This window comes from Alteromonas sp. MMG017, assembly GCF_018100795.1.
In the GTDB taxonomy this organism is placed as follows: Bacteria; Pseudomonadota; Gammaproteobacteria; order Enterobacterales; family Alteromonadaceae; genus Alteromonas.
Map to the genome: position 1 here is coordinate 1 of NZ_JAGJDY010000009.1, position 57,671 is coordinate 57,671.

The 57,671-nt window shown below is 42.3% G+C and carries 47 protein-coding genes and 2 pseudogenes (1 of these 49 running past the window's edge); 31 read left to right on the forward strand and 18 right to left on the reverse strand.

What is annotated here, in order from left to right; genetic code table 11:
* The first annotated feature begins 13 nt into the window (after nt 1–13).
* The 3 genes from J8L84_RS14325 (at nt 14) to J8L84_RS14335 (ending at nt 1,420) form a co-directional block, all read left to right on the forward strand.
* A complete protein-coding gene (locus tag J8L84_RS14325) occupies nt 14–337 on the forward strand; it encodes a phosphotyrosine protein phosphatase (RefSeq protein WP_211071281.1) in 324 nt (107 codons plus the stop codon).
* 130 nt (nt 338–467) lie between these two features.
* Entirely contained in the window at nt 468–923 is a 456-nt protein-coding gene (locus J8L84_RS14330; protein ID WP_211071282.1) for a hypothetical protein, read from the forward strand.
* Nucleotides 924–1,033: 110 nt separating this feature from the next.
* Nucleotides 1,034–1,420 carry a hypothetical protein gene (locus J8L84_RS14335; RefSeq protein ID WP_006791725.1) on the forward strand — a complete coding sequence of 129 codons (387 nt, stop codon included), beginning with the start codon at nt 1,034–1,036 and terminating at the stop codon, nt 1,418–1,420.
* Between the two features lie 711 nt (nt 1,421–2,131).
* Here the strand turns inward: J8L84_RS14335 and J8L84_RS14340 are convergent.
* Both J8L84_RS14340 and J8L84_RS14345 read right to left on the reverse strand, forming a co-directional pair.
* Nucleotides 2,132–3,169: an aldehyde reductase gene (locus tag J8L84_RS14340; protein WP_211071283.1), complete on the reverse strand. Its 1,038-nt coding sequence runs from the start codon at nt 3,167–3,169 to the stop codon at nt 2,132–2,134.
* Nucleotides 3,170–3,204: 35 nt separating this feature from the next.
* Entirely contained in the window at nt 3,205–3,495 is a 291-nt protein-coding gene (locus J8L84_RS14345; protein ID WP_211071284.1) for a metalloregulator ArsR/SmtB family transcription factor, read from the reverse strand.
* Nucleotides 3,496–3,748: 253 nt separating this feature from the next.
* Here J8L84_RS14345 and J8L84_RS14350 point away from each other — a divergent pair, with 253 nt between their 5' ends.
* From J8L84_RS14350 to J8L84_RS14415, 14 genes and pseudogenes are all read left to right on the forward strand, one after another.
* Nucleotides 3,749–3,958 carry a hypothetical protein gene (locus J8L84_RS14350; RefSeq protein WP_211071285.1) on the forward strand — a complete coding sequence of 70 codons (210 nt, stop codon included), beginning with the start codon at nt 3,749–3,751 and terminating at the stop codon, nt 3,956–3,958.
* A 770-nt stretch (nt 3,959–4,728) separates the two neighbouring features.
* A complete protein-coding gene (locus J8L84_RS14355; RefSeq protein ID WP_211071286.1) occupies nt 4,729–5,274 on the forward strand; it encodes a hypothetical protein in 546 nt (181 codons plus the stop codon).
* 108 nt (nt 5,275–5,382) lie between these two features.
* Entirely contained in the window at nt 5,383–5,613 is a 231-nt protein-coding gene (locus tag J8L84_RS14360) for a hypothetical protein (protein WP_211071287.1), read from the forward strand.
* A gap of 180 nt (nt 5,614–5,793) precedes the next feature.
* Nucleotides 5,794–5,979: a hypothetical protein gene (locus J8L84_RS14365; protein ID WP_211071288.1), complete on the forward strand. Its 186-nt coding sequence runs from the start codon at nt 5,794–5,796 to the stop codon at nt 5,977–5,979.
* A gap of 271 nt (nt 5,980–6,250) precedes the next feature.
* Nucleotides 6,251–6,754 carry a zf-TFIIB domain-containing protein gene (locus J8L84_RS14370; RefSeq protein WP_211071289.1) on the forward strand — a complete coding sequence of 168 codons (504 nt, stop codon included), beginning with the start codon at nt 6,251–6,253 and terminating at the stop codon, nt 6,752–6,754.
* A gap of 130 nt (nt 6,755–6,884) precedes the next feature.
* Nucleotides 6,885–7,619, forward strand: coding sequence for a hypothetical protein (locus J8L84_RS14375; RefSeq protein WP_211071290.1), 735 nt, complete (start codon nt 6,885–6,887; stop codon nt 7,617–7,619).
* A gap of 465 nt (nt 7,620–8,084) precedes the next feature.
* On the forward strand, nt 8,085–8,387 hold the full coding sequence (locus J8L84_RS14380; RefSeq protein ID WP_211071291.1) for a hypothetical protein: 303 nt from the start codon (nt 8,085–8,087) through the stop codon (nt 8,385–8,387).
* Between the two features lie 63 nt (nt 8,388–8,450).
* A pseudogene (locus J8L84_RS14385) lies at nt 8,451–9,140 on the forward strand (VIT family protein).
* Between the two features lie 327 nt (nt 9,141–9,467).
* Entirely contained in the window at nt 9,468–9,746 is a 279-nt protein-coding gene (locus J8L84_RS14390; RefSeq protein WP_211071292.1) for a hypothetical protein, read from the forward strand.
* A gap of 34 nt (nt 9,747–9,780) precedes the next feature.
* Nucleotides 9,781–10,221 (forward strand): hypothetical protein, encoded by a 441-nt coding sequence (locus tag J8L84_RS14395; RefSeq protein ID WP_317355268.1) that lies wholly within the window; start codon nt 9,781–9,783, stop codon nt 10,219–10,221.
* A 56-nt stretch (nt 10,222–10,277) separates the two neighbouring features.
* Nucleotides 10,278–10,517 carry a hypothetical protein gene (locus J8L84_RS14400; RefSeq protein WP_211071294.1) on the forward strand — a complete coding sequence of 80 codons (240 nt, stop codon included), beginning with the start codon at nt 10,278–10,280 and terminating at the stop codon, nt 10,515–10,517.
* A 50-nt stretch (nt 10,518–10,567) separates the two neighbouring features.
* Nucleotides 10,568–10,945: pseudogene (locus J8L84_RS14405) on the forward strand (SDR family oxidoreductase); the annotation flags it as partial.
* A gap of 183 nt (nt 10,946–11,128) precedes the next feature.
* Nucleotides 11,129–11,407 carry a hypothetical protein gene (locus J8L84_RS14410; protein ID WP_211071295.1) on the forward strand — a complete coding sequence of 93 codons (279 nt, stop codon included), beginning with the start codon at nt 11,129–11,131 and terminating at the stop codon, nt 11,405–11,407.
* 549 nt (nt 11,408–11,956) lie between these two features.
* Nucleotides 11,957–12,421: a hypothetical protein gene (locus J8L84_RS14415; RefSeq protein WP_211071296.1), complete on the forward strand. Its 465-nt coding sequence runs from the start codon at nt 11,957–11,959 to the stop codon at nt 12,419–12,421.
* Nucleotides 12,422–12,489: 68 nt separating this feature from the next.
* Here the strand turns inward: J8L84_RS14415 and J8L84_RS14420 are convergent, their stop codons facing one another.
* On the reverse strand, nt 12,490–12,819 hold the full coding sequence (locus J8L84_RS14420) for a hypothetical protein (RefSeq protein WP_211071297.1): 330 nt from the start codon (nt 12,817–12,819) through the stop codon (nt 12,490–12,492).
* Between the two features lie 290 nt (nt 12,820–13,109).
* Here J8L84_RS14420 and J8L84_RS14425 point away from each other — a divergent pair, with 290 nt between their 5' ends.
* Genes J8L84_RS14425 through J8L84_RS14435 form a run of 3 tightly spaced genes read left to right on the forward strand, consistent with a single transcriptional unit; the run spans nt 13,110 to nt 16,988 of the window.
* The gene (locus J8L84_RS14425; protein WP_211071298.1) at nt 13,110–13,919 is read left to right on the forward strand and encodes an SAM-dependent methyltransferase; all 810 of its coding nucleotides are present in this window, start codon (nt 13,110–13,112) and stop codon (nt 13,917–13,919) included.
* Between the two features lie 40 nt (nt 13,920–13,959).
* Nucleotides 13,960–14,169 carry a hypothetical protein gene (locus J8L84_RS14430; RefSeq protein WP_211071299.1) on the forward strand — a complete coding sequence of 70 codons (210 nt, stop codon included), beginning with the start codon at nt 13,960–13,962 and terminating at the stop codon, nt 14,167–14,169.
* Between the two features lie 29 nt (nt 14,170–14,198).
* Nucleotides 14,199–16,988, forward strand: a complete 2,790-nt coding sequence (locus J8L84_RS14435) for a response regulator (protein WP_211071300.1) — start codon at nt 14,199–14,201, stop codon at nt 16,986–16,988.
* A 283-nt stretch (nt 16,989–17,271) separates the two neighbouring features.
* Here the strand turns inward: J8L84_RS14435 and J8L84_RS14440 are convergent, their stop codons facing one another.
* Nucleotides 17,272–19,659, reverse strand: a complete 2,388-nt coding sequence (locus tag J8L84_RS14440) for a zinc-dependent metalloprotease (protein ID WP_247670809.1) — start codon at nt 19,657–19,659, stop codon at nt 17,272–17,274.
* A 422-nt stretch (nt 19,660–20,081) separates the two neighbouring features.
* On the opposite strand from J8L84_RS14440, the gene J8L84_RS14445 reads away from it, so the two are divergent.
* The 3 genes from J8L84_RS14445 (at nt 20,082) to J8L84_RS14455 (ending at nt 23,439) form a co-directional block, all read left to right on the forward strand.
* Complete coding sequence (locus J8L84_RS14445; protein ID WP_211071442.1) at nt 20,082–21,287, forward strand: aminotransferase class I/II-fold pyridoxal phosphate-dependent enzyme; 1,206 nt, start codon at nt 20,082–20,084, stop codon at nt 21,285–21,287.
* Nucleotides 21,288–21,529: 242 nt separating this feature from the next.
* Nucleotides 21,530–22,705, forward strand: coding sequence for a saccharopine dehydrogenase NADP-binding domain-containing protein (locus J8L84_RS14450; RefSeq protein ID WP_211071302.1), 1,176 nt, complete (start codon nt 21,530–21,532; stop codon nt 22,703–22,705).
* A 470-nt stretch (nt 22,706–23,175) separates the two neighbouring features.
* Nucleotides 23,176–23,439, forward strand: coding sequence for a Rho termination factor N-terminal domain-containing protein (locus J8L84_RS14455; protein WP_211071303.1), 264 nt, complete (start codon nt 23,176–23,178; stop codon nt 23,437–23,439).
* 183 nt (nt 23,440–23,622) lie between these two features.
* On the opposite strand, the gene J8L84_RS14460 is transcribed toward J8L84_RS14455, so the two are convergent.
* Nucleotides 23,623–24,807 (reverse strand): histidinol-phosphate transaminase, encoded by a 1,185-nt coding sequence (locus tag J8L84_RS14460; protein ID WP_211071304.1) that lies wholly within the window; start codon nt 24,805–24,807, stop codon nt 23,623–23,625.
* 606 nt (nt 24,808–25,413) lie between these two features.
* Nucleotides 25,414–29,811: a hypothetical protein gene (locus J8L84_RS14465; RefSeq protein WP_211071305.1), complete on the reverse strand. Its 4,398-nt coding sequence runs from the start codon at nt 29,809–29,811 to the stop codon at nt 25,414–25,416.
* 194 nt (nt 29,812–30,005) lie between these two features.
* Here J8L84_RS14465 and J8L84_RS14470 point away from each other — a divergent pair, with 194 nt between their 5' ends.
* Entirely contained in the window at nt 30,006–30,422 is a 417-nt protein-coding gene (locus J8L84_RS14470) for a hypothetical protein (RefSeq protein ID WP_211071306.1), read from the forward strand.
* A gap of 126 nt (nt 30,423–30,548) precedes the next feature.
* Here the strand turns inward: J8L84_RS14470 and recD are convergent, their stop codons facing one another.
* Genes recD through recC form a run of 3 tightly spaced genes read right to left on the reverse strand, consistent with a single transcriptional unit; the run spans nt 30,549 to nt 40,290 of the window.
* On the reverse strand, nt 30,549–32,609 hold the full coding sequence (gene recD / locus J8L84_RS14475; RefSeq protein ID WP_211071307.1) for an exodeoxyribonuclease V subunit alpha: 2,061 nt from the start codon (nt 32,607–32,609) through the stop codon (nt 30,549–30,551).
* Nucleotides 32,606–36,739, reverse strand: coding sequence for an exodeoxyribonuclease V subunit beta (gene recB / locus J8L84_RS14480; RefSeq protein ID WP_211071308.1), 4,134 nt, complete (start codon nt 36,737–36,739; stop codon nt 32,606–32,608). The genes recD and recB overlap by 4 nt, the downstream gene beginning before the upstream one ends.
* Nucleotides 36,736–40,290 (reverse strand): exodeoxyribonuclease V subunit gamma, encoded by a 3,555-nt coding sequence (gene recC / locus J8L84_RS14485; RefSeq protein WP_211071309.1) that lies wholly within the window; start codon nt 40,288–40,290, stop codon nt 36,736–36,738. The genes recB and recC overlap by 4 nt, the downstream gene beginning before the upstream one ends.
* A gap of 572 nt (nt 40,291–40,862) precedes the next feature.
* Here recC and J8L84_RS14490 point away from each other — a divergent pair.
* The gene (locus J8L84_RS14490; RefSeq protein WP_211071310.1) at nt 40,863–41,516 is read left to right on the forward strand and encodes a dUTP diphosphatase; all 654 of its coding nucleotides are present in this window, start codon (nt 40,863–40,865) and stop codon (nt 41,514–41,516) included.
* 106 nt (nt 41,517–41,622) lie between these two features.
* Here the strand turns inward: J8L84_RS14490 and J8L84_RS14495 are convergent, their stop codons facing one another.
* The 3 genes from J8L84_RS14495 to J8L84_RS14505 all read right to left on the reverse strand — a co-directional run bounded on the left by J8L84_RS14495 (nt 41,623) and on the right by J8L84_RS14505 (nt 49,234).
* On the reverse strand, nt 41,623–43,302 hold the full coding sequence (locus J8L84_RS14495; protein WP_211071311.1) for an AMP-binding protein: 1,680 nt from the start codon (nt 43,300–43,302) through the stop codon (nt 41,623–41,625).
* A gap of 267 nt (nt 43,303–43,569) precedes the next feature.
* Nucleotides 43,570–47,751 carry an EAL domain-containing protein gene (locus J8L84_RS14500; RefSeq protein WP_211071312.1) on the reverse strand — a complete coding sequence of 1,394 codons (4,182 nt, stop codon included), beginning with the start codon at nt 47,749–47,751 and terminating at the stop codon, nt 43,570–43,572.
* Nucleotides 47,752–47,863: 112 nt separating this feature from the next.
* Nucleotides 47,864–49,234: a ribonuclease J gene (locus tag J8L84_RS14505; protein ID WP_211071313.1), complete on the reverse strand. Its 1,371-nt coding sequence runs from the start codon at nt 49,232–49,234 to the stop codon at nt 47,864–47,866.
* Nucleotides 49,235–49,337: 103 nt separating this feature from the next.
* On the opposite strand from J8L84_RS14505, the gene J8L84_RS14510 reads away from it, so the two are divergent.
* Nucleotides 49,338–49,991 (forward strand): DUF480 domain-containing protein, encoded by a 654-nt coding sequence (locus J8L84_RS14510; RefSeq protein WP_211071314.1) that lies wholly within the window; start codon nt 49,338–49,340, stop codon nt 49,989–49,991.
* Here the strand turns inward: J8L84_RS14510 and J8L84_RS14515 are convergent.
* From J8L84_RS14515 to J8L84_RS14530, 4 genes are all read right to left on the reverse strand, one after another.
* The gene (locus J8L84_RS14515) at nt 49,988–50,218 is read right to left on the reverse strand and encodes a DUF2789 domain-containing protein (protein ID WP_211071315.1); all 231 of its coding nucleotides are present in this window, start codon (nt 50,216–50,218) and stop codon (nt 49,988–49,990) included. The genes J8L84_RS14510 and J8L84_RS14515 overlap by 4 nt on opposite strands.
* 65 nt (nt 50,219–50,283) lie before the next feature.
* The gene (locus J8L84_RS14520; protein WP_057791259.1) at nt 50,284–50,634 is read right to left on the reverse strand and encodes a DUF2750 domain-containing protein; all 351 of its coding nucleotides are present in this window, start codon (nt 50,632–50,634) and stop codon (nt 50,284–50,286) included.
* Between the two features lie 16 nt (nt 50,635–50,650).
* Nucleotides 50,651–51,487, reverse strand: a complete 837-nt coding sequence (locus J8L84_RS14525) for a LysR family transcriptional regulator (protein ID WP_211071316.1) — start codon at nt 51,485–51,487, stop codon at nt 50,651–50,653.
* A gap of 128 nt (nt 51,488–51,615) precedes the next feature.
* Nucleotides 51,616–51,783: a hypothetical protein gene (locus J8L84_RS14530; protein ID WP_172602882.1), complete on the reverse strand. Its 168-nt coding sequence runs from the start codon at nt 51,781–51,783 to the stop codon at nt 51,616–51,618.
* Between the two features lie 388 nt (nt 51,784–52,171).
* On the opposite strand from J8L84_RS14530, the gene J8L84_RS14535 reads away from it, so the two are divergent.
* Together J8L84_RS14535 and J8L84_RS14540 are read left to right on the forward strand one after the other, a co-directional pair.
* Nucleotides 52,172–52,531 carry a DUF413 domain-containing protein gene (locus J8L84_RS14535; RefSeq protein WP_057791253.1) on the forward strand — a complete coding sequence of 120 codons (360 nt, stop codon included), beginning with the start codon at nt 52,172–52,174 and terminating at the stop codon, nt 52,529–52,531.
* A 269-nt stretch (nt 52,532–52,800) separates the two neighbouring features.
* Nucleotides 52,801–53,544: a PRC-barrel domain-containing protein gene (locus J8L84_RS14540; protein WP_211071317.1), complete on the forward strand. Its 744-nt coding sequence runs from the start codon at nt 52,801–52,803 to the stop codon at nt 53,542–53,544.
* 70 nt (nt 53,545–53,614) lie between these two features.
* Here the strand turns inward: J8L84_RS14540 and J8L84_RS14545 are convergent, their stop codons facing one another.
* A complete protein-coding gene (locus J8L84_RS14545; protein WP_172602883.1) occupies nt 53,615–53,950 on the reverse strand; it encodes a metalloregulator ArsR/SmtB family transcription factor in 336 nt (111 codons plus the stop codon).
* 188 nt (nt 53,951–54,138) lie between these two features.
* Here J8L84_RS14545 and J8L84_RS14550 point away from each other — a divergent pair, with 188 nt between their 5' ends.
* Nucleotides 54,139–54,489 carry a rhodanese-like domain-containing protein gene (locus J8L84_RS14550; RefSeq protein ID WP_211071318.1) on the forward strand — a complete coding sequence of 117 codons (351 nt, stop codon included), beginning with the start codon at nt 54,139–54,141 and terminating at the stop codon, nt 54,487–54,489.
* A gap of 72 nt (nt 54,490–54,561) precedes the next feature.
* Nucleotides 54,562–55,497, forward strand: a complete 936-nt coding sequence (locus J8L84_RS14555; RefSeq protein ID WP_211071319.1) for a LysR family transcriptional regulator — start codon at nt 54,562–54,564, stop codon at nt 55,495–55,497.
* A 149-nt stretch (nt 55,498–55,646) separates the two neighbouring features.
* On the opposite strand, the gene J8L84_RS14560 is transcribed toward J8L84_RS14555, so the two are convergent.
* Complete coding sequence (locus J8L84_RS14560; protein ID WP_211071320.1) at nt 55,647–56,252, reverse strand: exopolysaccharide biosynthesis protein; 606 nt, start codon at nt 56,250–56,252, stop codon at nt 55,647–55,649.
* Nucleotides 56,253–56,830: 578 nt separating this feature from the next.
* Between J8L84_RS14560 and J8L84_RS14565 the strand changes: the two genes are divergently transcribed.
* Nucleotides 56,831–57,671 carry the 5' portion of a sigma-54 dependent transcriptional regulator gene (locus J8L84_RS14565; RefSeq protein ID WP_126873401.1) on the forward strand. Its footprint extends 491 nt past the window's final position, so 841 of the gene's 1,332 nt are visible here — the first part of the coding sequence; the start codon lies at nt 56,831–56,833; its stop codon lies beyond the right edge, outside the window.

Genomic DNA, 57,671 nt, shown 5'->3' on the forward strand with positions numbered 1-57,671 from the left:
TACTTAAGGAACTATGAACCTATTATTTGTTTGTTCAGAAAATCGTTTACGTAGCCCAACGGGTGAAGAAGTCTTTTCTGAATATGAAGGAATCAACGCAATCGGGTGCGGCACAAATGCAGATGCCGAAACACCGCTTTCTGGGGATCTTATTGAGTGGGCCGACGCTATATTGGTTATGGAAAAGTCTCACAGAAACAAAGTCGCCAAAAAGTACAGAGATTTACTTAAAGGTAAAAAGTTGGCTTGCTTAGACATACCAGACAATTACGAACGTATGCAGCCAGAACTTGTTCGCCTTTTGGAAAAACGGGTTCCAAAGTTTGTACGGCTGTAATTGGCACCTACATAACAAAAAAATTAAGTCACTCACTTCGTTCGTTGGGACGCATACATGCAGGGCGGCTTCGCCATTATGCCCCACGAGCCTGCGCCCGTTATTGAAAAGTTAGAAGCCAAGGAGAATCATGGCTCGTCGTTCAGAGTTCAAGGGAATTGTAAGAAACTTTGCTCATATGCTAAATAATCGCAATAACGATCATCTTGGTTACTGGGCTATCGGACAATTATGCTTACTTGCTCAGCAAGAAAACAACTCTTCTATCTCAATCAATCTGTTAGAAGTAGAACATAACTGTGTTAAAAATTGCCTCGAACCACTCGCTAAAAGCATCCGCAAATTGCTTATTAAAATGCTGAACTCTCATAAAATTCCCTCATCATGGTTAAAGTCAGCCAATGTTACTTTTAGTTTTAATGAGCAATATCAAAAGCGGTATCACTATTGGCGTTCAGCTCTGGGTTCACCTTATCTAATAACATTGGAAATCACTTCAGATTTAGGCATGGTGTATAAACAAACATTTGGTGGTAATGTAAATCCACACGATCCTCGTAGGGAACAACGGCGTGCAGGCTTCTAACAAACAAATTAAGTCGTGTGCTAAAGCACACTGGGACGCTAACACGCAGGGCCGCTTCGCTATTATGCCCTACGCGTTATCGCCCCTTATTTAAAAGTTAGGTGTTACGTATGGATACGTTAGTAAATTTTAAGTCCGAAATGTTCAAACCATTTTTACCTGATGATTCTCAGGTTAACCCTGGGGTTTTTGGGGCTGAATTAGCATTTTGGATAAGTAAGAAGTTGGCACAAAAAGGTATCATTACTTCCTATCCAGAATATGAGGATTGGGGCTGGTATGTTGAGTACTGTCTGGACGACAACGAATACCGATTATGCTGTGGTAACGTAGAAAGTTCGCAAACAGAGTGGCAGTGTTTTCTCGAACCATATGCCAAAGGTTTTTTCGACAGAAATAAAGCTCCTATTGAGTTGGCTAGGGTACTTTTGAATGCCGTTAGAGAGGTTTTAGAAGAAACTGATGGCATTGATGATATTAAGTGGTCTTGCAGGTAACAGCAAGATCCAAATCTATGCTGCAACTTGCACTAATGAAATCAGATGGCCTTCTAGAAGCTAAGCAAATCAATGGTTTTTCAGATGAGCTACAATGTTTTATTAATAGCCATGACTAACTTATCAGTACGGCCTAACAACCCAATTAACACACTCACTGCGTTCGCTGGAGAGCTCCCCCTATAAAGTAGACACCTAACCAAATATCAGGTAAGTGCAAAATGGCTACTTAGTGACCTTAACGGAACGGATAACAAAGTTCTTATTGACCTGTCGCGTTAAAACAAGACGGAAAAATTAGTCTCTAAAGCCATTAAAGCCTTTTAGCATATGTGTCATAGTATCACTTTTTATAATGGCGGTGAATTTGCAGGCCATCAAAGCATTGCCAAAGCACTGAAACGTAAAACCTATTTTGCTAATCCTTATCACTCATAGCAGCGAGGCCTCAATGAAAATGTAAATGGTCTGCTGAGATGTTTTACCCTAAGGCGCTTGCCATAGGTCAGCTCACCGATCAGAAAATTGCAGACACACAAATGTTAATCAGTTTAATGCCTAGAAAATTGCTAAACTACCTCACTCCAATTGAAGTATTATTAAATGAGCGTGTGTCACTTATTTTTGATATATAGGAATTATCTACACTAAATTAGTATTAACGATAGGAAATTATAAAAATTTACAGAGTTATATAAAACAATGAGATGTTTAATGCTTTTTAATTATTCCATACTCAATTAAACTTTCTGCCGTGTCCTTTATAATTTTTTCTTTATTAATAGGTGTCCAATTGAATGTGTTCTTTACTTTTTTATTTGATAAGATTTTTATTTTTCCCACTTGTGACGCGACATTTTTTAGTTCAGGTTTAAATATAGACAATAATTTAACTAACCAATTAGGTAGCACTTTAGTGGTGACCTGTGTTGAAAATTTATTTTCATGAGAATGAAGGATTTGAGCGATTTCTGGCAAAGAAATAGAGCTATCGCCGGTTAATAAGAAGCGTTCACCTTTAGCTTTCTCATTACTCATTGCTTTAATATGAATATCAGCAACGTCACGAACGTCTACAATACCAAAATGTACGTTTGGTACGGCAGGTATCTTTTTATTAAGTAACTGTTCCACTAGTTGAACTGAGCTAGATAGATTTTTCCCTAAAATAGGTCCAAAAATACCGACGGGGTTGATTACGGTAAACTCTAAATTCCCACCTTCTGATGTTATAAAATCCCAAGCTGCACGTTCTGCTAATGTTTTTGATCTAATATAAGTCGTATTTTCATCTTCTGGGTTGGTCCAGTCTTTTTCTGTAAAAACATAATTACTTTCCTTATTACTATAGCCTATTGTGGCAAAAGAAGACGTCATTACAACTCTTTTTACATTAGCATCACGTGCGTGCTTTAATACTCTTAATGTACCTTCTATTGCAGGAATCAATAATTCATCTGGATTTTCTGGATCTTTAGCTGGAAATGGAGAAGCAACATGTAAAACATATTGACAATCCTTTACTGCTTTACTCCAATTTTTATCATCAGTTAAATCTGCCTCAATAAAAGAAATAGCATCAAGATCTGTAGCTCCCTCATTTTCAAGTATTTCAATTATTCCATATTTTTTGTTTAAATTACGAATAGTCGTTTTTACGGTATAACCTCTTTTTAATAAATTTAGAATTATGTGTATGCCAACAAAACCAGTCCCACCTGTTACTAACACTTTTTCTTTATTTTTCATTATGATATCTCGCTGTGTAACTGTTTATAATTATTTTAATCTAAGTCAATAAAGTTTTTGATAATTTTTAATGTGTCTTTATTGATAGTAGCTATTAAGAATTTTCCATTTTTTGTCGTCGTTATTAAATTTGCATTTGATAGCTCTTTCAAATGATGAGAAATAGTGGGAGCTCCAATTTTCATGAAATTTAACATCTCTAAAATTGAGCACTCGCATTTTTTTTCATAATCAACATTATCTAACTTGGCAATTTCTTTATAAATTTCTAACCTATTTTCATTACCTAGTGCTTTAAAAACTTTCGCCATTTTTTTTGTATTCATAATCATACTTTTACAATTCGACATGTATCGAATTATATTGGTATGAATTTTCATAGTCAAGATGTATCAAGTTGCTTCATTAGTTATGATCGTATTGTAAATCCCTCACATTGATCTCAACCCGTTAAGAGCAAAAATCAGCCAAACGCCTGAGACCTCAGAATTTAGCAGTGTACAAAAACGAATTGTTTCCGCAAGGCATCAAAGACAACCGAAACTGCTTTATCGTTTTGTTGGTAACCTCGGAGATAACATGACTGATGGTCTGCCTTTCAAATTGACTGACTACCTTGAGCTGCTTGATATGGTGGGGCGTATCAACCGAGAAGACGAACGAGTTTCGATAGACGCTTCCTTGCTACCGATTCTTCAGAGGCTTAATATTTCGTCCGAAAATTGTTGTGTATTGCTACTGAATTTGGAGCAAGAACAGGTAATGTGGTGGGTAATGAGCACTCAATAGCGTATTACTGCGAGTCAAACCATCGACACCGAACCCACGCCAGCAAGGTGTTAAGCTACTCATCTAAATTTATTTTTTCTTCTATATGTTTCTATCAAGATATCGATAATCTGGTCGATTTTCTTCACCTTCAATTAGCCTAAAAGTACATTTCTTTCTAGTTTTTCTGTTTTACTAGATGAAGAAGTTGTTTAAAAAGTGGTTTTTGAATTAATTTTTATTGTCTAAAAATGGATCGTACTTGTTGCAATACTGGTGTGTTAGAACGTATTTTGAAGTGGGTGTATGTTAAATATTGTGGATTTATATTAATTAGGTAGGCTGAGAATAGAGAAATTCTACAGACTCGTTATGTGTAAGTAATAAATCAAAACTAATAACATGGAAGCCATGTATTTCTTAGCCTTCTGTTGTTGGTGGTAACCAAAATAGACTTGTATCAGTTTCATAATGAGACAATAGAAGTACGTAATATGCTTTCGAGAGAAATCCACATTGTATTTTCTGGTTTGTCTTTTAGTAAAGTGGTATTTTAAAGTAGCATTTATTGGCTAGTAAAAAAGAAATAGTTATTTGCAATCCAATCTGTTTTACGCTCAGTAATGTTTATGATCCGTTTTTGTGTTGGCGGTGCGGTGGGAGGTGTATTCTTTAATACCACATAACAAGTCAATCAACTACGCAGCTTCCGCGACGGACGCAGCAAAGCTGCGCCGGTTATTGAAGCGTTAGTTCGCACTTAAATTTCGTGGAATGGCAAAGTTCAATAGATGAAAGTAGTAGCAATAAATGGCATATCCGGAAGTGGAAAAACTTCCCTTATTAACAAGCTGTCTAATTCTCTGTCGTGTCCGTCTATTCTCTTTGATAACTTTGTAGATAAACATACATATCCAAAAGACATGAAGAGATGGCTGCTTGACGGTGCTAATATCTCAGATATTAAAACACCTAGAATGGATAAAGCGTTACTGGATTCAGTATCAAACTCGAAAGCTGAGTACATCTTTGTAGAAGAACCATTCGGGAAATGCAGGGCGCCCATTTCTACACTAGTAGACAAAGCAATATTGCTGGATATGCCTATTGATATTTGCCTTTCTCGCATTATTTCCAGAAATATAGCGCAGTCAGATGGAGGCGCATCTGAAAATATAAGTCAGTACTTGGACAAATATAATGAGTTTTTAAGAGATATTTATATTGAGACGAACATCCAAACACGTGGCACGAGCGATTTAATTATTAATAAAGTGCAATCTGTTCAGAGGTTAGAGAATGTTGTTATTCAGTGGCTCAAAGCAGGTGCGAACTAACAATACGCTCAAGCCACTCCCTTCGGTCGCTGGGACGCCTATACGCGGGGCGGCTTCGCCATTATGCCCCACGCATCAGCGCCTCTTAGCTTAAAGTTATGTAGCACGATGAGAATTGAACTCCAAGAACTGAAAAAAGAAATGATTGCTCGTGGCGTGAACGAGTCAATCTATGCAATAGACACCCTTCCGTCTTACGAAGGCTTCTGTATCTATGATGCACGTAGTGAAATTGAAGTATTCTATTTTGAGCGTGGAAATCGCTTTGAACTAAAAAGTTTCAAGGATGTTCAAGCAGCAATAACATGCTTCAAGCAAATGGTTTTTAATGAAAAGTAGGCTGTATTGGGCTGTGCAACATAACAACTCTATAAACTCACTCACTTCGTTCGCTGGAGAGCTTCCCCTATAAAGTAGACACCTAACCAAATATCAGGTAGGTGCAAAATGGCATGCTTCGCATATTGTGCCATTCCGTCACTGCCCTTTAGCTTAAAGTTAGGCACCATGGAAGGAACAATGAAAAATTTTACTTCAAATGCAATATTTGCAGCACTTTTAGGCGCAATTGTTTGGTTCTTGTCTCCTTATATAACTGGCGAAGTAGAGCCTTGGGATGCTTTCCCTCTATTCTATTTAGTATCTTTGATCATCGTGGGTTTTTTAGCTGCTATCCCTAAAACCGCTTCGTTAGCTAGCATCTAAGTTGGTACTATTGTTGGTCAGTTTCTTTATATGCTAGTTTTCTTACCTAGCGGTCCTCTTATACTGGTGGGTGTATTTAGTTTAACTATTTACAGCTTACTCACGTTAGTTGGGCCCCTTGTAAAACGAAGGCTCAATGATGCCTAACAAGCCAATAAACAACGCACGCTCGGCGTGCTCGGACAATTCCTCGCTGGCGGCAGCGCCATTTTCGCCAGCAAGAAATTACCAGTTATTGGGGTGTTAGTTGCAATAAGGATGTTTATAAATTATGTATTGCCCTAGAACGAAAACACCTCTTAAAAAAGTCAATGTTGGCAGGGTATCCGTATATGTAAGTGAAGCTTGTGGCGGTGTACTTTTCGAAAATCAAACTCTCAAAAATTTTGAATGCCCGAGCGACAAACGAGGAAAGGCTTTAGCGAACCATTTAAGTCAATTCCATAATGAAGTAGCTGATCTTACGCAGAGAGTAAGTTGCCCTGTGTGCTCAGACACAGTAATGCTACGACGTTTCTATAGTCCATTACATGCTGTTGAAATAGATGAATGCCCAGGTTGTGGTGCAATATGGCTGGATACTGGCGAACTTGAAAAGTTGCAGTCTTTGATGCTCAGCGAAAAGGATCGAGCAATTCTTCGTCACGAGTTGATGAAAGAACACGAGAGAATCGAAGTTAAAGGTCTTCCTCATAAACATGACAACTGGCATAGACGAAGCGACAAGGTAGACGCACTTTTTGACCTTGCTTCATATATTACCAATGGTTGGTAGTATCATTGCGTATAACAAAACGCTATTGTCACTCACTTCGTTCGCTGGGAAGCAAACACGGGGCCGCTTCGCGATTATAACCCCGTGCCTGCTCCCCAAAACTTAGTGTTATGTTTCAAGTGGATGTCAGATGAAATTTCTCTTTATTTTTGTTCTTTTAGGGAGTGTAGCCTGCACGTCGTTGGACGCTGAAAAAAATGATGTAGAAAGCAATTTCTTTGTAGGCATCCAAAATGACGTTTTAGTATACGAAGGGTCGATAACTAAGTCTTCGAACTTAGCGATTTTTCAAGCATTTGAAAAGTCAAAGGAAAAGCCAAAAATACTTATTATTTCAAGTTCAGGTGGAGAAATTAGTGCAGGGATGGACCTCGGTGAGTGGATACACAGCAATAAGCTAAATATAGAAATAAAAAATCTCTGTTTATCCTCGTGTGCAAACTATGTTTTACCCGCAGGTAATATTAAATACTTGCATAAAGACACAATTTTAATGTGGCACGGAAGTGCTTGGCAGAAACAGTGGGATACCACAGATTCTGACGAATCATTTTATTCTAGCTATTTACCCAAAATGAGAAAAAGAGAAGCTGCATTTTATCATAGAATAGGAGTCGATAATCTTATTACTGTGTACGGACATAATGAAATGACCATGTGGGATAAATTAACATCTCTTTTTGGCAATGATTTAATAGGATGGGATTACAGCTTAGATGATTTAGAACGATTTGGCATATCGAAAATTATTCTCATAGACAATCATTGGAATTGGCGCGAATATCAGCCTAAAGCTCGCAACGCGATAAAACGGATTACATTAAAAGGGAATTATTCATTTATGCTTCATAGGTTTGAAACATAACAAAAAATTTAAGTTCGCCCGCAACTCGGGCTGGGACGCAAACATGTGGGCTGCTCACTTCGTTCGGATTTTAGCCCACACGTCTACGCCCCTTATTTAAAAGTTATATGCTTCTTGGGAACTTCATCAATAAGGATTTTTATGAATCTAAATGCAACGTTTTGGGGACAAGCACTATTCATTCTCGCGTTAGTTGTAATTTTCTTTACCATCAAATTTGCTAAAGGCAAGGCTGACAATATCGGGTTGGTTGCCATTTATGCCGTCTTGCTCAACTTCTTGATTCCGCCCGTTGGGTGGTTTTATTGTTACCGATGGGCAAATAAATAATGACTTAAAACAAATAACATCCACTTTGTAGCTAGGATTATTTTTATTATAAAGTGGGTTTGTAAAAAGTTTAAAATTGTACGCACATAACAACCCAATCAACACACTCACTTCGGCCGCTGAAGGCTATATGCAATGAATGGTTTGAACTTTGTCATAACTTTAGCAATCGTTTTTTTAGTGCACATTGCTCTAGCAAGCTCGATATCATTTCAATTTTCAAAAGTAATATCCAATCTACAACATAAAAAGAAAAACAAATTCACAGCACAGAAAATTAGTGAATTAAAAGCTCATAAGCCTTTGGTTTTGTTAGTTCCGGTCATAGGCCCCATAATTGGTTTTGGAATAATTAAAGGGTTAAACACTGGTATCCCAGAAAAAGGACTTTTGGTTAATTCACCAGGAAAAACAGATATTAGCTCGGATGGTGATTAGAGGTTTGCATGTCTTAGCCTGCTGTTTAATCGATATCTGTAAAAAGATTCATCGAGAAAATATATGACTCATAGTGAAATACATCGCTCATAACGCGTAGGTTGGTTACGTGCAGCAGTACTTGGTGCAAATGACGGAATTGTATCTACTGCAAGCCTTATTATTGGCGTTGCAGCTGCTAGCACTTCTCATGATGGGATTCTTCTCGCAGGTGCTGCAGGTTTAGTGGCTGGGGCTATGTCTATGGCTGCTGGAGAATATGTTTCGGTTAGTTCTCAGTCAGATACTGAAAACGCCGACCTCGCCATTGAAAAAAAATCGCTGGAACAGAATTTCGAGTCTGAAATAGAAGAACTTGCAAAGATATACGAAGGAAGAGGCCTGAATCCCGCTCTAGCTGAACAAGTTGCTGAGGAGCTAATGGCTTACGATGCTCTTGGCGCTCATGCCAGAGATGATATCGGAATTTCACAAAGCGTTAATGCTCAGCCCATTCAAGCGGCATGCTCTTCGGCAGCTGCTTTCACTATAGGTGCTGCACTTCCTTTAGCAGTTGCCTGGGTAGTACCTAGTAAGCAACTTATACCTGCTGTCGCAGCTTTATCTTTACTATTCCTTGCCGCTCTGGGCGCTACTGCCGCACGGGTTGGCGGAGCATCTATTACAGTAGGTGCCATCAGAGTGACATTCTGGGGGGCGCTTGCAATGGCATTAACAGCAGTTGTAGGTCGAATCTTTGGCGTGGTTGCATGACAATGGGTTTATCTAGGATAGCTGCTTATTTAAAAGTAAGTTGCTATTGGCTATAAAAAATATCCGCTCCGCAAGCTGGAGTAATTACCTGTTACCGACTCCCCTATTCGCGCCCACAAGTAGTTGCGCTCTAATAACTGCTTAGGCTTTCATGTAAGGATTGGAGTAAATTGAAAATATGAGTTAAGAGAAAAAAATACGTTTTAGAGTTGGGAAAAGAAACTATCAACAGTGTGTGAAATGTCTTGTAACAATCTGCTGTAGCCGCTCAACGCTAGTTGGGTGTTATATTTCTCGTTAATTTAATCAGGGACGTTATATTAAAAGATGGACAATATTGATGCTGAATTAGCTTTACAAAAGATAACTAAAATTCAGAACTTAGAGAAAAAATTCTCTCGTGCCTACTACGTCCCCGGTTTTGCGTTTCTATTCGTTGTAATTTTTATTCTCATCAACAACGTATTTATCTCCCCTATTGGTAATGGTTATCTAGCCATTTTATTGGCTTCCAATATCTTTGTAACAGGAAATGCCGCAATACAAAGAACAGAGTACCTAAGACAAATAATCGCGCTGAAGGAAAGCGAGTGTATTGCACGTTAATATTCTTTGCGAATTAGTTAGATAAACAAGGCTAGTGGAACACTTGAAGTTTATATTTATCGTTCTCATTTTCATATTTATTGGTGGCTGTACCACGGGTAAGCTCTACTACACCGACAAAAGTGGCAAGCGCAATTTAGGCTGTGATGTAGCGTTTACTGGCTTGCCCAGCGTAGATAAATTTGCTGTGGAGTATGCGCTTAGCTTGTGCGCGAAAAACTTTATTGCTAAAGGCTATGCTATCGATGATGAGAATGAATACCTGATTGGCGTAAACACCTCAATCCCGCAGCCACCTTGTGACAAAAAATGGGATCATTCAGTGGCCAAAGCAAAATTCAAACAAGGCTTACTCTCAAAAAAAGAGTACGGTTATATAGTGGCGCATATTGATCTTGGTTTGGCTGAGATAAACCAATGCGAAGATAACAATGAGATTGAAACATTAAAGCTAGGGTGCAAATATGGGCGCTGATTCGTATTTTAGCGCTTCTATTTTACCGCTTTATACTTACAAAATAAGGGAATTAAATGAAAACTAAATTAATCGCTGTTTTGATAGCGTCAGCCATTTCGTCAGGGTGCGCATCCACCTCTAATAAAACGGTTAGTGATTTTCTTGACGGGGCATCTTCTAGCGCAGAAAAAAGAGAACAAGAAGAATCAAACGTAATGCACGCTAAAAAGAATTCACCCGAAACCGATGCCATAGAAGACAGTATGTCAGGTGTATTTACCGCCCTTTTTCGTGGCATATTTGGCTCAGAGTAGCGCCAGTATTCACTAAATATATTGCATATAAAAAGTACGAGACAGGGTTTTGCCAGAAACATATCCTAAAACAAGTTCAAAGTGATGGCGCAATTGTGAATGTATCTTCGATTGCATCTCGTACAGGTGCCCCGTTTGAATACGTAGACTATGCAGCATCGAAAGGTGCTATGGATTCACTCACCACAGGTATGTCCTTAGAGCTTGCCGGCCAAAATATTAGAGTCAATAGCGTTCGCCCTGGCTTCATTGCCACTGATATTCATGCAGACGGAGGGGAGCCCGACCGCGTAAATCGCCTTAGCTCACAAATCCCAATGGGGCGCGGTGGTAGTGCCCAAGAGGTTGCTGATGCTATTGCGTGGTTATTATCAGGTGAAGCGTCTTACGTGACAGGTTCATTTATCGATATTGCTGGTGGCAAATAGTAAAATACATCTAACAATAATGGTTGAACCTATTTCAGGTTCTGGCTTATCGACTAGAAACTCAGTCGGTTTATTAACGAATTAGCCTTGTTAGCCGTATTAGCAATGAACGCTATTTGTATTGTAATATGGCAAAACTCACTAAACCGAACAAAACTGACTTCAACTTTTTAGGCTGTTCATATGAAATCTAAAATACATTACCTATTTTTGATAACAGTATTTGTTTGCCACTCGGGGACAGCATCGGTAACAAACGCTGAATTTGTTCCCTGTAAAGAACTGGCAGTTGCTGTTCTGACTCAATGTTTGGATGGAAATAAAAGTCAATGCTGGGAGGAATCCGAAGCACAATACCATAGTTGTCGAGATAAAGTGACTCGAAGGCATGGCCATATTAGTGAGCGAGTCGATGCAGAAAAAAAAACCGTTGATAGCAAGACAAAAGCCGAGAAATCATAACTATCAGTTTATTTAAAGTTGACGCTTTATTAGCGCACGGCTGTTACCGCCTTTTTTTCGCCAAGTGCAAGCTAACGATAATGGCCAAGGTTATCCGCTTCTACTATTAACCTTCCACAACCTAACTTGCTCGCTTTCAAATGCCATCATAGCGCTTTCAAAAGCCTTTTCGAGTTTTACTACCCCGTTGGCAAGCGCACCGTTACTATTATTTTGCACACTGGATGCACTTCAATATACCAATACATATTTATAAAAAACTTGTTTGTATTAACTCGTTTTACTGATGATTAAATAGAAGCTCAATAATGCTTGATAGATAAAAGCTATCTCCAATTACTATTGCTAACTGTAGCCAAATCTTTAATCTGTAATTGTTATATTATCACATAACAAAAACATAAATTATTAATCAATATTCGACATTTTTTATGTAGTAACGAAGTGTGAAAACGGTGCCGGCGTTTTGCGCAAATGCCCAAATCGTTTTAAAATTTGGTAACCAGCTTTAAGGCCAACAAAAGATATTTTAAAGGAGAGGTATACATTATGTTTACTAAAGAGATGGTGCATACGGCACTACAAACTTGGTGCGACAATGTAGTAAAAGTTGGAAAAGTTCATACCGAAGGTGGAGACGTTCAAGCGTTTTCTCTTCAGGTACTTTCTGACAGCTATGATTATGACAATGGTCATGTGTTGTTTAAGCCTACTTTGACGTTTGGTCAGCAAACGTTCCGCCCGACTAAAGAAGGCGCGCTTTCGTATTTTGTAGGTGGAAACAGCGACTACCCCGACGACAATGGTTTCAAGCTCAAGCCTTGGGTTAAAGTGTGGTACAGCAAAGAAGATTTTATTTTAAATGGTGAACTAGCCATTGTGCAGTGCAATGTTCACTTTATTGGCGAAGACGACAGTCACATTTTTGTGAACAAAAGTTTTGTCTTTAAGCAATGTGAAGATGGCAAAGTGCGTATTATTTTGCATCAATCTTCATTGCCTTATCGGCCGTAAGGGGCTTATTGAAGATTAACCCATCGCGTTGCATTTCATAATAAAGTAAATGCAACGCGATATTGGTACTAACGATTGCGTCTATTATCTTCCAACTCACTTTCAATCATGTCTTCACGCTGATTGACCGGAAGCATTTGCTGGTCAAAATCACTATGAGGATTGGTTTCACTATAAGCCAGCGGTTCATTCTCGCAATTGAGCTTGTTCGTTAAAACTGCAACACAAACTGGCTTCTCGGCTTCAGCACGAGGATCATGACTAAACGTACAAGCAGACAGTGTGGACAATGCGCCCAGTGCCACTAGAAATAAAGCTGAGCTTTTTATAACTGAGCTTTTTATAACTGAGCTTTTTATAACTGAACTGGTTTTCGTCATACCACCATGTTTAAACATTATAAATCCCTAAATTAACTAACGTTACTTACCACTTGGCAATGCACAACTTAGTGCTCTAACTGCACAATACTATTTTTAAACTGAACGATAAAGCGTTTGGAACTAACCAGCATGTAATATAGATTTAGGGTCACCAATGAGCGCGAATCAATGTTAACGTTAAGTCACTCGCTTTCTTTACGACAAAACCATATCGGTTATAACCACAAAGTGATTAACAATGGATATATTTTCCATTATATTCAATTAAGGCTATACGTACCCCACTCTCAATGGAAATGGATGGAATGAACATAGAATCAAAAGGATCTTTGGTAGTAGTTGGTACAGGTATTACTGTATCTGGCCAAATGACCTTAATTACGGAAAGCCTACTTAAAACAGCCGATATCGTATTGAGCGTTGTAACAGAGTCAGCGCTTGTGAATCTGCAAATGATTAACTCGAATGTGGTGTGTTTACGCCACCTTTACGAGCAAGGCAAGTCTCGGGCACTCACCTACCAAAAAATGACCCAACGCATTGTTGATGAAGTCAAAGCAGGAAAAAAAGTGGTGGCGGCGTTTTATGGTCACCCAGGGGTATTTGTTAATCCCTCACATGAGGCCATTAAACAATTAAAAAGCGAAGGGTATGACGCCGAAATGCTACCGGGGATTTCTGCCGAAGACTGCTTAGTAGCAGATTTAGGGCTAGACCCCGCACATTATGGATGCCAGTCTTATGAGGCAACTCAGTTTCTGCTAAGGCAATATACCTTAGATCCTCATATGATGCAGATTATCTGGCAGATTGGCAGTATTGCCGATTTCACGCATAACAAAAATCGTACATCGCACCCAGGCTTAACGCAGCTAAGAAACGAATTGTTAAAGTACTTTTCTCCTGAGCACACCATTATTGTTTATGAAGCCTCTACTATCCCCATTGCCGCACCTCGAATAGAATATCTTGAACTTAAAGATTTGGCCGCTGTAATACCAAAACCTATTACTACGTTGGTTATCCCCTCTAAAGGGTTACCAGATTTTGATATGAAGTCGATGGCAGAACTAGATTTAACCCCTGCCCTTTTTGAACAAAAGCTATTTGGCTAAAAACCTAAATTTCTAACCACATAAAATAAAGGAATAAAAAATGAATGATTTGTTGGTAAAGTTTTTAATCGCTATGGATAAAGACGAGACATTAAAACAGCAGTATGTAAGCGATCCTAAAGGCACGGCTAAAGCATTTGGTCTATCTGATGAAGATGTTCAAATATGTGCTAAAAACGATGTTAATGCGATAAAGAGCCGATGTGAGGCTGAAGGCGCAGATAACCTAGAAATTAGTCACTCGAAATAGGTTGATGCTGGCTAGATGGATATAATTTCATGAGATTGTTGCGCCTTTTGTGGGTAGTGCTTTTAGCACTGCCCAGCTTTCCTGTGTTTTCTCAAGACGCAACGGTTGATATTGATAAGGTATTACAAACTGCCGATAAGAATGTATTCGTTAACCCCACCCTCGCAAAGAAGCTTCTTACCCAAGCCGAGAGGTATTTAGCAGACAAAGACCTTCCGGCCTATGAAGCTCACTTGCTTAATCTAAAAAGTCATTCGTACATTCTGGAGGGTAACTATCAACTTGCCTACGAAAAGGCAACACAGGCAAAAAAGCTAGCCACAGAAGCTGGTAACCAATTGCAACTTGCCGAAGCGTTAAGACGACAAGGAATAATAACTTATTTCTTTGATTTATACGGTGAATCATTAGAGTTACTACTTAATAGCCTGAGTATTCATCAGTCGTTAGACACCACCTACATACAGAATACGCTGCAAGCCATAGGAAATTTGTATGCGAAATCGAATCAATGGGCAGATAACCTAATAAATACAGGTGAACAACTGGTTGCTGAATCAATTAAACGCGGCAACGCCTATTATGAAGAGCAAGGGTACGGTTTTATTGTATCGGGCCTGTTGGCTAAGGGAGAAATAAAACAAGCGAAATCATTGATTGACCAAGTAAATACTGATCCCGATAAATTTGCTCCCATCTTAAATTTCTATCTGGCAAAAACCCTCCTTCAATTAGGTAGCCATGAAGAAGCGCTTGCGGTTACTGAAGATATTATAAAGTATGCAGTTACTGGAAAACACCGCCAACGAGAGCTTGCGGGGCTTGCGTTGCGGTCAGAGGTTTTACTCAAGTTAGAACGTATTGATGAAGCCACCCAAACGGTGTTGAAGTTCTTATCAATTGCACAAGATTTAGATATTACTGAATATCAGTATGAAGGCTTAAAGATACAAGCCAATATTGCGCTACTTCAAGGCCAATATCGTGATGCCTACCAATTTCTTTTACAACATTCAGAATTAAAGCAGCAGGTTTTTGATACGCGTCAATCAGAGCAATTAGCGTTTAATAGAGCCCGTTTGGAAACCGATCAAAAGATACAAAAAATTACTGAATTAGAACTTAGTCAGCAACTGTCAGAACAAAATAGTACGTTTCAAGTGTACATCATTGTTACTATTTGCTGCGTAGCTGTTCTTTTATTCTTTATGTTTGTTATCACACTTAAACAGAAGCGAGAATTGCGAGAGCTTGCGTTAAATCTACAAAAAGCCACCGACGCGAAGTCAGAATTTTTGGCCCGTATGAGCCACGAAATTAGAACGCCCGTGAACGCGATAGTGGGGCTTACCAAGCTGACACAAAAATCTGTCGTTAATGAAGAACAGAAAACCAACTTAACCCAAATTGAACAGTCGTCTCAAACCCTGCTAGGGGTAATAAACGATGTGCTAGATTTTTCAAAAATTGAAGCGGGTAAACTTGATATTGAATCTGAGGCATTTGAACTCGATAAACTGGTTGAGCAAGTCATTCGGTTGCACGGGTTAAATGCCAGAGAGAAACGTATTGAATTATTACAGTACGTGGCAAGAGATGTTCCCTTGCAAGTCTCTGGTGACGCTCTGCGTATTGAGCAAGTGCTGAATAACCTGCTAAGCAATGCGATTAAATTTACCGACGAAGGCATGGTGTTCGTATCGGTTAATAAAAAATACTCTGAACACGGTGTTTTACTTGAGTTTTCAGTAAAAGATACAGGCATTGGCCTATCAACAAATCAAATAGAATCGCTGTTCGATGCCTTTACGCAAGCTGACGAATCGATTACCCGTAAATATGGTGGAACGGGGTTAGGTTTATCAATTTGTAAGCACCTTGTCTCGCTAATGGGCGGGGAAATATGGGTAGAGAGCAAGCTGGGTCAAGGCGCTACTTTCTTCTTTACGGTGTTGGTTGAAAAGCATAATCAAATGCCACAATCCACTACGCTAGGAAACTTAACCTTATCCGATTTAAAAGTGTTGGTGGTTGACGATGTTATGCTTTCAAGACAGGCAATAGCGGAAGCCTTGTTGCGTATTAATATAAACCCAGACTTGGCCACTGGTGGTAAAGAAGCGTTAATGTATCTGCGCACCGCTATGGCAAGCAACGCACCGTATGATTTAATTATTATTGATTGGAAAATGGCGGATATTGATGGCATCGAATTAGCCTCAATTATTAACCAAGAGTTCAGCCAAGGTAAGCCGAACATAGCGATGCTATCAGCTTATGATATCGAGTCACTTAAGACCCTTGGCCGCCCTGTGGGTGTGGAATATTATCTGCAAAAACCCGTTAATAGCAGCTCATTGCAGAATTGCTTATTGAAAATGTCTACCAAGGGTAAACCTCAAATGGCGACATTAGAAAGCGATGCCAATGTGCCACCCGATTTTTCTGAGAAAAACATCCTGCTTGTAGAAGATGATGCGATTAACCGTAAAGTTGCTAAGCTATTTTTAGCCGATACAAAGGCAAAAGTCAGTGTTGCAGAGAATGGCTTAATTGCTTTGCAAATGTTGGAGCAAGAAAACGTCTTCGATCTTGTTCTAATGGATATGCAGATGCCAGTAATGGACGGGTTAACTGCAGCTCAAAAAATTCGAGAAGAATTAAAATTAGACATTCCAATTGTGGCGATGACAGCTCACGCCATGCAAACAGAGATAGAAAAAAGCTTCGCCGTGGGTATGAATGCACACATTGTAAAACCCGTTAAGCCAGAATATTTGTATCAGGTATTAAATGAGCAGTTTGTAAAAGAGGCTTAAACCTGACGCTCTTAAAAAGTCAAAGCTAAAGCCTTAATAGACTTAGCTTAATAGCTTTAATAGACTTAGCTTTAATAGACTTAGCTTTAATAGACGAAATAGCGGTGAGTTTGATAACACAAATAGATACGAAGCTAAGAACTCAGTTAACAACTAAACTAAAAAAGAAAAAAGCGGCTAACCTGTTAGGTTAGCCGCTTTTTTTTATGTTTATGTGCTAGCTGTTGCGCTGTAGCTGCTAGTAATAAATGTACACGTAACATTCAACGCTTTTAACGCGAAGTTAGATAGGTGACCCCGGAGGTAATGGCTTCACATCAAACGCGCCAGACCAGTGCCCTGATTTCCAGTAAGTATCGAAATACGTGTGCAATACTTCGTCAGCATCTCTGTCACTGTCATCATCTAGCCATTCATCAAACTCAAGCAAAGCACTGTGCATGGCCATTTTAGCTTCAGGCGCTAGTGCTGGGTTTGTTACGGCTTTCATGATGGCATTCAATGCAACTAATTGTAGGCGGGTAGCAACTAAATCCCCTTTACCGCCGCGTTTGTGTTTCGCACGATACCAATGTACGTTCAATATTTGACGTACAAGCCCTTCCACACCAATGAGTTCTTTTGTGCGGCTACTTTGCCACGCCAAGCGGTTTAAACGTTCTGGATGCAATAACAAAGACAATGCAAAATCACTGGCAGATGCAGCTGCAGATACTGGGTCGAGCATTAGCCCCATTTTTCCTTGAAAATGCTCGCGGGTAACATCGTCACCATAGGCAGTGGGTGGTATAAGTGCCAATACGGCTTCAGGAATAGCTAAATAAGGTACGGTAGTAGCCGTTATAAGCTGCTGCATGGCACGTTGCTGTACTTGTGGCGCTACGTCTTGCTGGCCCTGAGGCGTAGTGTAATCTCCCTTACGCTCGTATTCGTATATTAAGCCGCCCACTTGCTTTGCAACCGCTTCTAGTTGAAAACGATGCAGTAAATAAATGGGCACTAACGCATTCTCCAATGAAGACAAGCTAGCATTGGGCTTTAAGGTATCCATTCCCAATTGATCAAGCGCATGACGTCTAACCGCAGAGATTTCATCAAAAGCATCTAGCGGATCGGCGCCATTTTCCCACATGTGCCCGTTAGCTGAACTATGACGAGAACTACGCGTGTCTGAATCAGATTTAAACGCCAGGCCTTTATTACGGGTTTTAACAATTTGCTTAGCCAAGCCTTCGGTTTCTTCATTAGTTGAACCAAACTCTTGATAACCATAAACAATAGCGTGTTTGTCCCATGCGCCTATGCCCTTATCATAAGCCCCTTCAAGGCTTACTTTTCCATCTTTTAAAGTAATTCGAGGGTGTGGATAATCCATCACTGAAGCCATTTCGTTTTCACTGGCAGCAAAGTTGTGCGCTATACCTAGGGTATGGCCTACTTCATGAGCCGAAAGCTGCTTAATGCGATCTAACGCCATAGCTTCTTGTTCTGGTGAACTCGCATTGTCACCTGAAAATGGGCTGGTAAGCCCTAGTGCGATTAAATAATCTTGGCGGACACGCAGTGAACCCAGCGTCACATGGCCTTTTATAATTTCACCGGTGCGAGGGTCGACCACAGATGAACCATAAGACCAGCCACGGGTAGCGCGATGCACCCAATTTATCACGTTGTAACGTACATCCATAGGATCGGCATTTTCAGGCAACACTTTTACCTGGAATGCATTTTTGTAGCCTGCTGCTTCGAAAGCTTGGTTCCACCAACTTGCGCCTTCTTTCAATGAGGACATCACCGGCTCTGGAATACCTGGGTCTAGGTAATACACAATAGGTTCAACCGCTTCGCTCATAGGTGCATGTGGTGATACCTTGGCTAAACGGTGGCGGGTGATAAAACGCTGCTCAGTAGGCTCGTTAATTGCCGTTGAGTAATCAAAATAGCGGAATTTCCAGTACCCTGAGTAGGGATGATAAGCACGCGGTGTATAACCATCGTCAGGCAATGCAACAAATGAATGATGAAGGTGTACGGAAAGGTTCTCAGGATCTGGCGTGACATCAGATACATAGTTACCAGGCTTGCTGCCAGCGAATGTGACTAAGGCTTCAAGCTCGGTGTTTTTCTCAAAACCCTTTGTGCGTGGTAAATACACCCCGCTGCGGTTTTTGTCTGCTTTAAAGCTGCCTTGTTTTTTAGCTGACAACCGGTTGCCGATACCATGAATATCGCTGAATAAAAAAGGTGTGTAGTCGATTAAATTAGCGCTATCACTTTTTGCCACTATGACAAAGCCGGCTAATACCGAACTAGCAAAGGCCTCATTAATACTCTGTTTTTCAGCTGCGCTACCATGGGCTGCGCGGTACTTGGTATTTAACTGCTTCAGCATAAGCTTATTGCCAAAGCGTTCGAAGGTAATTAAGCGAGTGCGTCCTAACTGGCCTCTATCTAAGCCAATGTCGTTAGAGCCTACACCGTAGGGTAAGCTGCTTTGAAATAAAAACTGTTGCTCATCGTTGGGTATCGATAAATACACTTTGTCAGTTTCATCATCATAATAGACGGGGATAAGCCCATCTTTGGCGGACATCTCTTCGGTGAATTCGCTGATAGTAGGTAAGGCTGCCCATACCGGTGTCGCGAAAAAAGCGGACACGACGACAATCATTAACCACCGAACAGCGCTAAATGAGAACGGCTTCTCACCCTTCGCCTTTTTATTACCTTGTTTGTTTTCGACCAACACGACTGATTTCCTTTTAAATAACGCGTACGCTGTATTTTACTTTTTATATCATCACAACTTATACCTCTTCTACCCTATCGTAAGTGATTGATTATGCATATGGCTATTCATCGAAAAACACTGTGAATTAAGGGAATTTTTAATAGGTGAGGTGCTAGCCTAGCCACTGGTAACTAATACTTGTGTGCATTGCTATTAAAGATTGCGTCTAGCACCGCTATTGATAATGACTACACGTTAACGCTACCTGCTTTTGTTATTAGGTATGGCGACTTTGTTGGTAATTAGGTTTGCACAATTGATATAGTACTGGGCATTGTCACCCCACGTTGTAATAAAGCATGTTGAAGTACGCTACACGAGCCACCACCCTATCTCCTTTTTTAGCCATGGCCTATGGTGAAAAAGCCACTGCGCTTAGCAATCAAGGGCACGATGTTATTCGGTTAAATTTGGGTGAGCCCGACTTTGGCGCGCCCATACCGGTTGTTGAAGCCATGAAGCAGTCGCTGTCTCAGGCTGATTACCCGTATACTTCAGCGCTAGGCTTGCCTGAACTTCGCAGCGCCATAGCCCAGTTCTATAAAACACAGCACAACGTTGATATTCCAGCTTCGCGCATTGTGGTTACCGCTGGCGCATCTGCGGCTTTGTTATTAGTGAGTGCAGCGTTAGTTGAAAACGGCGATAAGGTGATACTTGGCGATCCCTCATACCCCTGTAACCGTCGATTTTTAAACACCTTTGGCGGCGAAGTTACATTAGTGCCTACTTCAAGCGAGCAACAATTTCAGTTAACGCATAACGATGTAACGCACCACTGGGATAGTAAAACCAAAGGCGTCCTCATCGCCAGCCCCGCTAACCCAACCGGCACCGCTATTGCTGAAAATGAATTATATAGTATTGGTGAAACCTGTAAGCAAAACGATGGTTTTCTTATTGTTGATGAGATTTACCTAAACTTAGATTTACGTGAAGGCTCGCCTTCTACTGCAGAACAACCTACCCCACTAAACACAGTGTTGGCGAATGAGAGCCTTCATAACAATACCATTGTAATTAATAGCTTTTCCAAATACTTCGGTATGACGGGATGGCGTTTAGGTTGGTGTGTGGTACCCGAAGGCATGACACAAGTTATGGAGCGATTAGCGCAAAATTTATTTATTTGCCCTTCTACCCTTGCTCAGCAAGCGGCGCTCGCCTGCTTTACACCAGAATCACTGGCCCAATGTGAACAGAAGAAAGCACTATTGCGCACCCGCGCTACGTTTGTGATGCAAGCCATTGCAGACATGGGCTTGAGTATTGATGCCACACCAGACGGCGCGTTTTATGCGTATATCAATATTGAACCCACTGGCCTTACCGCCATTGAATTCTGTGACCGTTTATTGGAAGAAGAATATGTGGCATTAACACCCGGTGATGACTTTGGTGAACACAATGCCACCCGTTATGTGAGGTTATCGTTTGCCACAGAGATAAGCCGGTTAAAAGAAGGCTTAGCCCGGATAAAACGATTTGTTGAAACATATACTGGCTAGCCGTTATTTTTTTGCTTTTAGCTATGTCGATTTACCTGTTTTGCTTTATCTATTTTGCTTTATCTATTTTGCTTTATCAATTTAAGGAAGAGTGCGCATTTTATACTGGTAGTGAATTTCATTTGTATTCACACCCAAATCAATACTCAATTATTACCTAAAAAAATAATTTAAGGTTGATGGATTGCGTATATTGGTTGCACATAAGTCTTCCATGAAAAATAAAATAGGACACGATATTTATGAGCGATCAACGGGAATTTGATGTTGTAATTTTTGGTGCCACAGGCTTCACAGGTAAATTGGTAGCTGAGTATTTTCAACGCCAATATGGCAGCGACAGTAGCGTAAAATGGGCTGTTGCCGGTCGCAACGAAGCTAAGCTTGCCGATGTTAAAGCCGAATTGGGCATTAGCGATGCGGTAGTAAGTATTGTTGCAGATGGTGATGACGACGCAGCACTAGATGTGCTGACTAAGCGTACTTCAGTCGTACTGACCACTGTAGGGCCTTATCAAATTTACGGTGAGAAACTACTTTCAGCCTGCGTTGACAACGGCACTGGCTACACCGATTTATGTGGTGAGCCTGCGTGGATGCACCAGATGATCAACAAGTACGAAGCCAAAGCAAAAGAGACTGGTGCTAATATTGTGTTCTCGTGTGGTTTCGACTCTGTACCTTTCGATTTGGGCGTTCACTTTTTACAAGAACACGCTAAAAAGCAAACTGGTGCAGCGATTGAATATGTTAAAGGCCGTGTAAGAAAAATGCAGGGTACGTTTTCTGGAGGTACAGCAGCCAGCTTAAAAGCGACTATGGTAGCGGCACATAAAGACAAATCAATCATGTCTGCACTTATTAACCCGTTCTCACTTGCCGATGCTAACCAAAGTCACCCACAACCCGATGGCACCAAGCCATACTACGACGAGTCTTTAGGTTCGTGGGCTGCGCCTTTTATTATGGCAGCTATTAATACTAAGAACGTACACCGTTCTAACTACTTGGCGAACTTCGCCTACGGTAAAGCCTTCCAGTATGATGAAATGATGCTTACTGGCCCGGGCGAGAAAGGCGAAGCGATGGCGAACCACGTTGCCCAAGACAAGTCATTAGGTGGTGAGGGTGGCCCTAAGCCGGGTGAAGGCCCAAGTAAAGAAGAACGTGAAAATGGGTTTTACGATGTTATGTTTATTGGTGAGGCAATTAATGGCGAGACCCTGGCGGTATCGGTAACCGGTGATAAAGACCCAGGTTATGGCTCAACCAGTAAAATGATTTCAGAATCTGCCCTTTGCCTTTGTAAAGATGTGTCACTTTCTGGCGGATTCTTTACACCTGCATCTGCGTTGGGCGATAAGTTAATTTCTCGTCTCACTGAAAAAGCAGGGCTTACTTTTAACGTCGAGAAATAATCTACTGCTATAACACTACGTCTTTAAAACGCCGCTGTGAGTCACTTTTCACGCGGCGTTTTTGTTTTTTACACACTTGCATCTCCCTCCTCAGTTAGCCTTTTTTCCTTAAGTCTTATCACTCTCCCTATTCCTTCATGCTTATGCTCACCTATCTTTTGCATAGCAGATAATTGCCAACAAAGTGTAAAGGTTTGAACAGATTTCGTCTTATTCACTCCTAATCTTTGAACAACAAGATGCCTGCCCCCTCGCCGATCCTTGCCCTCGGTATGCAAATGGATGAAGAAATCGGTACTAGCCACATAGGAACACGTGGGGCTTATTCCGCACATTAGCTCATTAACTCTTATTACCTTTCACCTATCAGTGCACCAAAATTGCCAAGTTGAAGTATACAAAGTAAGGCTAAATTATTCTTATCGGCTTTTTGCTACCTACCGATGAGAAAATGAGTAAAGGAGATAACCATGGCCAAGCAACACGCTGCGCAGATCAAGAACGACGACACGTATGAAGCACTTCGGGATAAAGGCTACAGCAAAGAAAAATCAGCCAGAATTGCCAACGCACAAGCCAACGATGCGCAATCGCCCTCGAAAAAAGGCGGTGAAAGTAAAAAGTATGAAGAACGTACGAAGCAAGAACTGTACGACAAAGCAAAAGAAGTCGGTATTTCGGGTCGCTCAACCATGAGCAAAGGTGAGCTAATTGACGCGTTACGACACCATTAATAGCAAATTGAGCGCAATAATAAATAACAAGCGTATGTAATGCTATTGTGTGTCGGTCTAGGCTATATCAAGGCTACATAAAAAGCCGGTGATTTTGCTGTTGTTAGAACCAATTAAGCCAACAACAAATTCACCAGCATTTAGTCTTTCTAATATCTTACCGGCCTTAAAGACCTTTCGGCATTATGCTAACACTGTTTTTAATGCTTTTACGCACGCGTCAGTTTCTTCAGGAATACCTACACTAATTCGCGACCATGTGTCGTAGCCAGGCCATGTGCGACCAACCACTTTAATACCTTGCGCTTTCATTAACTTTGCAAACTCGTCATGTGGCATACCGGTATCCATGTAGATGAAGTTGCCTTGCGGGTTTTTCGCATAAGCCTGCCCAAGTGATTCAGCTGCGGCCGTTAGCTTCTCACGCTCAACCTTTACCCGCGTGCGCATGGTATTTAGGTTTGCATGATCTTCCATGCTGGCCATACCCGCAACTAATGCTAAGTAGTTCACACCACCCATGCGCAACATACCACCCATCTTCTTAGCTTGTTCCGCTGGTAAAATGGCATAACCTAAACGCTGGCCTGCCATGGCGTGAATTTTAGAGAAAGTACGGCAGATAACGACATCGTGCCCTTCTGCCACTAACTTTGATTGTACGTTAGCAGGATAAGCATCTGACATTTCAATGTAAGCTTCATCGATAAATACCTGCGCCTTTTTAGATACGCGCTTTGCAAACGCGGTAAGCTTAGCAGCATCTACCACTGTGCCCGTTGGGTTATTAGGGTTACAGATATACACGGCAGTAGTGTCTTCAGTGACAGCAGCTTCAATCGCGTCTAAATCGAAATTCATATCTGCATCTAGCGGAACGTAAGTTACATCAGCGCCCATGAATTCAGCGCCACGAGGTACACCCTCGTAAGTAGCCATTGAAGTTACCAGTTTATTACCGTTTTTTGTAATCCAATCGGCGTAACCAAATAAGATTGGAGAAGATCCATTAGTAACAATAATTTGATCTTCAGATACCCCTTCTTGTGCAGCAATTTTGCTTTTAAGCACATCCACCGTTGCATCTGAGTAGCGTGCTAAGTTGAATAATTCACCTTGCATGGCATCTACTGCTTTAGCTGAAGGGCCAAAGGCGTTTTCATTTGACGATAAACGAACAAGGCCGTCACTCACATTAGGGGTAGCAGTAGGAAAATGATCCGTTTTCATACCTGCTGCGCTAAGTTCTTTAACGCTAGAGTCTACACATGCTGTTAGCGCAACTGCGCCAGCACCTAGACCAACTGACTTCAACCATTGACGACGTGATGAGTTAACTGATGGATTATTTTTTAATTCTTGTTTCATTTGCCACTAAGCCTTATATGTACACCGAATTTTAGACTAATAGGTAACAACCGGGCATGCAAGCGAGAATTTTAAGTAACCCACTGAATTCATTGCACTTATTTAGTGCGCGCAATGCTCAAAAATGTACATTGGTAATAAATAGCTAAATTGTGTTTTTAATTCTTCCTTACATAAGCTTTCGTAGAATCCACATATAAGGCGGTGAAACTCTGGTATTTAGGTATAGGGGAACATGGCATTGTGCAACGATAGAATGTCGCCCGTTATCTGGCAAGAAGAGGGATTAGTGCCGAAATTTCATCTCTCGTGTTTTGACTATTATCTTAGAAATTAAGAGAAAATAGCCTAAATTAGCAGCATAGTTATTATCACCCTGGTTATAGGTATTACACGCTTTTATAAAACTATTGGGGCTAAAAGGCGAATAAAAGCATGAGTTGTAATGGTCTTGTTTGTCATCATTTCCTTTTCAAGTTGCTCAAATCACAAATTCATTGAAGTGCACCGAATACGATAAAAATCATGCTGTGATTTGGTGCATATTGGTGCATGTCGAGATCAAAAAAAATAGGTGTTTTTTTATTCTTTCACCATTTTAATTTGTCAGTCCTTAGGCAATATCTCCAATGTTCTAAGGCTCGACAAATTCGTAATTAGCATGGGTAGCACGCCTAGTACCGCCGCTAATGTGGTAATAATAGAGTCGAAGGCAATATTGGCACTGAAAATCACTAACAGAAATAATAGCCCCACCAGCATAAATAATGGCGGCCGCAAATTATGCCAAATACTAGAACGTGTTTCTGTAAGCCATACTTCAATGTGCTTCGCAGACTCTGCGCTCATGACAAACTGCCTAAAGCTCTCATTCACCAAGTGCCATCCGCAATCTCGATAAATAAGACCTCTTCGTTGTAAATGCCCAACAATTTCAGCACTGGCTGGGTTTAACTTAGCACCTTGAGCGAGCTGTAACAGAATAAGCCGCTCGTTCGTTGTGCATTGCTCCCACCGCATGCGATAAGCAGGCCGGGCATGGTGAACAAAAAACTCAACTATTTGCTGAGGAGACCAGAAATCGTCCAGTCTAAGTGCGTGTTGCACCTCTTTTAGGTGAGTCACATTAACGCCATTAAGCGCCGACAATACTGCATCAATATTTTCTGCTGAGCGCTTTAGTTTTATTTCTAGGTGGTAAACTAAAAACGCCCGTTGCACATCGAGTAAATCGGGCCAATGTGTAGATTCATGCGCCAGTACCGAAATGGCGGTAGGCGATGTGGTGAGGGTATTTTTCTTACTGGCCACCCAATAATAATGTATAGAAAAACTGCGAAGTAATTTGCTCCACTGCCATAGCTCGTTTTTACTCGGTAAATGTTCAGTTTCAAACGCAGGGAAGCTCTCGGCGTGGCTAAGTAACTGCATCGGCGACATTTCAGATACTAATATCAAGTGACACTTGTGTTTTTGAAGAGTTTGAATAAGCTCAAATGCGGCATCCCGTTCGGCATGATCAAGCAGTGCTTTGTTTAGCCCTTTTAAAATAATGGTTGGCGTGTTCTCAAGTTCATCTATTTTAGTTATTTTATTGAAATCGGGTTCTTTCACCCGAGTGAGCCAATCTTGAATGTCACCTACTTTATTCTCGAAAATTGTATGTTCGTGGGCTAAAAATGCGTTTTCTAAGTCAGATTGGCTGAGTTGACTGATAAATTGCACCTGCATACGTGTAGAATTTTGTGGCGTCAATTGCTTCCAAATATACTCGCTTTCTTCTGCTTCAGAGGGTGGGCGCAAGCGATAGCTGTCAAAGATATGCTCACCTAACAGCTTGCGACTAATCAGCAATAGGGCTGCACAAAACACACTGAATACGAAAACAGCAGTAATCACTAGCACAGGTAAAATATAAAAGGCACTGGATGCTCGCATGAAGCGTTGTGAAGAGTAATGGAGTATGTGGTTACTGGTTGTTTTTATATCGGTACCCGCTTTGAATCGATACTCGGCTGCAGAATCCGTTTGCAACGCTAAACTACTGACAATAGCGTTAATAAAAGTATCAGTGTTGTTGTTCAATACCGATGAATAGTCTTCAGCTTTATCTAATGTTACCCAATTCTCTCGTTCTAATGCTGGGAATATAGTCTTGAAGGGGATCTCGGGGTTAGCAGCGGGTAGCCCTTCTCTTGAGCTCAATGGCTCTTGATACATTAATGCTCGATACTGCTGGCTTTCCAATGAAACATGTTGCTGCATCTCTAATAGATGTTGGTTCTGGAAGGTTGCCTGCCCTTCTAGCATGTAGCTGTTTACGCTATTCACTAATATAACCGTAGGTACCACCGTAATAAGATAAATACATCCCGCTAAATACCAAATGTAGCTGTTCGGCACGCGACTGCTCAGCTCAGACAACGTACTGGGCTTTTTATTTGGTTGAACAGCAATTCCCTCGCGCACAGACTTCATCCACATCAAATAAGTACTAAACAAAAATAGTCCTATTCCGATTAGTGGAAAAAGTAACGACTCGAAGTTTGAATGCGATACATGGCTGTTTTCAGTGTTTGCGAAAACTCCCGATAAAAGCAGTAAAGACAGCATGACGAAGCAAACCAACGGAATAAAGAACGGCATTCGAACTAATAAACTAGGCGTGCTTACGTATCGCCATGCTAAAGCCTTTAATGATAACTTCTTACCCTCTACTTCAACGGGCACAAAGATAAATTGCAAAATGATGAGCATGAAAGTTAACGTAAAAGACAAAAAGGCCAACCGTGGAATAACGGTATCGATAATGCCAATGGTGAAAAGTTGCATAGCGCAGGCAGACCAAATCCATAAGGCCAACCAGCGATAGGTTTTACGCTCTCCCCCTATGACGTTTGCGTTAGATGTGGTGCTATTTTCATCATCGTACTGATAATGAAACAAACGCGCCCACACACCTTGCGAGCTAACATATCGGCTTATAAGTACTAAGGGAATTAAAAGTATTAAATAAAGGATAACCGCTAGAAACACCAGCAGCATATTAACTTGCGACGCTTCTTCTTGGTTGTAGAACACCACAAGCGCCCATTCAGGTATAGTAGAGTGCAATGGCCCAATAACCATGCTGTGTTCTTCTCCGCGATAATCTAACTGTAGCTGCGCGGGCTGGTAAACGTCTATATTCTGTAAGTTGGATAGCGTCGTTAAAAGCTGTAAATCGTGTCCGTTTTCAGCCACGAAATTCTCCACTAAACTTCGCTCTTCGTTACTGTGGTAGAGCACTTTCCCCACTTGGTCGATAACGGCATACCCTATATTTTTCGGCATTATGCGCTGATTTAAGCTGGTCAGTAGCGTACCTATAGAGCTTATACGCTTGGTTATTTCGCCTGTGCCATTTTCACCTTCTTTATCGATATGTTCGAAAACCAATTGGCTATTAAACCTTGCATCATCGATATTGCGTATTCGCTCAATGAAAAATTGCTGAGGTGTGGAGTTAGTAGATTCAAGCAATTGTTCACAGCAAACTTTTCGCCCTGTGGTTTTATAGTGAAATTTACCAACAAGCTGCGTGTCTAAGCGCCACATACCTTCATTCCACCCTCGTTTGTAGTACTCCCGTTCATTCAAAGGTGTTTTTTTAAAGTTATGGAGGTTTTTATGCGGACGAAAAATCATGTCAGGCCTATTCTCTTTATAGCGACTCACCACACCGCTTTTGCCGAGCAAGAACCAGTTTTCAATAAAATAAGCGCTGGTATCAGCGACTGATTGCTCATTGATAAGTGAGCAATTCAAGAAACCAGTAGCGTTATCACTCTTTTCGCTACCGCCTGAATCTACACAGCCTGAAATGTCTTCACTTTTGCTTCTCTTAAAATAACGAGAATCTAATAGCAACAGTTCCGATAACTCTTTATCGAAATCTGAACTTATCATTTTATGTATATGTGCAGAATCTAACGTCTTTTGTTGAAGCCAATATCTAAAAAAGAGCTGATCACTTATCGCTATCGTGGCAACCCCAAGTAAAATAAATAATCCTAAAATACATTGGGTAACATCAGAACGCGTATAGCTATAGGTGGGAGCGCAGTATTGAATTTTAAGAATAGGAAGTGTAGCAACGAGCAGTGTTAAAAAAAGTACTATCCATAACGCCGTATTGTTACCAATTTTAAGGTTATTGAGGACCACTTCTTTTTTTTCTACGAAGGCTAACAGGTAGAGAGTCTTCGAATCGTCTGTACCTCCAGCATTTAGGCCAGTTATTGTAATGGGTTGCCGATAAACCCGAAGGTATAGCCCAGCAATTTGCCTATCTACAGAATCACTCGCCTTTAGATTACCTTTAGCACCCGTTTCATTATTTTCCTTTTCGCCGAGTAATTCTTCTACGTTTGAAAAGCGAAGATCAGATAGCGCTTTCGCGAAATTACTATGTCTTTTTTCCGCAATGACCTCTCCATTCTCATCACTGATGACAAGCAATGGAAACGGGCTTAAATGATTCGAGATAAGGTCAGCGATGGGCACTGTTACCGTGTTATGCGCTACATGAACTTTAAAAATACGAGACTTTGCGTCAAATTCGCCATTTTCTTTATTTGCTTCGACCTTGGCGGGTTCTTCAGTACTAACATCATTTTCTACTTCATTTTTAGTGATACTATTCACTATCACAAGGTGTTTAAAGTTTTCATTCGAACTAATACGCTTTTTAAACTCACTGACCTTTTCATTTCTATTTTCGCTCTCATTTCCACTTTCGTTTTTAGTTTCTTGAGGCTTAAACTCTTCTTTCACGCTTGTTAAAAGCATATCAATAGACTGCTGTAGGCTCTTGCCCGCCTCGTTTAACTGTCGCAGGTAACCATGGTTTTGCTGAATTTCATTCTGTTGAATTCGAAGAAAGTAGTATGCAGAGCCCACCAAAATAGCAATGAGCAAAAGTAGGCTGTAACGTTTGAGGGCTTCATGTCTGCCTGTGTGCATAATCCATACATCCATGTCGAATTAAGATAAATAAGTATGGCTCACACAAACAAATTTGTACATTTTTTAAACAGATAATTTACGATGACTTAAGCTATAAAGAGAGATTTAGCCCGTTTTGATCCATATCAACGCTATTTTGCCTGACATAAACCACACTACATCTATCCTTAAACCATTATGACAATGTGTGTATGCTCTCGTTAGTAGACAACAGCAATACAAACCACGACATTCGTGCCGAACATCATGGCTTGTATAAACTTAGCTTAACGCGTAATGCGGATATTGCGGTTGCGAGCAAGCCGGTCTTTGGTGCGAGTATTACTTTTCACACAGACCTACTTACTTACGACAGCTTCATTGTTAAACCTGACAATTTATTAGGATGGGTAGATATGGGGGGATTGGTTTATTTTAATATTTGTTCAGGTCAGCATCCCCTTGGCATGGATAATGTGAAAGGCAATACTGCCACCACACTACCATCACAATTTATTAGCGCGGAAAATGGAATATTACGCTTTACGTCGGCGCTTCGCATATACCTGCTAGCGAAAACGCCCAGAGACATTCAAGAATATGGATTATGTTACTTTACCCCTGTGTAATTAATAACATATAGCCGTGCGCAAATAGGTGAGCAGGAGCCGTTAACCTACCTGCGTCTAGCGTTTAGCTTTTAGCGTCTAGCTTTTAGCGTCTAAGTTTTAGCTACTGGCGTTTCGTCTGAGCTTTTAACTGGGAGTGGTAACACGTTCTTCATCTTCTAACACACGCATTTTAATTGCCTCTGACAAACCTGAAAAACGCTTATCTCGCCGCTCTACCATTGCGCTAAATGTTGTGGTGTTCGCTATAACCAAACACCCATCTTTCGCCCGTGTTAGGCCAGTATAAACCAGCCCTCTATGAAACAAACCCGCTGCTTTTTCGCTTTCAGGCCTAGGCAGTAACAACACCACGTATTTAAACTCTGAGCCCTGGGATTTATGTATTGTCATTGCAAATACCGTTTCAAACGCAGGCACCCGAGATAACGAAATTGAACGTAGGCCGCCATCTTGAGTTTCAAACCAAGCCAATAGTTTACCGTTAGTATCAGGCCAGATAATTCCCACCTCACCGTTTGATAAGCGCTGTGGATGATTGTTTTTCACAATCATAATGGGTTGGCCTTGGTAGAAAAAACCTTCTCGGCGTTTAATATTGTGTTTGATTGCATCGAACACCAATATATTTAACCCCTCAACGCCCATGTCGCCTCTTCGAACTGGGGTTAACCATCGCACGCGATTGAGCAAACTAAGCGCTTCTTTGGCGCTTTGCGCTTTAAACACGGGTTCGTAGCTTTCTTGTGCCAGTTTTTTTAACGCACTGGTTGTAAACCGGCTTTCAGGTTGAATAAATACACCATCGTGTAGCCAGTGTTTTTTCTCGCTTGGGCTTTTGTCTACGGGAGCCTCTGAATGCATAGCATCAAGCGCCTGTTTACTTTTTCCGGCCTGGATAGCGCTAGCAACTTCAGCCACCTGCCCTTTAAATCGCTGAGGCGCTTGCAAGGTATGTACCCAGGTTTTGGCATTCTCGTTCACGGGCAGCAAAGGCAGATGTGGGCAAAGAGTTGCGATATGCTGGCGTAGCTCACTAGTGACTGCGCCTAGGCTATGACTATTGTCATGTATACCTGTTTCGGCAAATTCTGCTTCATCGCTATCGTGTACAAGTTGCTCAAGTACGTTACCTAGCTCTACAGCAGGCAGCTGATCGGCATCACCAATAAAATACAAACGAGCATGAGGCGGTAAAGCGCGAATAATTCTAGCCATTAGCGCCAAGTCAACCATGGACGCTTCATCCACAATAAGCACATCGAGCATAAGCGGGCTTTGCTGATTGTAGCGCGTAGCAATGGTGTGTTCCCGTAATCCTAATAACCTATGAAGCGTAACCGCATCAGTAGGTACACTGTTTAACAGGTTGTCATCAATTTTACCCCTTAAGGTTTCCAAATTACTCACGATAGATTCGGTCATGCGCTGCTGCGCTTTTCCGGTTGGCGCAGCCAGTACTACGCGCTCATTCTGGTTACATGCTTGCAGCGCTAATAGCAGCCTGAGTACGGTGTAGGTTTTCCCTGTGCCAGGGCCACCGTTAATAACACTAAATTGCTGCACTAAACTTTTCGCCACCGCGATTTGTTGCCAGTCTTGCTCATCAGTGGTGTTAGTTGGAAACATAGCTGGCCATAGCCCCTTAACCCGTGATAGACCGTCTTCGCTTAGCGCTGTTACATGCGTTCTATTTGCAATACTGGCAGCAATCTCTTGTTCAAAGTTATAGTAGCGGCGGCTGTACAATTTGCCTGATTGATAGACAAATAGCGGGAATAGCTTGTTATTCTTGTCACCTTTTTCACTGCCCAGTGCCTTTTTAATCACACTGATCATTTCGGTCAGGCCCGGAAATGCGTAGCCTAATTTGCGAGATGATGTATCTGTACTTGATCCTATAGGATCAGGTTCTGCTTGTGACTGAATAACAGTGCCGGGTTCAAGTTCGGGCTCGTTCTCTGGATTGCTCTCGAGCTCAACAAACAGACGAGTTCCTGCGATTTCAGTCAGTAACAAGCAACTGTGGCCGCTGCGCTGCATAAACGACAACGTCACCAGCAAATGTAACCAAATGACCTGCTCAGCGTCAGTTAGCCTTTCGCAATGCGCGAATTCCAGTGCGACAAAACGATCAATTGCTTCAATACCGAAAAGTTGTTCTAAATACTCGTTACTGTTTATCATAGGTCCAACTCCCCTTGTACTGCATCGGGTGACGGGCCATTTGAGGCTTGCTCGTCTAAAAGCTTTTCGCTTGAAGCTTCGTTATTTAAAGGCTTCTGGGCTGAGGGCTCTTCTGATGAAGCCTCGTCTTCTGAAATCACCGGGCCTAAAAACAAGTTATCTAAAGCCTGCAGCGTTACCGAATCTATGGGCGTGTAAAAGACGCCCTCCCCGTTCGTATTGCTTGGGTGCATGCCCCGTAAATACAAATAATACACGCCTCCAAAATGCGCTTCCGGCGTATAGTCAACGATGGCATTTTTAAGGTATCTGTGCAGTGCTAAGCAATAGATTAAATACTGTAAGTCGTACAAATGATGCTGATTATTGGCGTTTAATGCCTGAGGCATATAGTGCGATACGCTATCGCCCAGCCACGTAGATTTATAATCGGCAACATAGTACTTACCTTCATGGGTGAATATTAAGTCGATAAATCCGTGCATCATGCCTTCAAGAGCCGACATCATTAAAGACGGAACAGGCTCTGCTGGAAGAGCCTCTGATATCGATAAACTGGTATCAGATTCGCCACCGTTATCTAATGCAAGCTGCTTTGCCACAGACTTTCTATGCTCAAACAATATGTGTTTTAGTTCACTCCATTTACTGTCGTTCATTGGAAAATAAAACTCCGCTTCCCGAAGGGTTTGCCCCAGTGAAAGATCCGACAGGGTTAAATGACTTGGCGACTGGTTTGTACCCAGTGGCGTAGCCAGTACTTCGTCTAACCAGGTATATAAATCTTCAGTACGCGATGCTTCTAACCCAAATCTAACGGCAAGTTCAGCCCCATTTTCATTCCAATTGGGCGCTGAAAAATCGTTAAGCTCAAGTAAGTCATGCAGTAAATTACCGGCGCTCGCCCCTTTTTGTAAGGTAAAGCGTATTTGGTTCTCAGAAACAACCTCAACCGAGGTAACCGCAAAACCATCATCTGATGTTATCTCCTCGTCTCGCATTGTTTGCATAACAGGAATGCTGGGTACTGTTTGGCTAACCTCTTTTGCTGCTTGGCCTGCTGACATTACCGTCATGCGGCTAATGGCCGAGAAAGAATATAACCGCCAATCTTCGCTACTTGTCCCTTCAAAAGTTAACGTACTTAAGGGAACAACCACTTCTGTGCTGTCAAAGCTTGAATACTCATGCGCTAGCGAATCGGCACTAATGTGAGTGGCGTGAGCATCGGTTTCATTAGCAATGGCGTCTAGCATAGTGCCCCAATCACGGCCTTCATCGTCATTGATGTTAAGTGCATGGGCCAAGGCGCTTTTTTCATGCCCGTCTAATGGCAATACGCCCATATAACATCGATGGGCAGCTCGGGTAACGGCGACATAGGCTAATCGCATTTCCTCTGCGTCGCCCTCTTTGCGTACCCGTTCAATTGCCGTATTAGTGCGGCCCAATTGCAGCTGCAATTCTTGGCTCTGTTCATCGTAGTAAGTAAATATTTGCGAGTAAGACTTTCCGCTTTTCGCTGGATCACGGTAACCTGTAGCAAAGGGTACGAACACAATGGGATACTCTAGGCCCTTAGACCCATGCTGAGTCACCAAGCGTATTAACTGGCTGTCACTTTCAAGCCTAAGGGTCATTTCTTCATCGCTTTCAGGCTGATGAATTTGCTTGTGTAGCCAATCAAGTAACTGCTCTGGGCGCTGATGCGTTGCCCCCGCTTTTTCTAAGGTTTCCGCTAGATGCTGGTAATTAGTAAGCGCACGCTCTACTTCAGAACCATATGGCGTGTAATTCTCTTGCATCAGGTGCAGCAATACGCTCATACAGCCTTTTTGCAGCCACATATCACGTAGTGAGGTGACCTTGTCGTAAGCCTCATCCCATAGCGCATCGTCTTCGTGATACAACAAGTTAACGAGGGTTTGCGGAGTGTATCCCCATAAAGGTGAAGCCAAACTAGAGGCCACCTTGCTAGTATCAGTATTGTGCCACACGCCATTGAGTAATCGCAGTACATCTTTAGCCTCGGGGGTAGCAAATAAATTACTTCTATCGCTTAAATAAACGCAGGCTAACCCCTGTTGCTGTAATACATATTTAATTACCGAGGCTTCATTACGGTTTTTTACCAATATGGCAATATCGGCAGGTTTTACTGGCCTAGCGGGTTCCTTTTCATCTACAAAAGTCACCTCGTTAAACAAACGGTAAATCTCTTGCGCTATCCACTGCGCTAACCCACGACGCAGCGTATTCGCATCACTTTTTTCATCTAAACTAAAACTCACGTAATTCATTGCATCACGCTCAGCATTAGGATCGTGAAGTGGGTGCGTTGCTGCCGCGGCTTTGGGTGTAAATTCCACCGGATTATATTGAATATTAAAGCCAAACACATTTCTAGCGCTAGACTCTTTTGGAACTGACGCATGCGAGCTTGGTTCTTGTAGGTCGGGCTCTTGTAGCACAGGCGTTTGCGGAACCGGCGCGCCGTAAAACAACCGGTTATAGGCCTTCACCATGCCGGCCACCGAACGCCAGTTGGTGTTCATTACCCAGCGATAATCCGCCTGCTGCCCTGCTTTTAAATAAGTAAAAATGTCGCCGCCCCTAAAGCGATAAATCGCTTGTTTAGGGTCGCCAATCATGAGTAGCGCGTTGTCACTGTTTCGCTTGCCTGCTCTTGATTCAACGCCAGCATCTTTTTCGAAAGCTAAGCCGGGTTCGAAGCCCGTGTCTTCTGGAGCATTCACATCGACGACACTAGCGTCTGCGTTGGGGTAGACCGCATCTAAAATAGCGTATTGCTTGGCATCGGTATCTTGAAATTCATCAATTAAGGCAACGGGGAATTTCTTTCTAAGCTCGGGCACTAAGCTGTTATTAGGCTTAACCACTTCATCGGCGAGCATACGAATAAGGTCGTCAAAATCGATAACCCCAAGTTGCTGCTTTTGCGCCGCCACATTGGCTTTAATAAAACTAATAGCATCGTTAACCAGAGTAAAAACAGGAATTTTATCGAGGTTATCTTGCTTTTCTTTGCATGCCGCTAATATGGCATCGGCAAAGCCTTTAATCGGCGCAAGAATTTCTTTTACCCCAGACTTGTTTCGTCCAAACCGGCGGCCATCAAGAAACGCGGCGCCCTCTGGCGGTAACGGCTCATATTCAGCGCTTTCAAGCCAAGACTTGAGTGCAGCGAGTTCAGGCGTGCGCACGGCCTTATGATCAGGCTTTTTAAGTAATTGCTCATGTATAAGCGTTTCGTTATCCACAATATTATTAAAATGGAACGTAAACTGTGCGGGCGCAGTACTCTCGTTTTCGTGCAGGCTAGCGGTAAAAGCCTTCTCTATGGTTTCTTCATCTAACAAAACCGGTGTAAGCGCGCTTCTTACACTTGAAGAAAATTCATTTAATAGGCTGTCTGGCACATGCCAGCCTTGTTCAGCCAACAACATGAAGTCGGCTTCATTCTGCGAGACTTTTCTTATCCAATCTTGCGCCGCTTGCAAATAAAGGTCGCTAGTGTCTTTACTTAAGTTCAGCGCCATTGCAAAACCACTGTTAAACGCTAATTGCCCAATCACATGCTGGCAAAAGCCATGAATAGTAAAGACAGATGCATCATCGAGTTCAAGTTGCGCGGCTTTTAGCAGAGCCAAACTGTCTTTAGGTGAACAGGCCCGATATAAATGGGCATAAACAGGATCGGTACTGTTTAATAGCGCAGCTAAGTCAGTGTTTTCATTTAAACCGAGAGCGCTATTGTCATTCTCATCAGTTGTACTGCTAACACTTGTATCAGAGTCATCGACTTCCAAACACGCTTCCCAAAACGCGGAGGCTTCTCGTAGCGTTTTGGCCACACGGCCTTTAATTTCTTCGGTGGCCGCTTTGGTGAAGGTCATCACCAAAATCTCTTTTACGTTAAGTTTTTTCTCTAACAATAAGCGTAAGTATAAACGAGTGATGTTATAGGTTTTACCCGTGCCCGCACTGGCTTCAATTAAATGCCGTCCTTTTAATGGCATGGCTGGCACGTTTAGCAATTGGGCTTCTTTTGTGGACGAGGCTCTTGTAGACAAAGCACTTGTGGATGCTTCACGGTTAGAAAAGCTCATAACTGCTCCTCTGATGAAATGTTGACGACCAAAGCAAACACTAAAAATGCGTGTGTGGCTGGCACATCTTCCCAACTCACGCCATCAGGAAATAACCATTTAACATAAGGGTTACTCGCGATATCAGCGGTAAATTGCCCCGATGACTGTAGCCAATTTTTAAGTATGCGCTGGGCATCATCACTGGCAAAAAATGCGCGTATATCAGGTATGAGCGACTTGCTGAGTTCCTCTGTGTTTTCGGTATCAACACTACCTTGTTCACCAATATCTTCTATACCTTGTATACCGTGGGCCTCAAGGCTAGCAAGAAATGTGGGTAAGGTGACTTTGTTTGCCAAAAGGGTGCCAGGTGATTTCTTAGTACCACTTACAACAGAACTCATTAATGAGCTATACACGGGCGTTGGGGCGCTTAATATGCCAACGAATAATGATTCAATACTTAACAAAATTTGGCGGGCAGTGTTTTTGTCCACTGCTGGAAACGTGCGCTTCATTAACTTGGTTTCACCTTTTACCCAATCGCAGTAAAAGATATCTAGCGGGTATTGAGTGTGGGGTGTTACTTCATCGCTTGCGCTAAACACCAGCTGGGTCATAAAGTACCCTAAGGCTCTTATATCATTCACCTTACCTGCGCACGGCTGCATTAGGCTGTTTCCGCCTTCAAGCGCACTGGCAGTAAAGGTAAAGTGGTTGCCTGCAAATTGCGATCGTTTAGGTTCGGCGTCATGGGGGCCCATCGCTTGGGTAAGGGCTACCGCGCTTTCCTTCCACAGCTCTAGCTCCTCTTGAGCCACAGGGTTATTGGGAATATCACCACGAAGCGCGGCGAATTGCACTACTCTATCGCTGTGCTGAAGGGTTGCCGCATTCGCATCATCAAATGAAGCACTGGAAGAAAACATAGCATCGAGTACTTGGTATCGCACTAGCGCATTTGTTTCAAAAGGTTCGCTATTGTCTAACAAGGTGAATGACTGGGATAAGTTTACCCCTAATCGCTGCTGCGAAAAGAACGCTAGTGGATCGCGAAACGCGCGTGCCACCTGCATACACTGAAAGCTGGTATTTTCAGGAGTGCTGTCTACCGCCAAAGGCGTGAGTGAACTTTCTATTTCAGGGCTTTCTATTTCAGGGCTTTCGGTTTCGGCGGCAGTCGAAACAGCATCACGTAGTGATTGGGCTAAGCGCAACCAGCCCGTTTCATAGCTAGGAAGTGTGCCGGTAAACGCACTTTCACTGAACGGGTGCAATGGCGCATGTTTTAAATAATGGCCAATATTTACCTGATAGCCCGTATCTAACATATCCAGAAATTCGCCCAATACTAAGCTAGGCTGACGCTCACTGTTATTTTTTACATCGTTACCTTGGTAGCTTAAATACAGGCTTTCTCTGGCCGAAATAATCGCTTCTAAAAACAGATAACGGTCTTCTAAACGACGGGAACGGTCGCCTACTCTTCTATCAGGCCCCGCCATTAAATCGAGGCCTAACGGTGTAGACTTACGAGGAAACTCGCTATCGTTAAGCCCTAATATGCACACTTTTTTAAACGGGATACTACGCATAGGCAGCATAGAACACACCGTGACTTGCCCCGTCATAAAGTGGTTACCTGCATCGGGAGACGAGAAACGACTTAGCAGTAATTCCCTCACCTGACGTAAACTTAAATCGTAGGTATAACCTGCTTCTTCACATCGAGCAGCCAAATCAGCGGCTACCTTAGCAATAAGATCCCAGCTGTGCTCTTGCTCTTTGGTTGGGGTAAAGCAGGTATCACGCAGTGCTAATAAATCGGCACCCCACGCATTCGGGCTTCGCGGGGTATTAAGCTCAGTAGCAAATCTGCCAAGCAGCTCGATAACATGGATAAGCTTACCTAGAGTTACCGTCGACTGCCCCTCCACATCGGGAATGGTCAGCATGTCATCGATAATACCTTCGCTATCAGGCGCTAACATACCTAACAATAAACGCCTAATTCCCCACCACCAGCTGTAAGTGTTTTCATGGGTGGCCCCTGCCGATACATTGGCTTTGTGGCTGCCGTCTAACCCCCAGTGAATATGAGCTTGCTTAAGCCATACTGTCATTTGGTCAATATCATCTTGCGCAATACTAAAGCGCTTTTGTACCGCATCTAGTTGCAAGTAATCGACAATATCTGATACACCAAAACGGCTATCTGGCAAATGAAGGAGTGTCATGTAAGCAGCAATAAGAGGCTCTGCATCCATTGGGCTTCTATCGGCAATAGAACATGGCAAGCGCACTGGTCCATTGCCCCCTAGCGGTTTGGTTCCCACACGATGAAATACCGTGTCTACAAATGGGGCGTAGTTTTCTATCGCGGGGCACATCACCAGCACATCAGATGGCGTTCGTGAAGTGTCTTGCGATAACCAGTGCAGTAAATGATCGTGCAGCACCTGTACTTCACGTAGCGCTGAATGGGTACACATAATGGTGACACTGTCATCAGTGTTTTCACAGGCGTCTGCTTCTGTGCTTTTTATACTTGCGAAAGGCGTTGCCGGTAACGCTTCCAATATATCGTTATGAATTTGGTTCAGTAATAAGATTTCACCGCTTTCACTATCAGCTGGAATGGGGGCATCGAAGGCACTGACTTCAAACGTATCTAAATCGGTGAGCAAATTAAAAAGCTCTCTGCCCTGCTGGCCCAAATTACCTAATAACGGGTTACTTTGATCCGTCTGCATCCATTTCTCTAGCCCGTCCATGCGTAGCTGCCTTGCGAGTTCGCTATCGCTTTTCGCATCGCCCCAGTAATTAACACTGGGGTTCAAATGAAAAATATGAATATCGATGTGCGCCGCTAGCGCATCGAAAAAGGCAATCAACTGCGGCGCCATGGTGTTAATAGCAAACACCACAATACGGTTGGGTAATTCGCTAACGCCGCTTTCAAGATGACCGTCGTTATTTAACGCGGTAAGGGTAAGTTGGTGCAGCCTTGCGGGGTGCAAAGGTTCTTGCTTGGCTAGATGACGCCATATTTCACTTTGCCAAATTTCAGACTCATCATTCGTTTTGCGCTGGTTTTCTTCCCACGCAAACAACCAATCTGGGCGATATAATAAGTACTGCTCGAATACATCGGCTAATGCGGTTGCCAATTGCAATCGCTGTACGCCCTGCTCTTGCTCACTTCCCGCTTGTAACCAGTATTTATTAACCTGCTCAAACGCTGTTGTAGATTGTAGAGATGGTTCCTGTAAAAGTGCATCAATGCGCCATGCAAGCACTTCTCGTCGGTAAGGCGACTGCTTAGGTACTTTATCTTTACCCAACACTAACCTTGCCGTGTTCCACATAAAGCGAACCGGTAAAGGAAAATCAAGGTTCATCGCCACGCCTTGCTCTTTAGCAAGTTGCATACTTACCCAATGCTGCATGCCTGGGCTTTCTACCAGTATGGTTTCAGGGGTAAAAACGCCATTAGGTTGATGCTTGATTAGCGTAGTAAGAAGGAAGCTGAGGTGTTCAAGTTTGTTCGATGGATAAAGCGCGAGCAATCGGAAAATCCTTTGTCGTATTCAGCGGGCGTTATGATATTGAGTGTATCGTAATTCAATGAAGAGGTAAGCTGAATTTAAACAGATTTAAGCGATATTATTAAAGGAAAGCGTTTAGTTGATGACTACTAGGAAGAGACAATAAAAAGAAAAAAACCCATACAGGCCTCAGGACACGAAAAACCTGTATGGGTAAGGTTTACGGGTTACCCAGTAGCAACGTGAATAAGCGTTGCCTGGCGCTCATTCACGTTAGCGCTACTGCATAACACAGTTAACAAAAATGATTTTGCAGGTTAAGTGCCAACTTTTAATTCAAATAAAATCAACAACTTAATTAAACCTGTGTTTTATATAAGTCTTTCCTTAGGTTACTAATGGTGCAGGTGCACCATTTATGCACCATGAATTCAGCCCGTGTTTCGGACTAAACCTGCAACAGCATTACCTTAAATAAGTCATCAATAAACATTCACTGACTCTTCGCATTGCAGTACAATTTCCTCAATTAGAAATTAGGCTTACCGCAACGTAACGCTTAATTTGATAAAGACATCGTTTTAGGAATAATAATGCTTACACAACAACAACTTGCCACCATGCTCGCACTACAAGACAAAATGAACACAAAAGTTAATCCCGATTGGATTAATGCAGGCTACGGTTATTTGCGAGCCGCTATGGTGGAATCTGTTGAAGCGATTGAACACCACGGCTGGAAATGGTGGAAAGCACAGCAAAAAGATTTGCCACAACTGCAAATGGAATTGGTCGATATTTGGCACTTCGCGCTATCTGCGTGCATCATCGATTCTGAAGGTGAAGTCAGTACTGCTGCTGAAAGCATTGCCGCACAATTAGCTTTAGGTGATGTAACCGTTACTTTCGACGGTAGAGACTACCAACCAAAACAGCAATCGCTGTTAGACAACTTAGAATTGATGACAGGGCTTTGTGCCGCTAAACGTTTTAGTGTGCCGCTTTTCATGGAAATTGTTGAGCAGTGCGATATGCATGCCGACGAACTTTATCGTCAATACGTGGGCAAAAACGTTCTAAACTTTTTCCGTCAAGATAACGGTTATAAAGAAGGCACCTACAAAAAAGAATGGCAAGGACGTGAAGATAACGAACATTTGGTTGAAGTCATGAATGACTTAAACCTATCAGACGCTAGTTTCAGTGACAACGTGTATAAAGGGCTTCAGGCAAGATACACAGCCTAATTTAACTGACATTGGGCTATTCGCTTTTACCTAGCTGCACTTACAAAAAAGCCGAGCATAATAATATGCTCGGCTTTATCATTATTTACGCTACTAACTTATTGAGTTAAGCATCTACCCATACTAATTTTTCTTTGTATTCACCTTGAATTACACCGTCAAAACGCTCTTCAAGCACATGGCGTTTCACTTTAAGCGTTGGCGTAAGCAAGTCGTTCTCAATACTCCACTCATTTTTCATGATAACCACACGATCCATCACTTGGTGGCTTTCCAGCTTCGCATTGATATGTTCGAAAGTCTTTTTAAGACTAGCTTCAACACTGGGCTTATCATGCTTTTGCGCATCTTCACTTAGCACCAACAAAGCCACAGGTTGAGGAAGATTATTCCCCGTTACACAAACCTGTTCTACGATTGGGTTTTCCATGAATTTAGCTTCAATAGGCGCTGGTGCGACGTATTTACCCTTAGCTGTTTTGAAAATATCTTTCAATCGGCCGGTGATCTTAACGTAACCGTCTGCATCAATAACACCTTTATCGCCCGTGCGAAGGTACTTATCTTCAGTGAAAACTTCTGCTGTTTTATCTGGCTCAAGATAGTATTCCAGCATGTTACATGGCGCTTTAACTTGAATCTCGCCTTCTTCTGAAATGCGAACATCTACGCCCTGATAAGCTTTACCGATACAACCAATTTTGTCGTGGCGGAAAGGCACGCTACTCGTACCGTAGGCACTGTTTTCCGTCATACCCCAACCTTCTGAGATATAAACACCAATTTTAGCAAACCACTCAATAACAGCAGGTGCTAACGGCGCTGAACCACTGGCCCATAGACGTGCGCTGTCGATACCAATACCTTTACGTACTTTCTTCGCCACCAACTTATTGATAATAGGAATTTTCAGTAAAGTATCGAGTTTCTTCTGTGGCATTTTAGCCAGTACGCCCATCTGGAACTTAGTCCAAAGACGAGGCACAGAAATAAACAGAGTAGGCTCACAATGAAGCACATCACGTTGGAACGACGATAGCGTTTCGACAAAGTGAATTTTGCCGCCACTGTAATAGCTTGCTAGTTCAACGAGAACGCGCTCGGTAATATGCGCGAGAGGAAGATAGCTTAAAATCCTGTCGCTACTGTCAACGCTAAGTTGCTCTAACGATTGCTGTGCGGCCCAACAAATAGTGTAGTAACTATGTACTACCCCTTTCGGTTGCCCAGTACTACCCGACGTATAAATAATTGTCATGATGCTGTTCATATCTTGAACAGGCGAATCGTCTATGGGCGAACAATCGATAAACTCTTTCCATTGCTGTTTGGTATCAATATTCGGATATGGAAAGGCAACCGTATTATATTCAGCTGGAATTGACGCTACTTGCTCTGCAGTATTGTCTAACTTACCTACGAATAATAATTGAACGTCTGCGTGTTTGAGAACGTATTGTACCGTGTCAGGTCCGGCAGTAGAGAAAATCGGCACTGAGATGTGCCCTGCCATCATTATACCTAAATCGGCAATAAACCATTCGGCGCAGTTTTTCGAGAAAATACCGATACGGCTGCCTGCAGGCAATGCCATTTCTTCAAGTCGTTTCGCTACGCGGCGAGCAAGGTTACCCACTTGCTTCCACGTATAATCTTGATATTCACCATTAACAGGCTGAGTAAGGAAAACGTCGTCCCCACTGGTTTGCTCCCAGTGGTACAACATACTTAATGGCGATTTAATCACTTCAGTGCTGTTTGCGTTTGCTGTCATGTCTAGCGGCATAGGTCACTCATATGTTGTTATAATGTAGCTTATTTTTACAATCATTTCACAGATCTCTAATAAGCCTTATTTTCAGATGAATAACAAGCTTTTTAAACGGACGTTTACATTTCATGCGATGAATGACGTGGCGTAGCGCCTGCAATTTAGATTTCTTATAGTTTAGACTTAACTTCTATGATGATCTAATACGCGTTAATTTTAAGCAAATACCTATTAGTCCACCATTTTAGAAGATAACGGCGCACTTAAATTAGTACGCTTCATTCACCATTGCTTAAACAGATAGGAGGAAAGTTCACCGTTTGGCATAGGTTTAGCGTAAAAGTAGCCTTGATGTAATACACATCCTTTTTCAGACAAGCTCAACGCCTGCTCTTCGGTTTCTACGCCCTCAGCAACACTCAACATATTTAAGCTGCTAGCAAGGGTTATCGTGGTCGTTACCAAAGCATCGTTAGCATTGCCTGGTGCCATATCGTTAACGAAGCTTTTATCAATTTTAAGTACCGATAGCGGGTAACGCTTAAGATAACTTAGTGAAGAGTACCCAGTGCCAAAATCATCTAATGCTAAAATGAATCCTGCATCAACGAAGCGCTCGATTTGACGCAGTGCATTGTCGCTATCATCCATCAATACACCTTCCGTGATTTCAAAACGAAACGCTTCTTTTGGCAGATTGAATTCTTCTAATAAGGAAAAAACACCGTCTAAATCAAACTCGGTTTTAAAATGAAGGGCAGATAAATTGATTGAGACAAACCCTCTAAAGCCTTCTTCATACCAAATAGCTAAATCTTCGGCAGCCCTACGCATGGCAGCCCGAGTCACCTCAATGATATACCTTAGCTCTTCTAGAACGGGAATAAATACGTCTGGGTAAATAGGGTTACCATCTAGCTCACCACGCAATAACAACTCAACCCCGATGGTGGTTTTGTCGTGAGTATTAATAATGGGCTGATAGTGATTAAAGAAACTTTTTTCTGAATAAGCCCGCTTTATCAAGTTTTCTGTAATGAGCCTATGTTTCGCTCTGTCGTTCATGTCTTTTGTGAAGTATGTGAAACCACTCAGGGTGTCTTTCTTTGCAGAATACATGGCCACGTCGGCTTGTTTGATAAGCTCGGCGGGCTCTGTGGCATCGTCGGGGTAAAAGGCAATACCCACACTGCATGATACCCGAAGCACTTCGTTAGCCAGCGAAATAGGGGTTTCAACCGACTCGATTAACTGCGCCACAAAAGAAGTAAGCCCATCGGTGGTTTCCATATCTTCAATAACAATCACAAACTCGTCGCCGCCCAATCGCGCTACGGTACCTGCATCAGAGGCTAGATTACGCATCCGATTTGCCACCACTTTAAGTAGCTTATCGCCATAATCATGGCCAAGTGAGTCGTTAATACCTTTAAAGCGGTCCAGATCAACAAACAATACTGCTACATGAGTGTTTTGTTGACGCGCGCCTGCAATGGCATGTTCTAATCTGTCCAGCAGCAAACTGCGATTAACTAACCCTGTTAAACCATCATAATTAGCTAATTTGAGCAGTTTCCGTTCCGCATTTTTTTGTTCAGTAATGTCCGATACTACTAGCAAATAATGGTCAGCTTCGTTGCTTTTTTCACTTCCTTTAACGGCACTAATATCTATAAGTACGTCGTACTGCTTAGTGTCAGCGCCCTCAATAATTGCTTCGTCCTTCCAGAACTCTCCCCCTTTGAGATCACTGAGCTTGCCAGATAGCTGCCATTCCAATGTAGGGTAACGAGTGAAAAGCCTGTCAATCTGCTTTGCTAACGATTCTTTGGCGTTAAAATCAAATACGTTTTCAAATGCGGGGTTTGCAGCTACAGGCACTTTATTTTTATCAAAAATAAGCACCCAGTCGCGGGTTTGGCGAAACGCATCGTTGAAAAGTAACGCTTGCTGCTGCGCTTTTTGGAGTCGATGTAAATGACGCTGACGTGAAACCACGTACGCAATAATCATCAGTAGTATCAAGGTGAAATACATTGCATAGGCAAAGGGCGAGCGCCACGGGACATAAGGCATATCAAACGTTAACGTGGCGGGTAAAACGGTATATTCTACACTGCTGGCAAGAGGGCCTACGGTAAAGTGATAACGGCCTGGCTCTAAGTTAGTTAAGGTAATTTTATCGTCTTCAGACACGCCATCACTAACCACTTGTTTGTTGCGCAATAAGGTGTAGTGATACTTGGCTTTACCTACTCCATTCATCGACAAGGATGAAAAATGGATAGTCATTCCGTAGTCTTGATAATCTAAACTGATATTCTGCCCGTTTAGATTGCCTAATGGGAGCATAAGCTCACGTGAATCGACACTCACATCAGTAATTGCTGTTTGTCTGGAAACGAGGTTCGAATTGCTGCCAATTTGTTTGAGCAACGCGGGAGAGAAAACCACAACACCTGATGTTGAGCCGTAAGCGAGACGCCCATCAATAAGTTCAAGTGATGCCCCTTGATTAAACTCCGACACTGATAATTCTCGGCCGTAAATAAAGTTTTGTACTTGCGCTGAGGCTGGCGAATATCGGTGCAGTCCGGAATGCGAACTAAACCAAATATCCCCGTTACTGTCTTTTTGTAAGCCGTAAACGATGTTGGAGAGCAGCAAGTTACTTTCGTTTAATTTATAAAGCGGTTCAAAGGTATCGGCATCTACACCGAATAACCCATAACCACTAAAAGCTAGCCACAATACACCGGTATTATCGATAACCCACGACGTTATCGAACGCTCGTTAGCGCGTTGTTTTTCTGAAAAGCGATATACCAACTCATGCTCTAAGGTATTGGGGTCGACCAACCATAGACCGCCAACCATGGCGAGAAACAGACGGTTATCGTGATAAGGAGAGGCACCTAAAAAGCCAATGGAAAAATTAATATCGAAGATATCCTCGTCCAAATCGATTATATCTAATTTTTCCGCTTCTAAGTTGTAGCGGTAGTAATGATTACCGACAAAATATAAGTCGCCGTCAGCGCCTATAGTAATACTTGAATTCCACGCATTGAACACATCGCTATCAAACGATGATTGCAATGGTGGTATGGATAATTTTCCTGTACTGGGGTCGAACAACCGGATCCCCATGTAAGTTTGCACAAACAACCTGCCATCGCCTGTGGGAACTAACTTTTCAATTAGCCATTCTCTTTCGGCCACAAATTCACTATCAGAGGTAATGAATTGTTCCGATGTGCGCGCTTTGAGGTTGAATCGATTCAACCCGTTTTCGGTACCAATCCATAACACGTCTTTATCGGTTTGGGTTAGAGACCAAACCACACTATCACTTAGGGTGGTACTCTTGTCATTTCGGTTGTTTTGAATAGCATAAATTTCGGCGCTTTTTACGCCAAAATACAATGCCCCCGCGTAAACCGAACTTAACCATAAATTACCGGCATAATCGGTTTCAATATCAACAATGCGTTTGTTAGAGAGCTCGGTTCTGCCGTTATGAGGCTCAAGGATGTGTTCACTTAGCCACTTGTTTTGACTAAGTTGTAATTCAAATAGACCTTCGTTGGTGCCAAACCAAAATGCGTTGTCGTCACGCTGTTCCATCGTCCAGATATTGCGGCTTCTGACTATTTGCCGGAACCCCGAGGGCTTATCGCTACCCACATGAGACAATAATTCAACTTTCGTGGTTTGAAATAGCCCATTAACCGTACCTACCCAAATCCTACCTTCCGTGTCGTGCATCAGAAATTTAGTGTTTAGGTTATCAACATCGGGCTCAACGCCACTCAGGTAATTAACGGAAATGGTTTTTGCATCAGCGTTGGATAAATCGAGCGCATCTAATCCATCACTGGTGGCCAGTAATAGCCAGCCGTCTACAACGATAATATCTCGAATGAAATGCCGTTGTGCAATGAGTTCGTCACTTAGTGTGAAAACCGTCTCGTAAGACATGGTGTGAGTATCAAAACGGACAACTTGTTCAGGCATGGCAATAAACAAGGTAGCTTCATCTTGCCAATAAAACTGACTCACATCCTGAAACCAATCTTCTTGGGTTGAAAACGGTAATGCCACTTGTTTGGTGATAGCTTGGGTGCTGAAATCAAGGCGGTAAACACCCGATGCGTATGTGCTTATCCACAGTGCTTTGTCAGTTTCTAAGCTAATTTTGTTTATTGAAGCATTGACGAAAAGGTCGTTGGGACCCTTTATAATTTTTGTTCTTACGCCGTCCCATCGCGCCACGCCGCCATCAGTGGCTATCCATACAAAGCCATCTTTATCTATCGCAATATCGTTCACAACATCTTGTGGAAGCCCATTTTTAGTGGACAGCGATTGGAATACTGGATTTGAAAGACGGGGAGACTCAGCGTAGCTAACAGTGCTAACGAAACAAACAGCAAATAAAACTGAGATTAGGTACCAGCGCATGACAACTCGTATGAATGAATCGTTATTATTATTTTTTATAGTGTATCAGAATGTTTGAGTAAATTGCAGCCAGTACCATTAAGTTACTGAGTCGCGCTTGCGTTAAACTTTATTAAACTTGTTGAACAGGAATTCGCCCAGTATTAATAACTTGCCGTCGAATGCTTGGTTGAGGCGCTAGCCGATACAAGTCACCGTTTTGCCCCACATAGTGTTTTTTTACACCACATTCTTTAGCAATCATGGCGTGAGCTTTAAGGTGCACCTCTTCGCCATGCACAGGAATAGCAATTTGAGGTTTTACCCAGTGATACATGAGTTTGAGTTCTTCGGCGCATGGGTGTCCGCTTGCATGAATGGGCAGTTGGCTATCTTCGCTCATTATAACCTTAACGCCTCTAGCACTAAGCACACTGTTTACTCGCTTAATACTGTCTTCGTTACCCGGTATGGCAATAGCGGAATAAATAACAGTGTCCCCTTTGTCTAGCTGCAAATGAGGGTGACTGTCATTAGCCATGCGAGAAAGGGCGGTATTTTTCTCTCCCTGACTACCAGTTGCCACGCCGAGCACTTCATTTGGTGGCAAGTAGCCTAAATGAAACGCATCTGCCACGGGCAAGTCTACAGGCCAAATTCCTTGTTGGCGGGCAATGCTGTACATATTGATAAGTGAGCGCCCGTACAAAGCAATATAACGCCCGGTTTTTTGGGCCACCCTAGCAAGGGTAATTAATCGCGCGATATTACTGCCAAAGCACGTCACAACGACCCTGCCCTGCAGTGGTTTAACTGTGCTTAACAAACCGTCGTAGCAATTGCGTTCAGAGATAGAAAAACCTGGTTTTGTTGCGTTGGTAGAATCTCCAACCATAGCAAGAATGTTTTCATCTCCTAGTGCGCGATAGGTATTACTGTCAAAAGGCTTACCGGTAATTGGCTGCGCATCAATTTTCCAGTCGGCAGTATGTAAAACCGTGCCCGCTGACGTGGCTATTTTTAACGCATAAGGTTCGGGCAGCGAGTGGGTTACCGACAACCAGCTCACATCAAAGGGTCCTAATGTCAGCGTTTGCTCAGAGGCTATCTCTACTATGGGTACTTTATTAACTAATTTGGTTTGCGCAAGTTTACGACGTAATACTTCGGCAGTAAAAGAAGTGGTATAGATGGGGCACTGAAAACGCGCCCATAAATACGGCAATGCGCCTACATGGTCTTCATGCGCATGGGTGATAACAATGCCGGCAATATTTTCCTTTTGCGCCGCAATGAAGGTGGGATCTGGCGCCACCACCCTGTGATGGGTTTGCTTGGTTGTGCCAGTATAGCGATAAGGAGGTATAAGCGGTTCATCGAACGACACGCCACAATCTACCATCAACCACTTGCCATCATGCCCATACAGGTTCAGGTTCATGCCTATTTCCCCAGTTCCCCCTAACGGCAAAAACCAAAGCTCCTCTTTTTTCGGCGTTATCAAACCTTAACCACTCCTTTAACTGCTTTCAGGTTAGAATATAAAACTTCCATGAGAGTTGTTACTATACTTTCATACGTAAATACTTAAAGACCGAATATTTATCATGACCACGACTTTATCTGATATGGAAGCACGTGTTATTGGTGTACTACTTGAAAAGTCGGTGACTACGCCCGAACAGTACCCGTTATCGCTTAATGCGCTCACCAATGGATGTAACCAAAAAAGTAACCGATTACCTGTCACTCAGTTAACCGAAGACGAAGTCATTAAAATACTTGATGGATTGAAAGGTAAACGAATTGTTCAAGCTTCATCAGGCTATGGTAGCCGAGTAGACAAATATTCCCACCGTTTTTGTAATACCGAATTTGGAGATATAAAACTTAGCGATCATCAGCAGGCCATTATTACTGAACTCTTACTGCGCGGCCCTCAAACACCCGGTGAATTGCGAGGCCGATGCCAGCGTTTAGCGCAATTTGCTGATATCAGCGATGTAGAAGCAACCATCAGCAGCTTACTTGCTTACCAGCCAGATGCACTTATTTACTCACTACCAAGAGAGTCGGGTAAAAGAGAGATACGCTACAACCATACATTTTGTCAGCCAAATGCGAATAACAATAATGGCGAAAGTGAAAGCACAAGCGAAAGTGCTGATACCGTTGAAACACTAAAGGCGGCTTTACTAGAAGTAAAAGCCACCCTTGCCGATTTAGAATCAAGAATTAATGATTTATCGTCAGGCGACTAATGCAAACGTACGTTGAGTTGGTCGATAATTTCAGCCCAATCAGCGTCATCTTCAATAGCCGTTTTCAAGAAAGCCGCTTGGCTTTCAGACCAAAACGGCGCTTCGAAAATATGTTGGCTCTTATTTAATCCTTTGTGCGTTTCAATAAAACTGTCTATCGCTTCATCGCTACTATCTAGCCCTAACTGTTCAAACAAACTGTTCATAGTCGGTTGTTCAGTAAACATGGTAGCTCCTCTTCAATCATAATAATCCGTTAATATTGAAACGCTAAAATCAAATGATGGGATCATTAAATTTGCTGTGCAAATTCCTCTGGTTCCATCACTTCACCCTCCTCTCCTGGTACCGGACAAACCATAACCGTAAGGTTATCTTGCGTCATGCCGCCCACCCATTTGGTAAGAAAGTCTTTGGTAGAAATTTCCATTGCTTCACAGTCTGACCAATCTTCAGTTGCCCATAGCAAAGCTAGAGATGATTCCGGCCATACTGGAATGCCATCTTCATCATCTGTCGTTAACATCACGCAACCATGTTCATCTTTAAGAATGAAAAGTTTGCCCGAGGTTTTAATTAATTCAACGCTAGCTTCTAGGCGTTCGAACGCGTTCATTTGTAATAATGGGTGTTGAGTTGTCATAATTTTCTCTTTGCTATTAGGCAGGGTGTATGGTCGATACGCTGGTAATTAAGGCTTCTAGCCCTACACGCCTGACTTGTTTCATGGTGTGAAGATAAACTTTCATGGTTATACCTTCTAAAGGCTGTATTAGTGAAATAGTGATAGTTGGATCAAGTTGATTTACAGCACCTTCAGGAAGTACAGCAACGCCACCTTCATATTGTAGGTTATTAAGGGCTAAGTTAAGCGAGTTCGTACGTAATTTAGCATCACGAAGTTGAGGGTATAACGTAAGCAATAAATCTCTGGCTTTGCTGCCCCAATCAATGGCCACAAACTCTGCCGCGTCTACTACATCACTGCCTTCACCAATTCGGTATAACCCTAACTGGTTCTCTAATAACACTTCACTTTTAACTTCTTCTGACTTTAGCGGTTCGGTTGAAAAAGCCAAATCGGTTACACGCTCGTGCAATTGACGGGACAAACCATCGAGAGAAAGTACTTCTGCTTTAACAGACCAATCAGGAAATGTGTTGTGAAGGTGACTTAAAGTGGTAGGCAACATTAATTCACTGGCTACCTGCGTTGCCCCGCACACCACATATTCAGAAGACTGAATTTGCAGTTCTTGCTTGGCTTCATTTAGTGTACTGCAAAGCTGGCGTGCATACGGCAACAGCTTCTCACCCGATTGGGTTAGCTGAATACTATTGCGCTGGCGTATGAAAAGCGTGGTATGAAAGTATTCTTCTAGCAACTTGATCCGCGCACTTACCGCAGATTGCGTTAGATAAAGATTTTCAGCTGCTTTGCCAAAATGTCGGGTTTTTGCAACTTCAATAAATGTGGTGAGAAAGCGTATATCCATGCTTCTTACAAAACCGATAAATAAGTGATTGTAAACTGTCACAGATAATACGGCATGTAAACACAAAAGCACAGCAACGCACTGCTATTAAAGCAGTGCGTTGTATTTATTTTCAACTAAGAAGCGTATTAACTGCCTTCGTGCATTAAACGGCGCTGTTTTTCTCGACGTTGTAAGTCACGATTCTGTTTATTCTTTACGCTTTGGTGGCGCTTAGTGCCCACCTTCTTGGTGTGAAAGTCTTCCTCTTCTACCGAGTCCAATTCTTCACTTTGGTAACGATAGTCTTTACTCATGTCTATCTCTAGGTTATTGCCACTTCGTCATTATTATCTTGGCACCAAAAATAGAAAACGAATTTTTATCATCGTTGCGACAATAATTTTTTGTAGTGGGTTTGGGTCATGTAATTCGCTTCGTTGCCTCAATCCTCCTAGACCTGAGCGCTTTTTCATTGTCACATCTCGAAAACCATAAAACCAATTAATTATCAATCACTTAAAGGGATTAAAAAGAAGCGATATTTGCAAAACCACGCTTTTCACACCCTATAAATTTGTACATTTTTGCGCGTTATATTTTCCAACAAAATTTTTTATTGAGAAGAAAAAAATGTTTTGTTTTATGTTCTGATTCTTTTGTCTTAAAAGTTCGCTTGAAGACAACTCAATGCTGGGTACAACCATGAAAAATTTATCAATTCGCGTTTCTCAAAAACCTTTTATAGACAGACAAAAATTTCCTTATGGCTTTCGAAAATCTGGCGACTTCAGTATTGGTGAAGCAGATATACTAACCGGTTATGGAAAGACCCTACTGGCACTAGAATGCGGGGAGCTATCACCAGAGACAGATGATGAGCGTCATTTTCTAGACTTTATTAGTGGTAAAGTGGAAGCTGAAAACGCTCTAGAGCGCACTTGGGCCAAGTACGTACGCTTATCTCGAGGCAAGAAACACTTCTACACATTGCATAGCAGCGCTGCGAGTAACCAATCGGATTACGATGAAGATTACAGCGATGAAGCATTCGATGTAGCCTAATTTTGCATTCGACCTACTAACAACCAGCCCGGAGCAAATCGGGCTGGTTGCCTATATTTGTGATATTTCCCTCGCTATTCTTCTGTTTGTTGATCCATATCTAGATTGTGCCCGAACAAATCTTTGCATATTTGTAATGTTCAAACAGATGGTTCTATATTAATAACTTAGCATTGTGAAATTGCTATTTTACGCAAACCACGCTGTTGGAAAATAGTAGAACAATATCTAATGAATTACCCAAGCCTGAAGGCAAAGGAGGCGCAGCGATGATGGTGTCATATAAACAGATTAAACATTTTTCAATTCATGCTACCGATAAGGACATAGGCGGCGTACGAGATATACTTTTCGACGATAAAGATTTCGTTGTTAGATACGTAGTTGCCGATACGAATACGTGGCTTCCCCTTAGCAGGAAAGTGGTGATCTCACCTATCTCGGTGACCCGTGTTGATCAGGAAGAAGAAACCGTTGACGTTTCCATGACGGCAGACACGCTTAAAAACAGCCCATCAATTGACGAGCACAAACCAGTTTCAAGAGAGTTCGAAGAAACGCTGTTTCGTTACTTTGGTTATGGCTATTACTGGATTGGCCCTGGCGCGTGGGGCGATTTCGCTCACCCAAATGAACTAGCCGATCCTGAGCTAGCAGCCATGGGTAAAGAAGAGTTAGATAATAAACCTGAGAATCACTTAAGAGCTTGTGGCGAGGTTAGTGGCTACGAAGTGGCAACCCAAGACGACAACGTTGGGCATATTAGCGATTTTGTGTTTGATACTGATGGCTGGAAAATTCAGTTGTTAGTGGTAGATACAAACAACTGGTTACCGGGTGGTAAAAAGCTGGCGGTACTGCCCTCAGACATCAAAAGTATCGATTGGTCTTCTCATAATGTCTCGGTCAACCTCACCCACGAGGGATTGATGGCTAGACCGGAAGTTGACCTTGATAAGTTGGGTGATATTGCATACGTAGAGGCGTTGATAGCGAATGCGAAGCTTGTCTAGCTAAGTCGAGTAGCATTTGAGCAAGAGCGATTAACTGCCTTTGAGTAAGTTAGATTTACGTCAACTAAGGTTAATCGTTCTGAGCGCAAAAAAACTTGTGGAGCAGACCAATGGTTTGCTTCACTCTTTCGTCGGCTAGTCGATAGTAAATGGTTTGTCCGTCCCGGCGTGTGGCCACCATCTTAGATTCTCTTAATAGGGCCAAATGTTGTGAAATCACAGGCTGAGAAACGTCTACATGGTCTAACATTTGGGTTACAGATAGCTCTTTGTCCACTAAAGAGCATAAAACCATTAAACGGGTTTTATTCGCCAACTGCTTTAGATAAAGCTCAGCTTCCATTGTATATTGAGCCATTTCGCTCGTATCTACAGATAGATTATCAACGGCTAGATTATCAGTCATAACAACTCACTTTTAAATTTACGTAGACGAGCTACCAACCCGCCTTCTTATACTAAAGTATACTACTATAGCGGCGAACGCCAAAACTCAATGTCATTTTTTTATAAAATATATAATGAAAATACGTGCTAGAAAACATAGCAATTTCCTTATATAGTAAACTCATCATTATTTTTCAAGGTGTTTTAATGTTAATTGATATCACTACTAGACTCGCTAATATCCCTTTCCCGCTGCGTTGTATTACGGCTAAAGAAGCGATGCAGGAAATATCTTCTAATCATGGTTTATTACTTGATGTTCGTGAGCCCGCCGAGGCTGCATCTAGCCCTGTAGAAGCCGCATTAAATATTCCTCGTGGCGTGCTCGAAATGAAAGTTATCGAAAAATGTAAAGATGCTAAGTTTCCAATCTATATTCATTGCGCCTCGGGCATTCGCGCTAAATTGGCAGCCGAACAGCTAATGAACATGGGGTATGACAATGTGAGCGTGGTAACCTGTTCAATAGGCGATATTAAGCAAGCCACCGACGTATAAGCGCTGACAGCCTCTGGCCGCTTGTGGTATAACCGCTCTATACAGTGACAGAATAATCAATTAGAGCTCGCGATGTTAAAATCTACGTTAGAACAATGGCGCATGTTTAAAGCTGTGGTAGATGCTGGAGGCTTCAATCAAGCTGCCGCATTGGTTCACAAAAGCCAGTCTAGTGTGCATCACGCGGTTCAAAAATTAGAAAATGCCATTGGCGTTGTGTTGTTCGAAAACAGTGGACGCAAGGTAAAACTGTCTCCTCAAGGGGAGTTGATGTATCGTCGAGCAGCGTTCGTTTTAAATGAAGCTCAAAAGTTAGAGGCGGTAGCGGCTAGTTTACAAGCGGGAACTGAAACTCTTCTTCGTATCGCCGTTGATATTATTTTTCCATCAGACTTACTCTATAACGTACTGAGCAAAGTGTCTGAAGAATTCCCGCTGCTACGTATCGAAATTGAAGAAACCGTATTAAGCGGGGCAAACTCCCTACTTGATAGTGGTAATGTCGATATCGCGATTTCACCTTTCCCCTACCCCGGCGGATTCAGTGAAGATTTATGCGAGATAGACTTTGCCGCGGTGGCACATGTCGATCATCCTCTGCACGCACTTGACCGCGCGTTAACGTTAGAAGATCTAAAGTCGCATCGTCAAATAGTAGTAAGAGATTCATCGGCTGAACGTAAAGTTGATGCAGGTTGGCTTGGCGCCGAGCAGCGCTGGACGGTGAGCCATATTAGAACCTCGGTAGATATGATTTCTCAAGGGCTTGGGTTTGCTTGGCTCCCTATCGCTATCATTAAAAAAGAACTAGAAGAAGGGCTGTTGCTTCCGCTTCCTATTGATAGCAACAGTGGATTGCGTCGCGCTATGCTTTATCTCACATTTGAAGATGGTGACGGCCTTGGGCCCGCAGCAAGAAGCTTTATCGGTGAACTTAGATATCAATCGATGCAGCTTCCCTCTGCTGATGGCATGCTTGATCAATGCATAGAGTCTCTGCATCGATAGCATAAGCTGTGGCAGTTTAATTAAAGCAGAGTGTTATAGCTAAGCTGTAGTTAACGCAAAGCCTAAAAAGCAAGAACTCGGGTATCTAACGAATATCTAATTTGCCCGATATTAAGTTTAGCCAGCGCTTAGTTTACCCAATGCTTAAGTTACCCAATCCCTAATGCTATCTGTTGGCCGCCATACAAGAAACCAAATAGAGCAATGGATAGCCCAAAGAGTGCTACAGCGCCGTCATCCGTTGCCATACCTATAGCCATAATCAATACCGCAAACGCCGGTATTAACCCCATAAAGGGTACTAATTCTAGTGGCACCATCAACAATCCACACGCCGCACAGCTAAGCGCAATCAATGAGCGAAACACAGGCTGGCGCATAAAAAACCACCGTGGCATTAAGAATCGGTCACATCGCACCGCCACAGGTTTCATTTTATTAACCAAAAATTCAATTCGATCAGCGTCCATTTCAATTTTCATAATGGTAGCAGGAAGCCACGGATGACGGCGACCGAGTAAAATTTGCATTGCGATAAGTAAAATTGTCACACCGGTTATGGTAGGTACACCAGGAATGGCACCTATGGGGGTTGCTGCAATAAACGCAGGCAAAGCCAACATAGGTCCAAACCCCCTCTTTTCCATGGCATTCCAGAACTCGGAAAACGCCATGACGTCGGTGGTGTTTTTGGGCTGCATCTTGCCCAACAACTCATAAAGTGTCATTGACCTTGCGCCAGTTTCCTCAAACATTTTTATTCCCTATTTATGGCTTAAGGCTTATGCCTAATTTCCATTGAAACCTATGCGTCTTGGGTGATAGCGAAGCGCAATACGCTTTGGGTATTCCATCAAAAATTAAATTAATTCAGTAGTATCACCGTACATAACGCTTATATTTTGCGCTGACCCGTAAGTAAAAATCTGAGATAAATTTTTCAGAAAAATACGCACAAGCGCTGAATTTTTGCGTTCGGTTACAAAGCTACTATGAGATTAATAATGCGATAACTGTGCCACTGAAGTGGGTCAGCGTTCAAATTTGCGCTTTTCTGGTAGCAATCGGCACAATATGTGCTTTATCAGCTAAAGATATGTCAGTGTGTGGATTATATTTAGCTAGCCCTCTTTTACATGATGCGAGGATCGCATCTTGAGGTCAGCCCCAAGATATTGCTGCCTTATTCAACCAAAGTTGAGTATGAATGCGACAACGTCTACGTTTGAATGTAATAATGCACAAATAATTATAAAATCTGGTCAACTTACCCACCCAATGTGCTGAGACAAGCTATCAGGAAGTGGTTGGTCAATAAAAAAGGGATATTCAAGTGTTAACTGTTTTGCTTGTAGATGATGATGCCGAGTTTACCGAGGTGGCCTGCACTATTATTGAGTTTCTCGGTCACGAAGTCCTAACTGCTGCCACATTAGGTGAAGCGAGAGACTGGTTAAAGAAAGAAACCTTTGATCATATATTACTTGACTTCATGTTGCCTGATGGCAGCGGTGCACACTTGTTCGATGAACTTAACGCACTTCCCAAACGTCCACGCATTACCCTTATTACCGGACACCCATCGGTAAAGGGTGTCATTAAAGGTTTATGCGGCCCCAATATTGATTACCTTGTTAAGCCTATTCAACGTGAAGACATTGAAGCAGTATTAACGGGGAAACCTAAAGTTGCTGAAGATACCAGCGAAAAAATCGAAAAGCATTTCGACTTGCTTATTGGCGAATCTGCGCCAATGAGAGAACTCTACAAATTAATTGAAAGAGTAAGCAGAACAAGCGCGAACGTTATGCTACTTGGCGAAAGTGGTGTAGGTAAAGAGGTAGTTGCAGCCGCCATTCACCGCGCTTCACAAAGTGAAGGCCCTTACGTAGTGACTAACTGTGGTGCCTTTTCAAAAGAATTGATTGGTAGTGAATTATTTGGCCACGAGAAAGGCGCATTTACAGGCGCTGTTGGCCGTAAAGAAGGTGTTTTCGAACAAGCTGAGGGCGGATGTTTGTTCTTAGATGAAATCACTGAAATGCCTATCGACATGCAGCCAAACTTACTGCGCGTATTGGAAAACAAAGTGGTTATCCGTGTTGGCGGTACTAAAACTATTCCGGTTAACTGCCGCGTAGTGTCAGCGACCAACCGAACCATGGAAGAAATAG

What these genes read in the sequence shown, in the direction of transcription:
- J8L84_RS14430 (WP_211071299.1), top strand. Translation starts at nt 13,960, where the DNA reads ATGAATGATTTGTTGGTAAAGTTTTTAATCGCTATGGATAAAGACGAG.
- J8L84_RS14500 (WP_211071312.1), bottom strand. Translation starts at nt 47,751, where the DNA reads ATGCGCTGGTACCTAATCTCAGTTTTATTTGCTGTTTGTTTCGTTAGC.
- J8L84_RS14520 (WP_057791259.1), bottom strand. Translation starts at nt 50,634, where the DNA reads ATGACAACTCAACACCCATTATTACAAATGAACGCGTTCGAACGCCTA.
- J8L84_RS14460 (WP_211071304.1), bottom strand. Translation starts at nt 24,807, where the DNA reads ATGAAACAAGAATTAAAAAATAATCCATCAGTTAACTCATCACGTCGT.
- J8L84_RS14515 (WP_211071315.1), bottom strand. Translation starts at nt 50,218, where the DNA reads ATGTTTACTGAACAACCGACTATGAACAGTTTGTTTGAACAGTTAGGG.
- J8L84_RS14440 (WP_247670809.1), bottom strand. Translation starts at nt 19,659, where the DNA reads ATGATTGTCGTCGTGTCCGCTTTTTTCGCGACACCGGTATGGGCAGCC.
- recD (WP_211071307.1), bottom strand. Translation starts at nt 32,609, where the DNA reads ATGATAAACAGTAACGAGTATTTAGAACAACTTTTCGGTATTGAAGCA.
- J8L84_RS14410 (WP_211071295.1), top strand. Translation starts at nt 11,129, where the DNA reads ATGAAATCTAAAATACATTACCTATTTTTGATAACAGTATTTGTTTGC.
- J8L84_RS14415 (WP_211071296.1), top strand. Translation starts at nt 11,957, where the DNA reads ATGTTTACTAAAGAGATGGTGCATACGGCACTACAAACTTGGTGCGAC.
- J8L84_RS14355 (WP_211071286.1), top strand. Translation starts at nt 4,729, where the DNA reads ATGAAAGTAGTAGCAATAAATGGCATATCCGGAAGTGGAAAAACTTCC.
- J8L84_RS14465 (WP_211071305.1), bottom strand. Translation starts at nt 29,811, where the DNA reads ATGCACACAGGCAGACATGAAGCCCTCAAACGTTACAGCCTACTTTTG.
- J8L84_RS14535 (WP_057791253.1), top strand. Translation starts at nt 52,172, where the DNA reads ATGAAAAATTTATCAATTCGCGTTTCTCAAAAACCTTTTATAGACAGA.
- J8L84_RS14425 (WP_211071298.1), top strand. Translation starts at nt 13,110, where the DNA reads ATGAACATAGAATCAAAAGGATCTTTGGTAGTAGTTGGTACAGGTATT.
- J8L84_RS14435 (WP_211071300.1), top strand. Translation starts at nt 14,199, where the DNA reads ATGAGATTGTTGCGCCTTTTGTGGGTAGTGCTTTTAGCACTGCCCAGC.
- recB (WP_211071308.1), bottom strand. Translation starts at nt 36,739, where the DNA reads ATGAGCTTTTCTAACCGTGAAGCATCCACAAGTGCTTTGTCTACAAGA.
- J8L84_RS14525 (WP_211071316.1), bottom strand. Translation starts at nt 51,487, where the DNA reads ATGGATATACGCTTTCTCACCACATTTATTGAAGTTGCAAAAACCCGA.
- J8L84_RS14495 (WP_211071311.1), bottom strand. Translation starts at nt 43,302, where the DNA reads ATGCCGCTAGACATGACAGCAAACGCAAACAGCACTGAAGTGATTAAA.
- J8L84_RS14335 (WP_006791725.1), top strand. Translation starts at nt 1,034, where the DNA reads ATGGATACGTTAGTAAATTTTAAGTCCGAAATGTTCAAACCATTTTTA.
- J8L84_RS14345 (WP_211071284.1), bottom strand. Translation starts at nt 3,495, where the DNA reads ATGAATACAAAAAAAATGGCGAAAGTTTTTAAAGCACTAGGTAATGAA.
- J8L84_RS14555 (WP_211071319.1), top strand. Translation starts at nt 54,562, where the DNA reads ATGTTAAAATCTACGTTAGAACAATGGCGCATGTTTAAAGCTGTGGTA.
- J8L84_RS14530 (WP_172602882.1), bottom strand. Translation starts at nt 51,783, where the DNA reads ATGAGTAAAGACTATCGTTACCAAAGTGAAGAATTGGACTCGGTAGAA.
- J8L84_RS14545 (WP_172602883.1), bottom strand. Translation starts at nt 53,950, where the DNA reads ATGACTGATAATCTAGCCGTTGATAATCTATCTGTAGATACGAGCGAA.
- J8L84_RS14510 (WP_211071314.1), top strand. Translation starts at nt 49,338, where the DNA reads ATGACCACGACTTTATCTGATATGGAAGCACGTGTTATTGGTGTACTA.
- J8L84_RS14560 (WP_211071320.1), bottom strand. Translation starts at nt 56,252, where the DNA reads ATGTTTGAGGAAACTGGCGCAAGGTCAATGACACTTTATGAGTTGTTG.
- J8L84_RS14450 (WP_211071302.1), top strand. Translation starts at nt 21,530, where the DNA reads ATGAGCGATCAACGGGAATTTGATGTTGTAATTTTTGGTGCCACAGGC.
- J8L84_RS14365 (WP_211071288.1), top strand. Translation starts at nt 5,794, where the DNA reads ATGAAAAATTTTACTTCAAATGCAATATTTGCAGCACTTTTAGGCGCA.
- J8L84_RS14325 (WP_211071281.1), top strand. Translation starts at nt 14, where the DNA reads ATGAACCTATTATTTGTTTGTTCAGAAAATCGTTTACGTAGCCCAACG.
- J8L84_RS14400 (WP_211071294.1), top strand. Translation starts at nt 10,278, where the DNA reads ATGAAAACTAAATTAATCGCTGTTTTGATAGCGTCAGCCATTTCGTCA.
- J8L84_RS14490 (WP_211071310.1), top strand. Translation starts at nt 40,863, where the DNA reads ATGCTTACACAACAACAACTTGCCACCATGCTCGCACTACAAGACAAA.
- J8L84_RS14340 (WP_211071283.1), bottom strand. Translation starts at nt 3,169, where the DNA reads ATGAAAAATAAAGAAAAAGTGTTAGTAACAGGTGGGACTGGTTTTGTT.
- J8L84_RS14470 (WP_211071306.1), top strand. Translation starts at nt 30,006, where the DNA reads ATGCTCTCGTTAGTAGACAACAGCAATACAAACCACGACATTCGTGCC.
- J8L84_RS14375 (WP_211071290.1), top strand. Translation starts at nt 6,885, where the DNA reads ATGAAATTTCTCTTTATTTTTGTTCTTTTAGGGAGTGTAGCCTGCACG.
- J8L84_RS14390 (WP_211071292.1), top strand. Translation starts at nt 9,468, where the DNA reads ATGGACAATATTGATGCTGAATTAGCTTTACAAAAGATAACTAAAATT.
- J8L84_RS14360 (WP_211071287.1), top strand. Translation starts at nt 5,383, where the DNA reads ATGAGAATTGAACTCCAAGAACTGAAAAAAGAAATGATTGCTCGTGGC.
- J8L84_RS14540 (WP_211071317.1), top strand. Translation starts at nt 52,801, where the DNA reads ATGATGGTGTCATATAAACAGATTAAACATTTTTCAATTCATGCTACC.
- J8L84_RS14420 (WP_211071297.1), bottom strand. Translation starts at nt 12,819, where the DNA reads ATGTTTAAACATGGTGGTATGACGAAAACCAGTTCAGTTATAAAAAGC.
- J8L84_RS14330 (WP_211071282.1), top strand. Translation starts at nt 468, where the DNA reads ATGGCTCGTCGTTCAGAGTTCAAGGGAATTGTAAGAAACTTTGCTCAT.
- J8L84_RS14455 (WP_211071303.1), top strand. Translation starts at nt 23,176, where the DNA reads ATGGCCAAGCAACACGCTGCGCAGATCAAGAACGACGACACGTATGAA.
- J8L84_RS14380 (WP_211071291.1), top strand. Translation starts at nt 8,085, where the DNA reads ATGAATGGTTTGAACTTTGTCATAACTTTAGCAATCGTTTTTTTAGTG.
- J8L84_RS14350 (WP_211071285.1), top strand. Translation starts at nt 3,749, where the DNA reads ATGACTGATGGTCTGCCTTTCAAATTGACTGACTACCTTGAGCTGCTT.
- J8L84_RS14550 (WP_211071318.1), top strand. Translation starts at nt 54,139, where the DNA reads ATGTTAATTGATATCACTACTAGACTCGCTAATATCCCTTTCCCGCTG.
- J8L84_RS14370 (WP_211071289.1), top strand. Translation starts at nt 6,251, where the DNA reads ATGTATTGCCCTAGAACGAAAACACCTCTTAAAAAAGTCAATGTTGGC.